The sequence below is a fragment of the Bacteroides sp. Phil13 genome (assembly GCF_001940965.1).
In the GTDB taxonomy this organism is placed as follows: domain Bacteria; phylum Bacteroidota; class Bacteroidia; order Bacteroidales; family Bacteroidaceae; genus Bacteroides; species Bacteroides intestinalis.
The window spans coordinates 57,672-115,342 of sequence record NZ_MSHA01000050.1; the positions used below are offsets into that span (position 1 = coordinate 57,672).

A 57,671-nucleotide genomic window follows, 5' to 3' on the forward strand; every position below is an offset into this window, starting at 1 on the left:
AAAAGCATTCGCATTATCTCCGCCACCAACCCAGCAAGCCCAGATACGTCCGCCCGGCGTACGTTCTATTCCTATAGTCATACCATAATCCAAATTCTTGGCATTATATTTTTTACCAGGATTGGTATTAACCAGCGGCGGTATCATAGCCAAACTGTCTGAAATGCGTATAAGCTCTTGGTTTTGCGCGACTACAGTATGAGTGGCACAAAATATGAAAAACATTGTGTACAAAATATTAAGTTTTTTCATGGCAATATAAATTTAAATATAAGTTACTTTCTTATCAGACTTTAATTCTTTTGTATCCTGAGCGTAATACAGCCAAATCAGCTCCTATAGCAAAAGCACTAAACCCCATCACACACAAATCAGAAATATCTTCTTCCGGAGAGACCAATATCCCTGCTTGTTTACCGGAGGATATAGCTGCTTTAACAGTTAAAGAAATGGCCTCCTGAAAAGGTATTCTTTCATCAGCACTCTTTCTGACTGATAAATCAAGACGCAAATCACGCGGACCAACAAAAAGCATATCCACTCCTTCTGTTGCCGCTATAGAATTAGCATTTTGTACGCCTTCGTAGTTTTCAATCTGAGCAATAAACAAAGGTGGTTCCCACTCTGTGATATTCCTGGGAGCATTTTCCCCGTATCCAAACGACCGGGAAGAACTCGAGAATCCTCTTTTCCCGAAAGGCGGATAACGCATTGCACCCACCACCCGGGCAGCTTCTTCAGATGAAGAAACATGCGGCATCATAATACCTGCAACTCCCCAGTCCAGCAGACGCGCAATAAGTCCACTACGGAATTCACTTACACGTACAATCACTTTTGTACCACTTGATTTTACAGCCATCAGATTAGGCAGAATGTCATGCTCCTGCATGAAGCCGTGTTCAAGGTCGAACAGCAACCAGTCAAACTGCATCATCGATATTACTTCGGTAACAATGGGGGAACCTAATGAAATCCACGTACCTGTACCAAGTATACGAGCCTTATTTTCTATATTCTGTTTCATACGTAAATTATTAATTTAATTCGCTATTACCTTATTTCTTCACAAGTCATCCATACTTTTCAGCTCTGTAAGCCCTTCATATGCGAGTTCTAATCTACTCAATGTAAAATTATGCAATCCCAGACCTCCTTCAGATCCCGAATTTATCAGAAAATAGTTACTATCTTTTTTAAAATATCCCGCCCCAACCCTTATCACAGCCTTAAACAGCATATTACGCATCAGATGTAGCCAAAAACGTGGTATGAAATTCTCCGGCAGAGGTTTTATTTCCTGATATCCTTCTATTAATGCATTCATCTCTTCCTTTGAGTGGAAACAAGCCATAAGTGAAATATCATCAGTAGGATCTCCTGAAATAGTATCGTCCCAATCAATCACAGCCTTTATGCAATCTTCCGTACCAAGCACATTCCATAAAGCCAGATCTTTGTGTACAAGACATCCACGTGAAATATCCAAGAATTTCAAATTAGCCACAACTGCTCCTAAAAAGCTATCAGCTTTCTCCTTTGTCAGAAAACTGTGCTGCACCAAGAAATCAAAATGCTTCTCTATATTCAGCATATAATAGTCACGATAAGTGGAATGCAGTCCTTCTAAACGTCCGTCGACACGCAAAATATCAGAATTGTATGGTCCAAAACCGTCCGTTGAAATACTTTGCCATCGGGCTATATAAGTACCTAGTTCACGCATCACAGTTCTCGTTTGCAGTTTATGAGATTTATAAATCCTATTCAAATCTGAGAATTCGACGTTTTCCATAATCTGCCAGGCAAAATCATATTTAATGCGAGATGAATCTACAGCGTATATGTTAGGGGTTGGAATTCCAATATCATGCACTCTATTTATAATGGTGGTTTCAACCTCCATATAGTCATCTTTCTCCGGTCCGTTCTCAACTCTCACGAAGTAGCTTTCATTATTCCTTGAAGCTAAAAACGTTAGATGGTTTCCTTGTCCTCCAGCTGAGGATAAAGAAAAATGTTCGCTTCCGAAATAATTGGTTAGTAACACCCCCAGTTCTTCCTGAACCTCTTTTGCATTCCCCTCATTACCTTCTTTGATTGCAAAAAAGGCCGAAGGACGATCACACTTCCAATAATAAATATTTTTTCTTGTTCCCATATCAATGTTTGGATGCTTCAAGTTCTTCAGGGTTCGATGTAAAACGCCAGATAGTAGCTAATATTCCTCCGATAGCAGTTTGCATGATCGAACAAAATACAGCAGGCACAGCTACAAGCGGCATAAAAGCAGGAAAACTATTACGAGCAAGTACCGCAGCCAAGCCTCCATTCTGCATGCCAGTTTCACATGCGATAGCCTTTGACATAGGTTTATCATACTTAAAGATTCGCCCAAAAGCATAGCCAAGGCCAAAGCCCAGCGAATGGAGTAATGATGCGGCAAGGGCTAATTGACCAGCATATTGAAACAAGAGTTCTTTTCCGTCAACCATAGCGGGAGCAATAATAGCACCGGATATGAAAACAATAGCCCATGTTGAAACAACAGGACCGGTTTGCCCCAACTTTTCTACAAACTTTGGAAATTTATACTTTATAAAGACCCCCAATGATACAGGAATCAATACTACCTGAACCACATTGAGAAACATCCCCCATGCATTTACATCAACATATTGTCCTGCCAGCAACTTGCAGAGCAGAGGAGTCATAAAAATGCCTAAGACAGTAGATACGGCTGTACTAATTATCGACAATGCAATGTTCGCACGGCCAATATAAGCAATCATGTTGGAAGCTGTACCTCCCGGACAACATGCTACCAATATAAGACCTACAGCAAATTCCGCAGGCAATCCCATCGCCATTGCAACAAGCCAGCCAGAAAGTGGCATGATAGTATACTGTGAAATAGCAGCTATTAGTACCACACGTGGTGTAGCAAATAAAGCTTTGAAATCCTCAACCCGAAGTGTAAGTCCCATACTGAGCATAACGACCGCCAATGCCAAGGTCATCCAACTCCCTTTAGTAAACCACATAAATGCACCTGGATATAAATATCCGACTATAAAAGCCAGAATAATCCAGATAGCATAAAGGTTAATAAACCATTCAATAATCTTTTTCATGTTTCTATTAGTTTTAAAATTAATATACGGTTAGCAATTTATGCAATCGATTGCATTGTGGCCTAGATTAAATTGCTAATGGTAATTCACGGTTAATCAAATACTTATGAGGTTTGAATTTTGATTACAGGTACTTACTTTTTAAAGATGACTCTCTTACTATAAGCTGTGGCTTATATACAATATCTTGATAAGGCATACCAGAGATAGCCTCCAACATTAATCTTGCGGAAGTTTTTCCAATACGATAACTAAATTGTTCAATAGAACTCAAAGGTGGATTCAATAAGACATCCCATGGCTCATTCACAAATCCTACAATGGCAATCTCCTGTGGGATTTTAATTCCCTTCTCAACAAAAACCTCCATTGCCGCTTTAGCTGCAAAGTCTCCCGAAAAGAGTATACCATCAGGCAACTGCTGGTTCTTTTGAGCCGACAATTTAATTGCATATTTCCGTCCTTCTTCTTCAGTGGTTAAAGCTGTATGAATATGTTTATTCGTAACTTCTAATCCATAATCACTCATAGCTTGCCTATATCCTCTATCCCGCTCACTCCATATCGAAACATTTTGTGGACCACGATAAAAGAAAATCCGTTTACAGCCTTGCTCTATAAGATGCTTCGTAGCCTCATAGGCCCCATTATAATCATCTTGCACAACACTACTTGTATTTGGAATAGCCATCTTACGATCGAACATAACCAAAGGAATTCCACTTTCGACCAGCGATACATAATGAGAATAATCAGTCGTTTCAGCAGCAACGGCAGCAATTATGCCTACAACTTTACCTTGACTCAAAGAAGCGATAATTTTCTTTTCACGCTCGAACAAATTACCGGAAGTAGCTATAATTAGGTTATAACCAGCTTTATATATCTCTGTTTCAACGCCAGCAATAGCCTGAACAAAATAATTACGATCAATGAGAGGCACAATCATTCCTATCGTCTTAATTTTACCGGTTTTCAAGGCCACTGCCATTTGGTTCGGTTTATAATTGAGCTCCTTTGCCAATTTATGAACAGCCTCACTTACTTCGCTGCTAATTCCCTTATGGTTATTCAGCGCACGCGAAACTGTTGAAGCCGAGATCTTCAATTCTTTAGCAATATCATAAATAGAGACTTTTTTCTTATCCATCATTATATTGTATCACTATATGAAAATACTATTGTGCACTGAAAGCTATTACTTCATTGCAATCGATTGCAATTATAGTGAAATTATAAATAAAACAAACACATTACCTTTATATTTAACATTTTTTTAACGAAAAGGCAATGTTGGCTAAATGAAACATAGGAAGAGAAGATAAATACCTTAAAGATCCTTCCTCCCCCAATTGTGTTAAAAACCCAAGATTTAAAAGCCCTCGAAATCTTTTTTTCATTTGCATTGTTCTGATGCAATATATCATTCACATAAAAATTTAATGCAATGAAGAGAAACCTGAACCCTCCTATGAAGAGAGCCCTAAGGCTTAAAAATCTATTCTTGACGGTATGTTTCCTGCTGATAGGTACTGCCGCATTTTCTCAGGAACGGACCATAACCGGTGTCGTTACCGACTCATTTAAAGAACCGTTGATTGGCGTATCCATTGTGGTACAAGGCACCAATACCGGTGTAGTGACCGGACTGGATGGTGATTATTCAATCCAAGTTCCGCCCAATGCTACCCTCGACTTCTCATACGTAGGTATGGAGAAGCAAAGCATTAAAGTAGGCAACCAGAGCGTCATCAATGTACAGATGAAAGAAGACTCGCAGATGCTTGCCGAAACAGTGGTCATCGGTTACGGTAGCGCCAAGAAGCGTGACCTGACAGGATCTATCACCAACATTAAAGGTGACGAAATTGCCAACAAACCTGTTGCCAACCCACTGTCTGCCCTGCAAGGTAAAGTGGCCGGTGTACAAATCATCAACTCCGGTAAGGCAGGTGCCGACCCGGAAATCCGCGTACGCGGTACAAACTCTATCAATGGTTACAAGCCCTTGTATGTAGTGGACGGACTGTTCAATGACAACATCAACTTCCTGAACCCACAGGATATCGAGTCTATGGAAATCCTGAAAGACCCTTCCTCACTTGCCATCTTCGGTGTGCGTGGTGCCAATGGTGTAATCATCATCACCACCAAGAAAGCGAAAGAAGGACAGACACGGGTAAACATCAACGGTTCGTTCGGCTTCAAAGCTATCACCAACAAGATTGCAATGGTAGATGCCGATGGCTTCAAACTGTTGTATAACGAACAGTTGAGAAATGAAGGCAATCCGGAATATAATTTCTCCGACTGGACAGGCAACACCAACTGGCAGGACGAAATCTTCCAGACCGGATTCATTACGAACAATAATATCAGCATTACGGGTGCTTCCGACAGGCATAGCTTCTACCTCAGCGCAGGTTATGCCTACGAGCAAGGAAACATCAAGCATGAGAAGTACAGCAAAATCACACTGAACATCAGCAATGATTATAAAGTAACAGACAACTTTAAAGTAGGTTTCCAATTCAACGGTGCACGTATGTTACCGGCCGATTCAAAGAGTGTTGCCACTGCCTTGCGTGCAGCTCCGGTGGCAGAGGTATATAATAAGGAATATGGTTTATATACCTCCCTTCCCGGATTCCAGAAAGCGCAAATGAATAACCCGATGGTGGACGTTGACTTGAAAGCGAACACTACAAAAGCGGAGAACTACCGTGGTTCGGGCAATATATACGGGCAATGGGACTTCCTGAAACATTTCCAGTTCAAAGCCATGTTCTCACTGGATTATGCATCGAACAGCACACGGACTTATACGCCGATTATTAAAGTGTATGATGCCAGTGCCGAAGGTGATATAGCTACACTGGGCACCGGCAAGACCGGAGTCACCCAGGCCAAAGAAACGGAAATGAAAGTGCAGAGCGACTATCTGTTGACCTACACCAATTCATGGGGTGATCACAGCCTGACAGCCACCGCCGGTTTCACAACCTATTACAATAAACTTGAAAACCTGAATGCCGGACGCACGCAAGGCGTAGGTCTGATCATTCCGGACAATCCCGACAAATGGTATGTAAGTATCGGCGATGCCGCCACTGCTACCAATGGTAGTACACAATGGGAACGTTCTACAGTATCTGTACTGGCACGTATTCTCTATAATTATAAAGGCAAGTACCTGTTCAACGGTTCCTACCGCCGCGACGGTTCTTCCGCTTTCTCTTATACAGGAAACCAATGGCAGAATTTCTATTCCGTAGGTCTGGGTTGGCTGATGAGCGAAGAGGAATGGATGAAAGGTATCGAATGGCTGGATATGTTGAAACTGAAAGGATCATGGGGTACGCTGGGTAACCAGAACCTGGATAGAGCCTATCCGGCGGAGCCTTTGCTGACCAATGCCTACTCCGCAGTATTCGGTACTCCGTCCGCCATTTATCCGGGCTATCAGCTTGCCTATCTGCCTAACCCGAACCTGCGTTGGGAAAAAGTAGAAGCATGGGAAGTAGGTGCCGAAGCCAACTTCTTCCGCAACCGCCTGCACTTTGAAGGTGTATATTACAAGAAGAAAACAAAAGACCTGCTGGCAGAAGTTCCCGGTATTTCAGGAACCGTGCCGGGCATCGGTAACCTGGGGTCTATCGAAAACCTGGGTGTGGAACTTGCACTGAGTTGGCGCGACCAGATCGGCGACTGGAATTATAACGTCGGAGCCAACCTGACTACCATTAAGAATAAGGTATTGAGCCTTGTACAAGATGGATACTCCATCATTGCCGGAGATAAGAGCCAAAGTTATACAATGGCAGGTTATCCTATCGGTTACTTCTATGGTTACAAAGTAGAAGGTGTTTACCAGACTCAGGAAGAGATTGATAATTCACCGAAGAATAAGCTTGCAACGGTCACTCCGGGTGACTTGAAGTTCAAGGATGTGAACGGTGACGGTGAAATCACCACAGCCGACCGTACCATGATCGGTAATCCGACACCGGATATTACTTATGGTATTACTCTCGGAGTAGGTTACAAAAACTGGGAGTTGGCAGTAGACATGATGGGACAAGGCGGCAATCAGATTTACCGTACCTGGGATAACTATAACTGGAGCCAGTTCAACTTCATGGCACAACGCATGGACCGTTGGCATGGAGAGGGTACCAGCAATACCCAGCCGTTGCTGAATACGAAACACAGCATCAACAATATGAATTCTGAATACTATATAGAAGACGGCTCGTTCTTCCGCATCCGCAACGTATCATTGGCTTACAACTTTGACAAGGCGTTGATTTCCAAGATCGGTATGCAGGCACTGAAACTCTATGTGAATATTCAGAATCTGAAAACGTGGAAACATAACACCGGATATACACCTGAACTGGGTGGCTCGGCCATTGCCTTCGGGGTGGATGACGGAAGTTATCCGATGCCGGCGATTTATACGTTCGGGTTTAATCTGACGTTCTAAAGGGGCGTAGCGCCCCGGCAAGATTTCCTTGCGGCGTACAAGAGTAACTCCATATTATAATAACCATAACAACTAAAGATTATGAAGATAAAGAAATATATCCTATCCCTGCTGATTGGCGCGACCGCCCTCTCATTCAGTTCCTGCAATGACTTTCTGGACCGCGACCCGTTAGGCCAGTTCACGGAAGACGACGCCCCCAACGCCCTTGTAGGCGGAAAAATATTCAACGTTTACTACCTGATGCGTTCGTATGACATCACCGCAGGTATCCCCGCTTTCATGGTACACATGGTTCGCAGCGAGGATTCAGAAAAGGGCAGTGATGCCGGCGACGGCGGTAACGAAGCTGCCATGTGGGATGATTTTGAGTACACAGCCTCCAACGGCCCGTTAGCCGCTTACTGGGGGCAGAACTACAAAATCATCTACCAATGTAATGAGATTCTGGACGACATCGCCAACAGCGACCATAAGGACGACACCGAATCCATCCGCAACCGTGGTGAAGCCCTCTTCTTCCGTGCTTACTGCTACTTCAACCTGGTACGTGCCTTTGGTGAAGTGCCTCTGGTGACCATCAAAGTAGTGGAAGCCTCCGATGCCAACGTCCCCAAAACCACTGCCGAGAAGATATACGAACAGATTGACAAAGACCTGACCGAAGCCGAAAAGTGCCTGCCCTTGAGATGGGACAGCGACTACACGGGACGGCTCACCTGGGGTGCCGCACGTTCCCTGCACGCACGCACCTACATGATGCGTAACGACTGGGAAAATATGTACACTGCTTCTACGGATGTCGTTAATTCCGGAATCTATAACCTGAATACTCCGGTAGATAAAGTCTTCACCGTAGAAGGTGAGAATTGCGGCGAAAGTATCTTCGAACTGCAATGCGAATCTACCGACGCTATGAAGGAAGACGGCAGCATCGGCAGCCAGTTCTGCCAGGTACAGGGTGTGCGCGGAGCAGGCAACTGGGACTTAGGATGGGGTTGGCACATGGCCACCACCCTGATGGGCAAAGCTTACGAACCGGGCGATCCGCGTAAGAATGCTACACTGCTTTACTTCCGCCACAGTGATGACGAGCCTATCACAGAGGAAAATACAAACACACCCTATGGTGAATCACCCGTATCCACGGCCATGGGCGCTTACTTCAACAAGAAAGCCTATACCGACCCGGCATTACGCCGCAAGTATACCCGTATGGGCTTTTGGGTAAATATCCGTCTGATCCGCTATCCGGACGTACTGCTGATGGCTGCTGAATCTGCCAACGAAAAAGGTTTAATGGGTGAAGCAAGCGGTTATCTGGAACAGGTACGTGCACATGCTCGCGGCACGCTGACCAATGTACTGCCCAAAGTGGAATCTCTGGATCAGAGTGTATTGCGTGAAGCTATCCGCCATGAACGCCGTGTAGAACTGGGATTAGAGCCCGACCGCTTCTATGACCTCGTACGTTGGGGCATCGCACAAGAAGTGCTTCAGGCTGCCGGAAAGAACTACCAACCTAAAAACGCACTGTTACCATTGCCGCAGACGGAGATAGATAAATCAAACGGTGTATTGGTACAAAATCCCGATTATTAATCAAATCGAACTCCGCAAGTATCGGCAAGCCATGCAACCGCAGAGTTTATCAGAAAAGCCTGCGGAGGCTAAGGCGTCAAGAGGCAAGATTCTATTCTTTCCACCATGGGGTTTCTTTCTTTCCACCATGGTGGAAAGAAAAAATCTCCACGGTGGAAAGAAAGAAACCCCATGGTGGAAAGAATAAGCAAATACTATCGCGCGGCTTAGCAATAGGGAAGAAAATCCTTAAATATCGCAGTCAGATTGCTTATGACAACCCATGCTCATTTTATTATCTTAAAATATAGAAATATATGAAAGCAATATTCAAAAGAACAAGCCTGTTGTTGATGGGCACCCTGATAGGCATATCAACCGTACAGGCACAAAAGTCCCCCCAAGACATGGACCGCTTCATCGATGCGCTGATGAAGAAAATGACTGTGGAAGAGAAAATCGGACAGTTGAACCTACCCGTCACAGGAGATATTACCACAGGACAGGCCAAGAGCAGTGATGTGGCGCAAAAGATTGAAAAAGGATTGGTAGGCGGACTCTTCAACCTGAAAGGGGTAGACCGCATTCTTGAAGTGCAAAAGCTGGCAGTAGAGAAATCACGTCTCGGTATTCCCCTTCTATTCGGTATGGACGTGATACACGGATACGAAACCATCTTCCCCATTCCATTAGGATTATCCTGTACCTGGGATATGGCCGCCATTGAGAAGTCTGCCCGTATTGCAGCCATCGAAGCAAGTGCCGACGGCATCTCCTGGACATTCAGTCCGATGGTAGACATCAGCCGTGATCCACGTTGGGGACGTGTCAGCGAAGGTTCGGGAGAAGACCCTTTCCTGGGTGGAGCTATCGCACAGGCAATGGTATACGGATACCAGGGTGCCAATCTGCAAGACCAGTTGCGCCGTAATGATGAAATCATGGCCTGCGTTAAACATTTCGCCCTGTATGGAGCCGGAGAGGCCGGACGCGATTATAACACAGTGGACATGAGCCGCAACCGGATGTTCAATGAATTTATGTATCCGTACGAAGCTGCCGTAGAGGCAGGTGTAGGTAGCGTAATGGCTTCATTCAATGAAATAGACGGGATACCGGCTACCGGGAACAAATGGCTATTGAGCGACTTGCTGCGTGGCCAATGGGGGTTTGAAGGGTTTGTGGTAACAGACTTTACAGGTATTGCGGAGATGATAGAACATGGTGTCGGCGACTTACAAACCGTCAGTGCACTTGCCCTGAATGCAGGTGTGGATATGGATATGGTAAGTGAAGGTTTTGTCGGCACGCTGATGAAATCCATTAAAGAAGGAAAAGTGAGAATGGGTACGCTAAATACGGCTTGCCGCCGGATATTGGAAGCTAAATACAAATTGGGACTGTTCGACAATCCTTATAAATATTGTGATGTGAACCGTCCGAAGCGGGACATCTTTACAAAAGAACATCGGGATGCCGCCCGTAAGATTGCCAGTGAAAGTTTTGTACTTTTAAAGAACGCTCCCTTAGCAGCACAGAAAAATGCCGCCCCCGTGCTTCCATTAAAGAAGCAAGGCACCGTTGCAGTAATCGGTCCTCTCGGCAATACGCGTAGCAATATGCCGGGCACTTGGAGTGTAGCTGCACGCCTCAACGATTATCCTTCTTTGTACGAAGGGCTGAAAGAGATGATGAAAGGCAAAGTTAACATCACCTACGCCAAGGGCAGCAACCTTATCGGTGATGCTGCTTACGAAGAACGTGCCACCATGTTCGGTCGCTCACTGAACCGCGACAACCGTACGGATCAGGAATTATTGGACGAAGCGCTGAAAGTGGCAGCCGGAGCCGATGTCATCGTAGCCGCACTGGGGGAATCTTCTGAAATGAGTGGTGAAAGTTCAAGCCGCACAGAACTCGGCTTACCCGATGTGCAGCATACTTTACTGGAAGCCTTACTAAAAACAGGCAAGCCTGTAGTACTTACTCTGTTTACCGGTCGCCCGTTGACACTGAACTGGGAACAGGAACATGTACCTGCTATCCTCAATGTATGGTTCGGAGGTAGCGAGGCAGCTTATGCCATTGGCGATGTATTGTTCGGTGATGTAAATCCAAGTGGAAAGCTGACGATGACGTTCCCGAAGAATGTAGGCCAGATACCTTTGTTCTACAATCATAAGAATACCGGTCGCCCGTTGGCAGAAGGTAAATGGTTCGAAAAGTTCCGCTCAAATTACCTGGATGTGGATAATGAACCATTGTATCCCTTCGGTTATGGATTATCATATACCAACTTCCAGTATAGTGACATTGCACTGAGCACGCCTACACTGGGAAAAGACGGTTCTGTTACCGCCGTAGTTACTGTAACCAATACGGGTAAATACGATGGTGCGGAAGTAGTACAACTCTATATCCGTGATCTTGTAGGAAGCATCACCCGTCCGGTGCGCGAGCTGAAGGGGTTCAATAAGATCTTCCTTCGTGCCGGAGAAAGTAAAACAGTATCATTCACCATCACGCGCGACCTGCTCCGGTTCTATGATTATGATATGAATTACGTAGCCGAACCCGGTGATTTCAATATTATGATCGGTGGAAACAGCCAGACGGTGAAGACGGCAAAATTAACACTTAAATAAAGTGATTAGGGTTTAGTGATAAGTGATTAATGCCATGCGGAATAATAGCGCAGCCCACTAATCACTTATCACTAAACCCTAATCACTAAACTTCCCCTCTATATTAATTATGAAACAACTAACAACCTACTTTCCCCTTCTCTTCCTGCTCCTTCTCGGAGCTTGTAAGAATTCGAACCCCGGCAACACTGCCCGACTTACGGACGATGCTTTGATGGACACTGTTCAACGGCGAACCTTCAATTACTTCTGGGAAGGCGCAGAGCCTAACAGTGGTCTTGCCCCCGAACGTATCCACATGGACGGCATCTATCCCGAGAAAGACCAGAACGTTGTCACTTCCGGTGGCAGTGGCTTCGGTATTATGACCATACTTTCAGGTATCGACCGCGGCTACGTCACCCGTGAAGAAGGTCTGGCACGTATGGAAAAGATTGTCTCTTTCCTCGAGAAAGCTGACCGTTTTCATGGAGCCTACCCACATTGGTGGTATGGAGATACCGGTAAAGTGAAACCTTTCGGACAAAAAGACAATGGTGGAGATCTTGTGGAAACAGCCTTCCTGATACAAGGATTACTGGCCGTACACCAATATTACATCAATGGTTCGCCGGAAGAGCAGGCACTTGCCAAACGCATCGATATCCTCTGGCGCGATGTCGATTGGAATTTCTATCGCCAGAGCGATCAGAATGTACTCTACTGGCATTGGAGCCCCGAATATGGCTGGGCAATGGATTTCCCTGTACATGGTTATAATGAATGTCTCATCATGTACCTGCTTGCTGCAGCCTCTCCTACGCATGGTGTTCCTGCCGCTGTCTATCATGACGGTTGGGCACAGAACGGTGCCATCGTCGATCCCCATAAAGTAGAAGGCATCGAACTTCATTTGCGCTATCAAGGTTGTGAAGCCGGACCTCTCTTTTGGGCACATTATTCTTTCCTCGGATTGGATCCGACAAACCTGAAAGATGAATATTGCGCCAGCTACTTCGACGAAATGCGCAACCTGACGCTTGTGAACCGTGCTTATTGCATCCGCAATCCGAAGCACTACAAAGGTTTCGGCCCGGACTGCTGGGGACTGACCGCTAGCTACTCCGTGGGCGGATATGCCGCCCACATGCCGAACGAACGGGACGACCAAGGAGTTATATCCCCTACTGCCGCCCTTTCATCCATTGTCTATACACCGGAGCAGTCGCTGGCTGTGATGCGGCACCTCTACGGAATGGGCGATAAGCTATTCGGGCCTTACGGTTTCTACGATGCCTTTAGCGAAACTGATAACTGGTATCCCAAGCGATATCTCGCCATTGACCAAGGCCCGATAGCCGTCATGATAGAGAACTATCGCACCGGATTGCTATGGAACCTCTTCATGAGCCATCCGGATATACAAAACGGATTGCAGAAACTGGGATTCTCAATAAATAGAAAAGCCGGAAGCAGTACACAATAGTAGTAAATGAGTAGTCCTTGAATTGTTAGAAATCAGGGATATGTATTGGTAGCGAATGTAACGTAATGATTTGTTTTTGCGGTAAAAGTAATGTTTTACCGCAGAAACTTTTTATCTTTGGGGGAACACTTACTAATACCCCCAAAAATCATGAAAAGATTTTTATTGGCTATCTGCGTGATAGCGTTGTCTGTCCTCTCCTACGGGCAAGGCATCAACCAACGAGCCTTCACTTTCGCCTGGCTCAGCGATGTACACCTCAATTCTTTCGCCTATGCCGAAGATGATCTGCGGCAATCCATTGAAGACATCAATGCTAATCCAGATGTTGACTTCACTATTCTCAGCGGCGATGTCACCGAATTCGGTGATACCAAAGAATTCTATCTACTGCAAGACATTCTGAAAGATTTCAGGAAGCCTTATTTCCTCATTCCCGGCAATCATGATGTAAACTGGAGTGAAAACGGATGCACGATGTTCGACAAGATTTTCCAGGCTTCCCATTTTTGTTATGACTGGCAGGGAGTTCGTTTCATCGGCTGTGGCGCCGGACCAAGCCTACGTATGGGACCGCCTCACATCCCCCGCGAAGAGATTCTGTGGCTCGACTCCATCGTCCGTGCTACTCCGGCAAAGCAACCCATTATCTTCATCAATCACTTTCCTCTCAATCAGGACCTGAGTAACTGGTACGAAGTTATCGACATTCTCAAAACACGCAATATCCAGGCAATACTCGGAGGACACCTACACGTGAACCATGCTTACGATGCCGAAGGAATTCCTGCCGTTATAGGTCGTTCTTCCTTAAGAAGGGAAGACCCCATAGGCGGATATAACCTGGTACACCTGCGTGGTGATACACTGGAGTTCAACGAACGGATCATCAAGACCGAAACCCGTCCGGCTTGGAACACTATCCAACTGCAATCTCCTGCCGAAAAGAAGGATACGGTTTACTATCGCCCGGACTTTTCTATCAATGCTACCTACCCTTCCATCCGTGAGGTTTGGAAACTCAAAGATGTGACGGACGTGGCCTCACAAGCCGACATCGATGGTAACCTATACGTTTATACTAATACTGCCGGTGTGGTTCATGCCCTTAATACCACCAACGGAGAAACCTTGTGGACCTACACTACGGGAAACAAAATCTTCTCCGCCCCTTTCATTACCCCGAAACTCGTCATCGTTTCTTCGTGCGACGGTTTCGTCTATGCGCTGGACAAGAAGCGGGGAACCGTACGTTGGAAATACAATACCAACTATCCTATTGTGGCTTGTCCGGTGGTTGCCAACGAAACCATTTACATCGGTAGCAGCAACGGCAAGTTCTACTCACTGAAACTGGCCGACGGCACATTGAACTGGGTTTGCGAAGGTTTGCAGGGATACATAGAATCGCGCCCTGCCGTAAACAAAGAACATGTATATATAGGAACCTGGGGAGCCATGTTCTATGCCATCGACCGAAAGACGGGAAAAAAGGTATGGGAGTTCGACACCAAGCGGGGCAGATATTTTTCACCGGGCGCCTGCTGGCCGATAGTGCTACCTTATACCGATCAAAGCAAGAAGGCCGAACAAGTCATTGTCCTCAGTTCAGATTATTTCATACGTGCCTTCCAGCCCGATAATGGAGAAATTCTTTGGGCTTCCGACAAAGCAAAAGGGCGGGAGTCCCTCGGATTCTCACCGGACGGAAAAACAATGTATGTGAAAGGAATTAAGGATAACATAACTGCCGTAGATATCTCTCACGGGAAGTACACCACACTTTGGAGTACTTCGATGCCATACAAGGGTAATTTCATTCCCACCCGAATGGAAACGACCAGACAATTAGTCTTTATTCCTACCGAATTTGGCGTGCTCCATGCTGTGAAGACAGATGGAAGCGGCATTGCGTGGTCTCATAAAATTTCTCATTCGGCAATCACTTCTCTGATTAATGCAGGGAAAGGAAGGGTAATTGTGATGACGATGGATGGAACAATTATGTGTCTGGAATATCCACTTATCAGATAACTGATAAAAAGAAGAGGTTGCCATAAAGAATGCCCCTCAAAAGTTAAACAAAAAACTTTTGGGGGGCACTTCAATTAAGCTCCCTTTTTTTAATCTGTTTAATATGTCAGTAATGGATTATTCTCCACCGCCACCGCCTTCGCCGCCGCCACTTTTCACATCATCATTACTGATGGTGCGTGCAGCTTTCTTCACGCTGGCCTTCAATTCACCGATACGATAGCTAACGCTTACACCAAAGCGCTGACGAGTATACCGATTCCAGCTATCCTGGGTAAATCCTACACCTTCTATACTTGAAGTAGGACTTGTGTATTTCTTAAAGAAGTTGCTGGCAAATGCTGACAATGTCAAACGCTTATTCAGGAATGACTTATTCACACTCAATCCATAGTCAAAGAAGCTGCTACCCTTTCCTTGCAGCATAATCCAAGGTGTCTGACCATAGATATTCAAACTGATACGCCAATCATGAGGCAAAGATTGCTGCGCACCACCATAGGCAAACAGATTCCAACCGTCATTCTTCAATCCATTGGCACCTTCCATATAAGTATAGTTTCCATAAAAGTTAGCATAGATACGAGTATTAGAAGTAGCATTCCAATTTACATACCCACTCAGACTGGCATTTCTGCTCTTACCGATGTTCTGGTAAGTAGAATAAAGTACCTCTTTACCAGTAGGATTCTGCAAACCTGGAATATCCGTATCCTTCACTTGTTCTGTTACTCGCTCAATGCTATTATTAGTAAAGCTGTAACGTGCTGAAAGATTGATGTTGAACTTCTGAGTAAAGTTACTGTAACTCAGATTGAATGAATGACTCTTTTCACTGTCGAGGTGAGAATTACCCTGACTGATATTAGTAGGATTGCTATCATTCAGATAAGGATTCAGATACCAGATACCCGGACGGTAAATACGCATATTATAGCCGAAACGCAGGTTAGACATATCCGTCAACTTATAGCCGATACTTGCAGAAGGTACCACATCGTCAAAGTTCTTATTGAAGTCATCACCTCTGCCCAACAAGTATTTCACTTCCTGCTTGGTATGTTCATAGCGCACACCCAGTCTTCCGGAGATCTTCTTCACCCTCAGCCCATAACCCATATATGCAGCCAGAATGTCGTTCTGATGTTTATAATGCGAGCTATGCTCTTCATCCAGTACATAGTCTCCCGTAGTTCCTATTTGACGTTCATAACGGTCGTCTTCCGAAGAATTGTCACGGAGAATATATTTAGCTCCGGCTTCCAGTGTATGTATCTTGCCGATAGGCGTTGTATAGTCAGCCTGAAAAGTATGCTCCGTAGTATTCTGAGAACCATCGTTATTCAGGTCATACAAACGCTTCAAGAAGTCTTCCCAATCAGTAGCGGCATGCATATCATTATAAGTGGAGTATGAATCCGAGGTCTGCGGGCTGGTATTGATCTTATAAGATAAGGTAAACATACGGTCTTTCACATGGAACATACGTTGATAGTCAACGCCACCGTCGATAGAATACCATGAGCTCTTACTTCTGCCGTCTGACACATAGCGATATAACTCATTACTTGTGCCGGGTGCAGTAGCCAAAGTATTGTTGATGCTGGTACTATTGTTTCCACCGCCCCAGAGTCCGAATGACATAGAAACCAGACGCAAGGTATCAATTTCATAACTGGCTTCCATGCTACCTGACTGGAAATTACCATGTCCCTTGCTGCTGCCGTCGTAGTCCAGGTCTGAAGAGCCTTCAGTAATATCACCTACCGTACGGCGATTTCCACCGGAATAACTACGTGGGCGGTCATTATAATTATAATTGTAGCGTGCACTCACCGTCAGTTTACCACTCTTCACAGTACCGAACAAACCGCCTCCGGCTCCCATGTTACTAACATTTCCGCTAAATGTAGCTGTATAACCTTCCAATCCGCTACCTACAGTAACGATATTCAGGATACCACCCACACCTTCAGCATCATACTTAGGGCCAGGGTTCGTAATTACCTCAATATGCTTAATAGAATTGGCAGGCATACTTTTCAGTACTTCTGTCGGATTGTTACTCATCATATTGTTAGGTTTACCATTCACATATACCTTAAAGCTACTGCTACCGTTCACCTTGATGTTGTCTTCACCGTCTACCGTGACCAAGGGTACTTTACGAAGCATTTCCAATACAGAATTGGATTTTGAGTCAGGGTCATCCTGCACATTATATTCTATTTTATCGATATCAGCTTTCACCAGCGGTTTTTGGGCTACCACTTCTACTTGTCCCAATTCATTGGAAGCATCCGTAATGTACAGTGTTCCGAAATCAACAAGTTTTTCTCCGGCTTTCACTGTGAAATCTTTCACAATCGTATTTCTACCAATGGAAGAAATCGTCATCACGAAATTACCCGTTCCGGGCACTTTTTCCTGGAACTTACCTTTCATATCCGTAACCAGCATTTTCAGGGCCTTGGCAGGTGCTTCCTTTTTTACGATTTTAATTGTGGCATAAGGTTCTCCTTCCTGTGTCAGCGAATCAAGCAAGACTCCCTTAATCTGGAACAGAGGTGCCGCATTCTGTGCCGCTACCAATGAGGATACCACCAGCATAATGAGCAGCAAAGAGCATTTAATTTTCATTTCTGTTTTTGTTTGTTTGATGAATATTTAGTTGACTGTTTTTGTATTAGACGTATAATGTAGTCATTTTGTCACATGGATGCAGCAAAAATAGGCTCTTTTTCTTTATCTACGAGAATTTCGGAGTTAAAAAAGCACAAAGAAAAGGGGATAATAGAGAATATTTGTAAGTATCCTAATAAAATCTATAGCAAATAGAAGAAAAGAAGCAAACAGACATTGATTGCAATCACACCACCAAACCCACGCAATACCCACCGGCGCAACGGGCTCTTCCCACCTGCAAAAAACAACGCATAGCACATATTTACGGCAATATTGCTCACAATAGCCTGCATACAGCAAGCCGTCACCACCATAACAGCAACTCCCGAACCTTGCAATAAATTCAAAATAAACGGAGTAATATCACTCAGCCCGGCAATAAACGACAGCACATTCAATCCACCAGTACCCGTATAAAGTAAAGTGTAATGCGTCACAATAGTGAATATCACAAACAGAACGGCAAAAATAAGTGCAACCTTAAATTCCAACGGGTTGCTGCTATCTTCTTCTTCAGCCTCTTCATCTGTTGCCGGAACTTGTTTACGCTTCCGATGCAGATACCAAGCTACTCCGGCTGTCACTAAAGACATAATAAGCAAATATGGATAGATAGCCGCAAGAATTTCCTTACTGAATATACCTATTAATATAAGGAAACGGAGAAACATCATACTTACAGCCAACAACATGGCTGCTGCATATTCCGGCGCTTCCTGCGCAGGCGCCTTACGGCTCTTGCGTGCCAGCACGGAAATGGTTGCCGTGCTACTATATAAACCACCGATGATACCGGATACCAAAATACCGGATTCATGGAAAACATACCGCCTCAGCAAGTAAGACAAATAAGAGATGCCGGATACCACCACCGTAGCCAGCCAGACGGTATAAGGAGTGAGATTTATATCCGGTATCAGATTTTCGTTGGGCAGCATGGGTAAGATAATACCACTGATGGCAAGGAACTTGGCTAAAGTGATCATTTCGTCATTCTTCATACGCTGCGCAAGTTCCGTAAAGGTATGCTTCAATTCTGTAAAAAGCAATACCGTCACCACCACCATCACATAAAACCAAGAAGGTTGCGTGTCCACAATGGGAGCAATACAATAAGTGATCAGTGCAATAATAATGGTAGTAACTCCGAATACATGGAATTGAGATTGCTTGACGTAATAATTCAGCCCGAGCAGCAGACCTAATATCGCTCCCCCACCCATAAACAAGCGATATTCCACCGGATCGAGAATATAAAGCAAATAACCCAGAATACCTATAAAAGTGAACGTACGGTCCGTACCGAACAAGGTCGTTTCACCTTCACGCTTCAAACTGATTTTCCGCTGTGAAAGACCTATCAATAAAGAGAATAAGGTTACCAGTACAAAAGTTACCAATTCTCTCGGCAGATATTCATAAAGTTTCTCCATTTCCTGCTCTAAATATATCTAATTAGCAGCCGGTTGCAAAGAGTTAACTTCCTGTTGACAAGAACTTAACTTCTTGCGGACAAGGTATTAACTTCCTGTCGACAGGCTGTTACACTTCACCAGGTCGTATAGGGACACTTCCTCAATTGTGAGTTATAGTAACGAATATCACCCGTCACCTCCTCACCTATGAAGTCCGGTTTCTCGAAAGCCTCGTCTTCCGAAGCCAATTCTACTTCAGCAACTACCAGTCCTTCGTTCTCACCGTAGAACTCATCCACCTCAAACGTATGCCGCCCGCTCCGTACCAGATAACGGGTCTTATCTATAACTCCCGGTTCACAGAGCTTCATCAGCTCCTCCGCTTCATTCAGTGGAATTTCTTTTTCCCACTCATAACGGCTGAGGCCTGAGGCATCGGAAGCACCTTTTATCGTAAGGTATCCCTTTCCGCTACGGATACGTACCCGTACGGTTCGGCCCCTTGCGCTACTGATATAACCTTGCACAATACGGCTTTGTTCATACGCCCTCGATTTATAATCCCCCGTCACGAGGAATTTCCGTTCTATTTCTTGTGACATCTATTTCTTATTTCCCCAAGAAAGAGTATCCTATCAGCATTACCAGCACCAATATCAATGCAGATACACCAATAATCAACAACACTTTCTTAGCTTGTTCTTCTTCTTTACGGCTATGCATAACCTTTTTCTTATTCTTTCCCATAATGTGCTTTTAGTATTAAAGTTCAACTGATAACAAAGTAACATGAAATTCGGGAAGTTTCCAAAATAAAAGAGAAAATTTATTCATATCAACTTAATATCTTCTCCCTACCTATCAAATATGATTCACTTAAAAAAAGAATGGGTATCACCTTTCCTTCATCAGGTGATACCCATTTACTGTATAGCAGAGTTTTGATTTATTCTCCTTGTCCTGCAAACTCCATCAGATACGCCTTGATGAAACCGTCTATCTTGCCATCCATCACTCCATTGACATCCGAAGTCTGGAAGTTAGTACGGTGGTCTTTTACACGACGGTCGTCGAATACGTAGCTTCGTATCTGAGAGCCCCATTCGATTTTCTTCTTACCGGCTTCCACCTTAGCCTGTTCAGCCATGCGGTGCTGAAGTTCTTTATCATACAGGATAGAACGCAGCTGACGCATTGCATTTTCACGGTTCTTGGGCTGGTCGCGGGTTTCCGTATTTTCAATCAGGATTTCTTCTTCCTCGCCCGTATACGGGTCTTTGAATTGATAGCGCAGACGAACACCAGACTCCACCTTGTTCACATTCTGACCGCCGGCACCACTGGAACGGAAAGTATCCCAAGAAATATTGGCAACATTAATGTTCACCTCGATAGTATCATCTACCAGCGGAGTGACAAAGACCGAAGCGAAAGAGGTCATACGCTTACCTTGCGCATTGTAAGGAGATACACGTACCAGACGATGCACACCGTTTTCTCCTTTCAGGTATCCATAAGCATAATCACCCGAAATTTCGATGGTACAAGTTTTGATACCTGCTTCATCACCTTCCTGCAAGTTGGAGATCACAGCTTTATAACCATTGGTTTCAGCATAGCGCAAATACATACGCATCAGCATGCTTGCCCAGTCCTGGCTTTCCGTACCACCTGCACCGGAGTTAATTTTCAACACACAGTCCATCTGGTCGGCCTCTTCTCGAAGCATATTTTTCAATTCAAGCTCATCGATAGCAGTGGAAGCCTTAGCATAAGCTTCGTCTACCTCTTCCTCCGTAACAAGTTCGTCTTTGTAGAAGTCAAAAGCCAGCTGCAACTCTTCCGACAATGTCTTTATTTCATTATAACCGGCTATCCATTGTTGCAAACCTTTCACCTTTTTCATCTGCGCTTCGGCAGCCTTCTGGTCATCCCAAAAACCGGGAGCCTGGGTACGCAACTGTTCTTCTTCTACTTGGATTTTCTTTCCTTCTATATCCAAATAGCGATAGAGGGCTTCGGTGCGCTCCTTTACGTCTTTCAGTTGTTCTATGGTAATCATAATCTATGAAAATAAACCTTCAAGTTAAAATATTTACTTTTTGCGTGCAAAGGTATGAAAAAAACGCATATTTTTGCAGTTATCAATCTAATAAGTCAGCTTATGAACAAACTATTCCGACAAATTGGTTTAATGCTTATCCTACTGGTAGCGATAAGTTTAGGAAGTTGTACTTCAAAGTACAGTTATGAAACAGTTCCCAACGATCCGCTGAAAGCGCGCATCTACACTCTGGACAATGGTCTGAAAGTTTACATGACCGTTAACAAGGAAACACCGCGCATACAGACGTACATTGCCGTACGTGTAGGTGGAAAGAACGACCCTGCAGAAACAACCGGGTTAGCTCACTACTTTGAGCACCTGATGTTCAAAGGTACCACAAACTTCGGCACCCAAAACTACGAGATTGAAAAGCCTTTGCTCGACCAGATCGAAGCACAGTTTGAAATCTATCGTAAGACTACCGATAGTCTTGAGCGTAAAGCTATTTATGCAAAAATAGACAGTATCTCTTACGAAGCTTCCAAGTATGCCATTCCTAACGAATACGACAAGCTGATGGCTGCCATCGGTGCCAACGGAACGAATGCCTATACCAGCTTCGACGTAACTTGCTATACAGAAGATATCCCCAGCAACCAGATTGACAACTGGGCCAAAATCCAGGCAGAACGTTTTGAAAATTGCGTAATCCGTGGTTTCCATACTGAGCTGGAAACGGTTTATGAGGAAAAGAACATGTCACTGACCCGCGACCCGCGTAAGGTATACGAGGCTGTACTTTCTTCTCTCTTCCCACACCATCCTTACGGCACACAGACCGTACTTGGTACACAAGAAGACCTGAAGAATCCTTCTATCACCAATATCAAGGAATATTATAAGAAATGGTATGTGCCCAACAACATGGCTATCTGTCTTTCAGGTGATTTCGATCCCGATCAGATGATTGCAACCATTGATAAGTATTTCGGTGGTTTGAAACCGAATCCTGATCTGCCGAAACTGGATTTACCGAAGGAAACTCCAATAACAGCACCTGTTGTACGTGAAATTCTGGGTCCGGATGCTGAAAGCGTTGCCTTGGCATGGCGTTTTCCCGGAGCAGCAGACAAAGACGTAGAGACTTTGCAAGTGGTTTCCCAAATACTTTATAACGGACAGGCCGGTTTGATAGACTTGGATCTGACACAACAGCAAAAGACTCTGAGCGCTTATTGTTATCCGATGACTATGAGCGACTACAGTGCATTCATGATGCAGGGACGCCCCAAACAAGGACAGACATTGGACGAAGTCAAAGACCTCTTATTGGGCGAATTGAAGAAACTCCGCGAGGGTGACTTTGACGAAAAAATGCTGGAAGCCAACATCAACAACTTCAAGCTGTATCAGATGCAACAGTTGGAAAACAATGACGCACGTGCAGATATGTTCGTTGAATCATTCGTAAACGGTAGCGACTGGGCAGATGAAGTGACTGCTCTCGACCGCATGTCTAAACTGACAAAAGATGACATCGTAGCTTTTGCCAACAAATACTTGAAAGATGATAACTATGCCGTTATCTACAAGAAGCAAGGCAAAGACCCGAATGAAAAGAAGATGTCGAAACCTGAAATCACTCCTATCGTAATGAACCGCGATACAGTCAGCACCTTCCTGAAAGAAATTCAGGCAAGTGTAGTGACTCCTATTGAACCGGTATTCCTGGATTATTCCAAAGACCTCACTCAGTTGAAGGCCAAATCGGATATTCCTGTACTCTACAAACAAAATACAACGAATGACATCTTCCAGTTGATTTATCTTTTTGATATGGGTAACAACAATGACAAGGCATTGGGTACTGCTGCTCAATATCTGGAATACCTCGGTACAGCCGACATGACTCCGGAAGAAGTAAAAAGCGAATTCTACCGCCTTGCTTGTTCATTCTTCGTATCTCCGGGTGCAAAACGTACTTATGTAGTGCTCTCCGGCCTCAGCGAGAACATGCCTGCTGCGATGGCTCTCTTCGAAAAACTGATGGCAAATGCCAAAGTTAATCCGGAAGCTTACACCAATATGGCTAATGATATCCTGAAATCACGCAAGGATGCCAAGCTGAATCAGATGCAAAACTTCTCACGCCTAGTGACTTATGCCACTTATGGTCCGAAGTCTCCGTCAACCAACATATTGACCGAAGCTGAACTGACTTCTATGGATCCACAAGAACTTGTAGACCGTATCAAGCAGTTGAACAGCTTCAAACATCGTATTCTTTATTATGGCCCCAATAATCAGGATGAATTACTTGCCATCATCAATAAAGAACATCAGGCTCCGGAAACATTGAACGAAATTCCGGAAGGAAATAACTTCGAACCGTTGCTCACACCGGAAACGAAGATTTTCATTGCTCCGTATGAAGCTAAGCAAATTTACATGTCACAAGTCTCCAATAAGGGAGAGAAATTTGATCCTGCTGCAGAATCAGGCCGCCAATTGTATAACGAATACTTTGGTGGCGGTATGAACTCTATCGTATTCCAGGAAATGCGCGAAAGCCGCGGTCTCGCTTACTCGGCATGGGCCGGTATGCTGAAACCGTCTTACCTGACTGATCCTTACACTCTCCGTACGCAGATTGCTACGCAGAACGATAAGATGATAGATGCAATCAATACATTCAATGATATCATCAACAACATGCCTGAATCAGAAGCTGCTTTCAAACTTGCTAAGGATGGTATGATTGCCCGCATGCGTACTGACCGTACTATCAAGATGGATGTCATCTGGGATTATATCAGTGCTCAATATTTGGGACAGAATGTAGATAGCCGCATCAAACTGTACAATGATGTACAGAATATGACGTTGCAGGATGTTATCGACTACCAGAACAAGTGGATCAAGGGACGTACATATACTTATTGTATTCTTGGTGACAAGAAAGAATTGGATATGGAAAGCCTGAAGAAGGTAGGTCCGGTGATTGAACTGAAACAGGAAGATATCTTCGGATACTAAAATTCTCGGTAAATAAAAGCGCAAAAGGGCTGTGCGGTAACGTACAGTCCTTTTTGTTTGCTTTTCTCCTTAATTCCGATCTATAAATACTCCTTATTACACAAAAATTCCCCCTTCACCGTTGTATGATTCCGTACTTTTGTCCACGTATTCATATTTTATCACATATCAAAGAACATAAGACAAACCATGAAACGTTTATCTATTTTTATTGTGGGAATAATGGTGGCTGTGGTAGCTATGTCCCGCACATTCGACATGAAACAGTTGGGAGCAGATGCCAAAGGTATCAAGTCCTGTACGGAACTAATCAACCGAACCATTGAAAAAGCAGCTTCAGAAGGCGGCGGAACTATTTATTTCCCTGCCGGAACTTACCTGACTGCTACCATTCACATGAAAAGTAACATAACGTTGTACTTGGAATCGGGTGCAGTTTTGCGTTTCTCCGACAAGTTTGAGGATTATCTGCCCTTCGTCACCTTACGTTGGGAAGGTACTGTGATGAAAAGTTTATCACCACTGATTTATGCACACTCAGCAGATAACGTAACCATTTCCGGGCGCGGTACACTGGATGGAAACGGATTAAAGTGGTGGCTGTGGGAATTTGATACCCGGAAAGTGATAAAAGAAAACGGCGGCAAACTCCCTGCCTTGGATAAACTGCAGCAGATGTGGGTGGACGCTAATAAAGATCTGGAAATATCCGACTATTACAAACCCTCATTAGAACGCCGTATGTTCCGCCCGCCTTTTATCCAGTTCTACGAATGTACCAACATCCTTATCGAAAATGTAAAGATCATAAACTCTCCTTTCTGGACTATCAATCCGGCATTTTGTGATAACGTGACAATACACGGGATTACTATCAATAATCCGTCAAGCGATCCCAAAGGCCCCAATACGGATGGCATCAATCCGAGTTCCTGCCGAAATGTACGCATCTCCGATTGTCTTATCAGCGTTGGAGACGATTGTATCACCATCAAATCCGGACGTGATGCTGATGGACGTAAATATGGAAAAGCCTGTGAGAACATTACAATCACCAACTGTATTATGCTTTCCGGGCATGGTGGAGTAGTCATCGGTAGTGAAATGTCAGGTGGAGTAAAAAGAGTGGCAATATCCAATTGTGTATTTGACGGAACTAATGCCGGTATCCGGTTAAAAGCATCCCGCGGGCGCGGCGGTGTAGTAGAAGATATCCGGGTAGATAATATTGTAATGAAGAATATTCAGGGAGATGCCTTTATCTTCGACTTGTTTTATGACCGTTTATCGAAAGTGGAGCCTGTAAGTGAACGTACACCTATCTTCCGCAATATTCATTTGAGTAATGTCACAGGAAATGATATAAAACGAATAGGATATATAAAAGGAATTGAAGAGATGCCTGTATCCGAACTCTCCTTTTCCAATATGAATATAGTAGCCGAACAAGGATTTAAAGCGGAAACAGCAACAGATATACGATTTAACAATGTCAGCTTTACAGTGGACGAGGGACCATCATTCTACTTCAGACAATGCAATGGCATATTCCTGAATGATGTACGTTCAAAGAAGCCGATTGCCAATCAGCCGGTAGTAAATATAGAGAAGGATGTGGAGAATGTGAATATCATTCATTGCGACTCCACACAGATCATGAGAAAATAACTTCCAACAGATGATATACAAATTACGCGGGTCTTTAAGTGCCCCGCGTAATCTGATATTCAAGAAGTACTCTTTATTACTATTTTATGGTAACTAAAGTTCGTTGCAAAGATTCATCCTCCGAACTGCCACCTACCATAATATCATAAGTTCCCGAACAGACTCTCACTGTATTGGTTTGTTCATCCCACCACTCCAATTCCTTATCTTTCAAATCGAACTCTATGTTAACAGTCTGTCCGGCTGGGATAAATACACGCTTGAAAGCACGTAGTGTTTTTACAGGACCTTCCGCATCACCTTGTCTTTTAAGATAAACCTGAACGACTTCTTCACCGTCGCGTTTTCCCGCATTTGTGACCGGAACAGTTAACTTCAAAGTTTGTCCGGCAGTAACCTCACTCTTATCAAGAACAACTTTACCATAACTGAAAGTAGTGTAACTCAACCCATATCCGAATGAGAACAGCGGGGTATCCTGCATGTATCTATAAGTTCTCCCGGTCATATTATAATCTTCGAAATCAGGAAGCTGAGATACATTTCGATAAAATGTTACCGGTAATCTACCCGCCGGATTATAATCGCCAAACAGCACTTCGGCAACTGCCGTTCCACCTTGTTGTCCCGGATACCAAGCCTGCAGAATGGCTTCACATTTCTTAGTTTCAGGTTCCAATCCGATAGGAGATCCGGAACAGTTAACCAAGATAATCTTTTTGCCGGCACGGTACAAAGCATCAATCAGCTCACGCTGAACTGCCGGAAGTTCAATATCCGTACGGTCACCTTTCTTAAAGCCAGGCAGGTTGACTCCCATTTCTTCTCCTTCAAGACTGGGAGAAATACCACTTGCGAAAATAACGATATCTGCCTCCTTCACTTGCTCGACGGATTTCTGAATATCGACCTCTCTCTTGAAGCCAAGATCGAAATTTAACTGAGCATCACTCCGAAGATATTCAAAATCGAGTTCTATGTCATAGGATTGACCAGCCTGTACTTTCATGGCATGAGTCGTTTTACGGGCACCATGCTTATTAGAGAAACTTTTCACCTCTTCTCCATTTACACGAAGACGCCCGTTTCCGTAACAGTATACTTCAAGTACGATTTCTCCGGATTGTACAGGAGTAAATACACTATTATAAGTAGCAGAGAAGTCCGTCAGATTTACTCCCGGAGCGAAAACCGTGGCACCCGAAGTGCAGAAACGGAAAGGAGTGGTGACCTGAGTAGTAGTCACAGGACTACCTTCACGCGTCAGATTATTCCAGTAACGGGCAGTGAAACCAGGGCCATCCACCGACTTACATTGGCTGAATGCACTATGAATCAAGGTTCTTTCTACCCACGGGCAACCTTGTTCATAAATCAGTTTATCATCAGCGCCGAGCAAATTCCGCACTCCATCCAGAATAGTTACAGTGTGCGGCGGCATTCCATTGTAATTTCCCCATTGCATGACAGAATCATTGGCATTGGGGCCCATAACAGCTACTGTCAGCCCTCCACGCCTCAACGGCAAAAAGTTATCCTTATTCATCAGTAACGTCATGGATTTACGGGCTATTTTCAATGCCAATGAATCATGGGCAGCAGAAGCGACTACAGAGAAAGGTATTTTTGCCCAAGATACTTTTTCCAAATCATCCATTTCTCCCAGCTCGAAACGGGCTTTCAACAAACGTTTCACGGAAGTATTTACTTTTTCTTCAGAGATCAATCCTTTTTTTACACTTTCCACCAAAGCTTTATAACTGGAACCACATTCCAAATCAGTACCACTCACTACAGCTGCGGCAGAAGCAGACTCAGCATCCGGATGCGTGTGGTGTCCACGGTCATTATAAAAATCGGCAATGGCACCACAATCGGACACAACTATACCATCAAACCCCCATTCATCGCGTAAGATTTGCATTAACAAGCGGTTGCTGCCACAACAAGGTTCACCTTCAAAACGGTTGTAAGCGCACATCACTTCTTTTACTTCTCCTTCTTTCACTAAGGCTTCGAAAGGTGGCAAATATGTTTCATACAAATCGCGAGGTTTGATATTCTCCGCATTAAAAGAATGGCGGTTCCATTCGGGACCGGAGTGTACGGCAAAGTGCTTGGCACAAGCATGCAACTTATCATAGTCTCCGTCTGCAGGGCCCTGCAACCCTTTTACTACCATTACTCCCATCCGGCTTGTAAGATAAGGGTCTTCGCCATAGGTTTCGATACCTCTCCCCCAACGCGGGTCACGATAAATATTGACCGTAGGCGTCCACATAGTTAATCCCTGATAACGCTCACGGCTGCCTTTAGATGAATAATAAGTATTCTTGGCACGCGCCTCATCAGACACGGCAGTGAATACATCATATACCGTTTCGGGGCTAAATGACGCAGCCATACCTATAGGCTGAGGAAAAACGGTAGCTAACCCTGCACGAGCAACCCCATGTAGTGCCTCATTCCACCAATTATACGGTTTTATACCCAATCGTTCCACGGGACGGGAACCATCCATCATGAGTTGTACCTTTTCTTCCAGTGTCAGTTCTTTCACCAACAGGTCTGCACGTTCTTCAGGAGACAATGAGGTGTTTTTGTAAGATACTTGTCCACAACCGGTCAAGACTAAAATAGGCAATAGATAAAAAAGTTTCTGTTTCATACTTTAAAGTTCAATTAATAGAACTTTGCAAAAGTACAAAACAGAAACTTCTTTTATGGGGAAATATTAGTTGTTGAAGTGTATTTTTTTACTCTTCGTACATCTTATCTATCAACTCCTTGTAGTTCTTTGCAACTACAGGGCGCTTCAACTTCAAGGTATTAGTCAGTTCACCACGTTCCATGCTGAAAGGTTCGGGTAAAAGAGTAAAGCGCTTCACTTGCTCATAGTGTGCAAACTGCTGTTGCAAGGTATCTATGCGAGCACGGAACAAACCGATCACCTTAGGATGCTGCAGCAGCTCTTCCATATCCTTATATTCAATCCCTTTTTCCTTGGCATAATCTTTCACGAAGCCATAGACCGGAACAATAAGGGCAGACACAAATTTACGCTGGTCGGCAATAATGGCAATCTGATCAATGTAACGATCAATAGCCAGTTTCGTCTCCAACGCTTGCGGACTAATGTATTTTCCGTTGGAAGTTTTAAACAAGTCCTTGATCCGCTCCGTCAGATATAGCTGCCCGTCTTTCATATAACCAGCATCACCGGTATGGAACCAGCCATCTTTATCAATAGCAGCAGCAGTAGCTTCCGCTTTCTTATAATAACCTTTCGTGATAGTCTTTCCACGCAGAAGTATTTCGTTCTCCTCACCGATTTTCACTTCCACATCGGGCATTATCGTACCTACCGAACCTATTTCATAACCTTTGTTGAGGAAACAGGAGACAGTAGCCGTCGATTCGGTCAGACCATAACCAACCAACATATTGATGCCTACCGAATGAACAAATTCACAGATTTCATCGGGCACGGCAGCTCCCGCAGTAGGGAAGAAATTACCGTTCTCAATACCAATCGTCTTTTTCAATAAAGCATAAACTGTCTTTTCGTAGAACTTATATTTCAGTTGGTTCATCAATGGCGGAGTTTTACCTTTACGCAGATAATCTATGTTATGTATCTTACCTACCTTAATGGCATCCAGCATCATAGCTTTCTTCAAGCCTGTTTCCTGAGCAATCTTCTCCTGCACACCGGCATACACTTTTTCCCAAAAACGGGGAACACTGCACATCAATGTCGGACGGATTTCTTTAATGGTAGTCTGGATATCCACAGGACGGAGGTTAATGCAAATCTGCACGCCTTTATGAATACAAAGATATGTCCATGCTTTCTCGAAGACATGTGTCAAGGGAAGGAAATTCATGGAAACATCCTGATCAGTCATATCTACCAGACGGATATCATGGATACGGAAAGCCTCCATATAGTTAGAGTGATGCAACATTACCCCCTTCGGTTCGCCAGTAGTACCGGATGTATAAAGAATGTTCGCAAGGTCATCATCCGATGCACGGGAAGTACGTTCTTCCACGATATCGTTGTTCGGCAAAGCTTTTCCTGTCTCCAAAAACTCGTCGAAATAGATGGAAGTCATGTCACGAGGGTCGCGTACAACAGCCCGGTCGAAGATGATCAATTGCTGCAATGATTGACAAAAGCCAAAAACACTGAAAGCCGCATCATACTGGAATTGCTCGCCTACGAAGATGTAACGTATCTGAGCATCATTGATAATGTACTGTGCCTGTGCCGGTGAACTGGTAGCATACAGAGGTATGGTCACTGCACGGTTAGCAAATGCCCCGAAATCCACATAAAGGCATTCGGGCTTGTTCTGAGAAAAGATTCCTATGTTTTCTTCCTCCTGCACTCCTAACTCTACGAGTGCATTCGCAACTTGTCGAACTGTTTGTGAGAATTGATTCCAAGTGATGGGTATCCACTGCGACGTTTCGTAATCCCTGTATTTCAGAGCCACCTTGTCGCCATACTTCTCTGCCCGTCGATGTACGAGGACAGATAAATGATGATAAGTCATATTATTCATATATTGGTAAATACGGCACAAAGGTAGTGGTTTCATTTGAAACTATTTCTATATTGAGAATTAAATATTTAGTATATACTTCTGTAATATTAGTACTATCCTACTATAAAAAGAAGCAACTACTCTACATTTTTATTCGTTTTTCCAAAGAAACACAAATATATGTATATATTTGTAGCCGATAGTTTTTTAAATATCAATACAATAACTTAACTGATATGAAAAAGATTCTAGCATTAGTCGCCATACTGGCGATAGGTTTAGGGAGTGTAAACGCACAGGAAAGCCTCAGATGGGGTATCACGGCAGGTATGAATGTAAGCAATATCAAAGTTAGCGGCTTTGATAGCCGGGTAGGTTTCCATGCTGGTGTTAAGGCAGAACTTGGATTGCCCCAAGTAACAGAAGGAGCTTATATGGATTTCAGCGCATTACTTTCTTTAAAAGGAGCTAAAGTAGATGGCGGCGCTTTAGGTAGTATCAAACTGAATCCTTGCTATTTAGAGATTCCTGTACATATCGGTTACAAATATGCTGTAAATGATAATTTCACTTTATTTGCTAATGCAGGTCCTTATATTGGAATCGGATTATTCGGGAAGTTAAAAACAACGGGCGAAATCAAGAATGAACTTGAATCCAGTATTGGTACTTCATCTGAAAATATTTTCGGTGATGACGGTTTCAAACGTTTTGATCTTGGTTTGGGGTTAAAAGCCGGTATGGAGTTCAGCAAAAAATACCAGATTTCCATTGGTTACGATTTCGGTTTAACAGAAACTTCAGATGCAGGAACCAAGAATCGGAATCTGATGATTTCTTTAGGATTTATGTTCTAAACAATATAGAATGATTAGAAAAAGGGCACCATAAGTGCCCTTTTCTGTATATTTTTCAATTGGCTTACCACAGCATTACTCTTGAATTTTCAACAGAAGTTGATGCAACGACACTTCTTTCTTCACCACCCGTTTCTCTCCATCAAGTAAATACATCATCGGCATATCAGGTAATAAATAGCGTTCTTCCTGGCATATACAACCCATATCGAAACCTGTAAGCCACTGGGTAGGCAGATCTTTCAAGGAACAGTTCCACAAGTCTCGATCTTCTCCTACGCAAATGGCAAGCACGGTAAGTTGCCCACTTTCTATCTGTTGTTGCAGACAGGAAGCGGTGCTCAAAGCGGTGATGATTTCCCGACAATGTAAACAATCGGGATCGTAGAACAATAGCAATAACCTATAGGTAGCAGGGACGGTGTATAAGGTTTGCAATTCACCATTAGGTGTGAGATAAGTAAAGTCGGTTGCCATTGTGCCGGGACGGTTCTTCAAGGCAGCGGAAAGCAGAAAACGAAAACGCGACTTTTCTGTTTCGTCCAGTAGGGAGGTACCTACAATTTCTTCCAAAAAGGGAATGAAGTATTCTTCATTCTGCATGGGTGAGCCGAAAGTGTAGAGATGCTTCTCTGCCAGTCGTGCCAAGAGTCGGTAAGCGGTTTCGTCAACTTCAGCACGCTGCATCAAACTCTTTACAGCCATGATACGGGCTTCGGCTTGAACATGCGGGAAGAGGGAAAAATAGCTAATGAGGTTCTGTTCCATAAAAATGGAGTTGCGGCTGTGCAGGGTATCCGCAAAGTTCAAACTGTCCCAAAAGTGCGTCAAAAGGTAGGCGGCACGCTCTTGGGGAGTGCGCAGGGGGACGAGGATAGCGGCAAACATAAGGCATAGCAACAGAAATATTTTACTACTCATTTTCACCGAACAAGAAATCAGGGATCCTCTACACACCGAATGAAGCAGGCATCACTGTGATTTGTCCTACTCTTGGCATCAGGTTCATCCGGTTCGCCTAGCTCCTTTTTAAATACATTATTGGCAGGCATATAATTAAAATCCAACGTAAAATAATTAAAATCCCAAGCTATAACATCTTTATAAACCGTTCCATTTCGTGTTAGATTTGCATTTTTATCAAGCCAATAGATTGCCCCAGGACGCCGATAAAGGTCAAAAAGCAAAGGCCTGTCTTTTGCCTCAGAGGCAGGCATAGCTTCAGTTCGTCCCGCAGCGTATCTTAATACGGCAGATTCCCAGCTATCTTTCCGATCTCTATGTTTACGATGTCCATGTCCAGCCACTCCTATAGGAAAAAACAGATTCCTGCCACCATAGGTATCATCTTCCGATGTGTTATATACAAAAGTTCCACGCATTCCATAACCAGCTCCTGTGTCACCTTTTTTTTGATGCTTGCTATATATATATCCATATACCTCCTCTGTTTTGGAAAGCGTCTCTGTCGCCTCATTTCCATAAAGCACTCCATAAGCTTGCTCAATATCATCATTATTCCACAAGACTTCATAGTCTTGTAAAGAAGCTACCACAACTGTTTTCCCATCCACAGTACCAGATTCAAAGTTCCCCTGATAAGTATCAGCTGCTATATCTATCCACTTCTTCTTATTATTAATATCTCCTGCAATTACATATTCTTTCCAGCCCTCGCTATTAAAATTATTAAAAGAATTATTTACCGCATCAAGCGGCTCCTTCCAATTGCCGAATCTAAACAATGAACCTTCATCCAACGGGCATTGCCCCTCTTTGTTTTGGGTTCTCATATTACAAGCATGCCATTTTCTTCCATTCGAAATTAAAGCCATAGGTGCTTTACCTTGACGAACAAATATCAAATGAACGCAACTGTAATTATGGTATTCCACCCGAACAATAGCACAACGCGACTCCGTTTCTTTTATTTCCCCATTGAATCCGATTGTAAAATCAATAGGAGTACCCGTACTTCCCTTTATTGTGTCACTCCCTCCATCAAGAGTAACAAAATTCTTTGGTCCTCTCACTACATAAGCTTTCCACGCCCCTTCTGAAGTAAAGGTTTCGAAGGAGTCACTGGATTCCTTAGGAAGACGTTTTAAGACAACATGAAAAGGCGTAGTTGAGTTATATTCGCGCCAAACACCCTTGGGATTTACTACACGACGTACTTGTATGACTGTAGATTTACCCTCTACTGTTTCCGTATCATTAGGATCACCCACTTTCTCCATTACAGCCGTGAATTTAATCACGGCCTTACGCTGGTAAGCTACATAAGGATTATTTCCAGTATATCCGGTAACGGGTATCATCTGTTTAGCACGAGTATATATGGGTAAATTGAAAATATATACATTTTTGTCTTGATCATATTTCATCGTATATGTACCATCAGTGGCAATATTATCTACGGTATTCAGTTCTCCGTCTTTATAATAAACCCTACTACCACGTTGATGTTCTTCATAATAGGTTTGATTAGTCCATTTTTTACCACTATTATCTGTCTCTTCAATCACAGTCATTTTAGTCTTTCGTAAAGAAAGAAATCCATTCCACACATTCTTCTGAGCAGTAGGAGTCGCATCCGGATCCATTTGCTTAAAATACTCCAATGCTGGGTCCGGTTTATAAGGTGCCCAAGCATTTGAATCAATCTTCGCCTCAAATGACTTCAACCGATACCCCTCCCGCACATTAACCTTTACAGGCATTGTTGCCGAATGATTATAAAGATATGAAATATAGTAAGGCACAGGTGCTTGAATACTAGGCACCTCTTCTTTGTACTCAATATGCCAGTCAGCATCATTGGCAAAACGATTGAACACTAATGTCAATTTATAGTGATGATTTCGTTCAGCATTGTAATCCGTTTCCACATCCTTACCAAGCATAAAACGAAATTTAATTTTTCCACTTCCAGGTCTCTCTGGATGAATAGAGTGATAATAACCTTCTACTTCGATATAGGTGCCATAAGGTTTGTCATCTTTCAAACTATACGTCTCGTCGTCTTCAAAACCGGGAGCATCAAGCACTCCGTCCCCCTCCTTGTCCTGCCGTTTATCTTTTCCGTTACCTTGCATGTTTTCGTAAAAGAAAAGCGACGTTAAATCTTCAGCATGAGCTGCTTTTTTACCACCTTTTTTCTCGTACTCGTCTTTGGTCAAAGCAACCTCACAACCGGAATAATAATACGGCTTACCTTTGGTGATACGGGCCTTCCAGAACTCATTATACTCTGTCGCACCTTTTGCATAATCAATAGACTCTCCTACCGTCACAAGATCTTCTACTTTTTGTATGATATTCGTATCTCCTAACAGACAGACAGATGGAATATCTCTAATCGTTACGGATTTAAGGTAAACGAATATCCCTTCCTCAAGTTTAGATCCATCATATGCAATCGTTATCTTTGATGCCGCCCGCCGTATCCAAGCATGCAATACCATCCCCCCTTTATTGATAGTCAGCAATGGCGCATCAGCCTCCGTAGAAGCTTCGCTAAAGAATCCGAACATTTGTTTATTGGCAGCAATGTTCGCCACGTTCCATTTAAGGGAAATACTTTTTAATCCCTCTTTTGTCTTTATAGCCTCCTCGTATTCGGAGAGGTCGTCCATGTTTGCCACCGCATAGATATAATAATACCCGAAAGGAACGGTCAGTTTGAAGTCCGCATGGGGAGTCTTGGATTCGGCGGGGGGAAGATCCTTGTTTTCACCACCGATTGATTCGGTTTTGTGGTCTGTGCGCTCTTCTTCCGAAAGCACGTATTCCCCTTCTTTGGGGATACTTCCGGCTTTTGCTTCAATTAACGGATATTTCTTCACTAACTTTCCTTCCACATCATACAGTAGCACACAAAGGCTGTTGATATCCTTTATCGCATCACCAGGCGTACGTGTACTCCCGTTCAGCGCAGGCATAAGGGGTTTGAACTTCACGGTTCCGCTGATGACGCTTTCCCCCTCACCTATGATTCCGCCACCATACAGCAACTCATCCTTACAGGAAGCCGTACAAAGAAGTAGTACACATAAAAATATGTATGTCAAAAAGTTGTGTTTCATATCTTCTGTCATTTTTTCAAGTATGTTTCTATACTATAAGGAGCAATTAGTTCTTCAGTATTTTCTTATTCCTCCGGATTAACCGGCTTTTCCGGGTCGCCCAGTCCGAATACAGGATCCAGCTCCACTTCCCAATAAGGTTCCACATCCACTTCCCAGTCGAGCGTATAATCATTGAAACTGACATTTACCTTTACGTGCGTGTTGCGGAAAAGGGAGGCAAGATGCTCCAAACCAGCACTATATTTTCTTTCGACCTCTCTCCGCTGCGTAGTGCCATTTTCCGATTCTTCATCCAGAAATATTTCTTTTGTATAGACGGTCAGTTCATATTCCTGCAACTTCAAATCGGAAGCAACCGCACCGCTTCCTGTTGTGCCGCCCTCTTCGGTGCCGATAGTTTTCAGCGTACGACTTTCGGGCAGATAAGCGGATTCAGATGAAACAGGTATAGGTTCGTTGACACCGCTTGCCGATATGGCAGGAACCGTCACCGGACTTTTGAAATCGACCCTGACACGAGAGCTTTCTTCACCGGATTCTCCTCCCGAAGCGTCCACGGGCGGTATATCATAGTCGGTCAGCCATTGGTATTCTATATTGCCGTTCCCTTCGGTTTTCTTTGCTTCCGCAGCCATCCAGTTTATCCAGTCCCATTCCGTCACCTTGTGGTTCGCGTCCGGGGAATCGGTTTCAGGCAAAGATACAGCAGCATCACGTTCCGAATTCACTACCCAGTATTTTCCTTCGGCATTCCTGTTCACATGCGGCATCAGAAACATCCGGTCCCCGACGGCTTTAGTGAGGGAGAATCCGGTCACAGTGATGTTCCGCCTTGAAGAACGATTGATGAAATTGAAAGAAAACTTAGTGGCGGCACGTACCACATAAAGAGGAGTCGGAATAGAAAATTCATCCTTCTCTATGTCCTTTTTATCGGGTATCTCAATCTCATACATGGCCGTCATGGGAATGCCCAAGATGGGGTCGTATCGGTAACCGCCTTCGGCATCGCTCAGATTGAATACAAAATCATCTATCGGGGCCTTGCCGATTTCCTTATCGGGAGCAGCAAGGGAAGTTTCCGGAATAAAAGAGCCGTTGCTTAAGTCGATTTTTTCCTCCCGGCCATCTATCAGCCCGACGCAGTTCGCCAACAGGTAGATTCTTTTCCTGCAACCGGCTTTCACCTTGAAAGTATATTCGTCGGTCAGTGGCACGCCGATGCCGGAAACGCCTTTCACCAAACGGCTGTGCTCTACCCCCCATCTCTTGCCAGCTTCATTTGCATTGCCAGTTTCTCCTTCCAAGGCATTTCCCTCTTCCGGGGCCCTATTTTCCGAGACAATCACCACAAGCAACTGGTTGATGCGGGCATCATCGGGCGTTTCGTTTGCGCGGGTGAAGACTCCCGCCACGGCTGTATGGAAAGTAAGGTATATGCTGTTCTCTTCCGCCTCTCCGCAGGGCAGGTCGAAAGATTCGTTGGCGCACGATGCGAACCCCAGCAAAAAAACGCACAAGAGGCCAAGTCCGATGATATGTCGATACTGCAATTTCATTTAAGACGTTTTTTCCTGATTGATAAACTTGTTTTTTGAGTTTCCGTTCTCTTACTCTTTATTCTTGTTCTCTTCTTTACATTTCGATGTCGTTGATTCTCACCACCCAGTCGTTCACCACAATACGCGTCTGCAACCAAATGCCCGCTTGTAGGAAGAAGTAGAGCGTCCAGCGGCTTTCGCGGTCCAGATACTCTTGGTCGCCCATCTTGCTGTAACGGTCGCTGCGCATCAGCAACAGATAGTTGTTGAGCGGGAAGTCTATCACGGTTCCTCCATCTTCGTGCCGCTTCACAAGCAGACGCGGAGAATTCTTGGTCATCAGCCGCGAGGTGCAGAGTTCGGCATAGGCCACTTCGACGGGCTGGGGCACCACTTGGTCGGGACCTACGATAGAGACACCTGTCTGCGCTTGTCCTTTAGCCCAGGGAATGTAGGTGACATCGCCGTTGGGCAACAGGTCATTGTCATAGTTGAAGAACGTGTTGTCATCAATGATTTCGAAGTCGAAGTCATCGGCTTTAACCGGTGTTCCGTCTACATGCTGCAACACGATGCGTATGCTGTTGGTATTCTTCATCATCTTCACTGTTCCTTCACTATAGAGGTCGGCAGTGGCGAGGGTGAGTTGTCCCCAAAACATATCATGCAGGTTGCGGCGCTCGGGCACGGTGAGGCAATCAGCATCCATGGCAGTGCGCAAGTCTGTCCATTTGCCGCCTGCCGCGGGCGCTTGCAACAGGGAGAAAGAACTTTTGTCGCACGCCAACCCTCCGTATGCCACGAAATGATAATTTCCCTTTTCAAGATCCAGTGTCATCCGGTAATCTTCGTCCTGCAATTCCGTCCCTGTCACTATCCTTGTATCTACGTAATTGTCCTTGTCATCGTATATGTAGAGCGTCAGGCAGTCTACTTGCCTGGGGAACGCATTGGCAAACTCCATGTTGTAGTCATAGACGAAATGTAGCGATACACCGTGCGGACATGGGTCAAGGTCTTCGAATATCCGCTCACACGAGGACAAGGCAACAGTTGCCAACACAGCGCTGAGCACCATGCCGGCAAACTGTGAAATTATATTCCGCTTTCTGCTTTGCATATCCGGTCGGTTTTCTTAGAATTCGATATTGTTTACGCGTACGGTCCAGGGGAGTACTTCAACGGCAAGAGTGATATAAACATCGCCCTCTTCATCCGGCTTGTTCGGATCTACGGGATCCGGGTCGTTTTCTGTTACACGTGGATGGCCAAGCTGCTTAATTCCCGTCACCGCAAGTTTATAGACATTATTACGTACCACGGCAAATTCCATCGGCCCCATTACGCCATCGTTGCCATTATTATTGTGACGGTTCCAATAGTAATAGTAGCAGAAATATCCTTTATTATTTTCCGAATCTATACTAGACTGATAAAGAGTGAACTCAGCACCTGTTGCAGCTTTCTTGAACTTTTTAAGTGCATCCGCATCAGCATGTTTCCCCTCATTATACCATTTATCCCACCAATAATCAGGACTTGTATCATCATTACTATAAACAGCATTACTACCCGCTACTACTTCCGCTGTATTTTTCTTACCAAATACAGTTTCATAGAAAATGTGGTCAGTCTTATTTTCAATAGCATATGCACGCACTTCGCTCCAGCGAACAAACATGTGACTACCGTACACATATAAAATAGGATCTTCGTCGGGATCACCAGTAGCTTCATTTATTACTTTCTGCAAATCAGCACTGGCATCCGTAGTCGCTACCATTTTACCTTTGAATACAAAACCTGTAGTAATACCATTCCTTTGGCTATCGGCTCTAGGAATCGTGTTTTCGGTTACATAACGCCAGATGTGATAGTCTTTATCACGCCATTCATCATTATCTCCCTTAATCACATCAGATATTGATACGTTATACCACTGTTCACGCGCTACTTTATCAATAGCCCAAGCTCCGCTTGCAGAAGATCCCAAACAGAAATTAAAACTTCCTCCAAAATCAAATGAAGCGAGATTATCTGCCGACTTTGCTTGCGCATCAGTATCTACTACATAATTATTTGCCATTTCTACACCGCAAAGTGTAGAATTGTCATTCAAGCCATCCGCAGATACACGACGCAAGAAATAAAAATGTTTGCTCATGTTCACCAGTCCCATTTTCTGCAATTCAATCTGAATGGTCGTGACTGTACTTTCACCTTTATTCTCTGTTACCACATCATATTTTTGATCACGGTTTTTGCTTCCATCCTTAAAGTCAAAACGAGCAACCGCACGCTCCACTCTAATACTTCCCCCATTATTTATCTCAGTATCAGTGCTGGAAGCATTATTCTTACCCGACAAATTGAACGCTTTAGCAGAAGAGGTATGCGCATCCCATGTCTTCAAATCCTTAGGAATTCTTTTTGAGACATCCGCATCACTAGCTGTAGACATCAGAAAACCACCTTTATAGTCCTTTCCTCCCCAAGCCAAAGCATCCTGACCACTCAGATCACCATTCGGAGTTTCGTTTATCTCAGCTATTTTATTCATCCAGTCGCTTTTATCATTTCTTCCATCCACAAAAAAATCTGTCAGGCCTTTAGTCGGATTACAGAAAACATATACATTGATTTGATTATCTTCCAGTACTCCGTTTTTTCCTTTTTTTTCGTAATAACTGGCTAATGTAGTTTTACTAATCTTATGAGTAGATTTGACAGTCGTATTACTTATAGTCAAATCCTCCGTATCCAAGCCAAAGGCAATGAGCTTATTGGTTGCCTTATCGGCCAGCACCAATAAAACCCGTTTTACTTCATTTTCATAATCCTTTCCAACTTCAGTCCCGTCTGTACTTGTCCCGTAATCACCATCCCCAGGTGTGTTGGTTTCACTGCGTGTTCCTGCCCCTGCCACCGGCAACTGCACTTGCACATTCATATACACAGCATCCTCCGAATCTGGATTCGGAGTGTTTCCGCCCTCTTCCCATTCGTCGTTGCTACATCCGGCAATAAGTCCTATTGCCAAGATTCCCATGAAAAAATTGCTCCAAAATCTCTTTTTCATAGCGTAATCAAATTAAATGTTCTATAATTAAGTTTATTCTATCCGATTGATTCTTCTGTTTTCTTATTTTATTCCAAACTCTTTCTTACCTCTTCCAAGCGTTTCAGCATCTCTTTGGCCTTTTCCTGTCCTTTCCGGTCAGCCTCTTTCAGCAATGTTTCGGCCACCTCATAATTGCCGGAAAGGGCAGCGTGGATGCCTCGAGCATAAGCTGCCTCGGACGTATCACCGGATTTTTCCAAATATTTTTCTGCTAAAGGCAAGTTGCCTAAGCGCATAGCGGTATTGGCAGCGTTCAAGTTCGCAGTGGCATCTTCGGGGAACATGCGTACAGCTATCTCGAAAGTTTCATTATACTCTTCGCTGCCCGGTTCCATGTCTTGCGCCACGAGGTACATCTCTTCCAAGCTCAATTTCTGCGGTTGCGTCCGTAACAGATGCTTTATTTCTTCCGGATCAGTATAGGCACGCACTTCATAACGCACCACGTAGTCGGAGTGACGCAGCCCGGGATAGACTTCGCGCAACAGATAGGCATAATCATCTCGATAATTCACCTTAATCTTACGGTCTTTGGCATCCGGTTCCATGTCACTGTCTATCAATCGCAGAATCTCATCGCGATGAGTCAGATGCGAGCCTTCCACAAAGCGTCTCAGACCTTCCCAGTCTTCCGGTTCATAGCTGGTGGTGAACAGAGAGTCGGGGAAATGGTATTGCTTGCGCACGTATTCTTTCAACGTTGCCGTACGCCCTTTAGCCAAGCGTATATTGTTTGTGTACGAACCTTCGGGCGAAGCGTATCCCTTGATACTGATCGCAAGAATACGGGTATCAGCATCTTCTCTCACGGCATCTATCGTAGCAAGAATCTTCTTCAATTCTTGCGGATTACGGCGGTATTCAGGATACACTTCCGTACGGTTTACAGGAAAATCGATGTAGGCTGAGCCCTCTATCTGGTTGATTTTTTGTTCAGCCTTCGGACGTATGTAGACGTATTCGGGGAAGAAAGTCATCACGCTCTTTTCCGGAAGTACGTTCTCCAACAGAGATATGTCATTCAGAATGGGGGCACCGCAACATCCGTTGGTAGTATTGGAAACATTCAAAGCGGCGTTGGTCATCCATTTCTCGTAAGGCACTACCAAGCGGTATTCTATGACATCCCGTTCGCCGCTACGGTAGAGTTTATCGAGGCTCACGGTAGATTTGTTGCGCAGATGATGATAGTAGCGATTCCGTCCCGCTACCATCACTGCCGGTAATTCTACCAGATGTTCGCCTTTGCTAAGTATAGGGGCAAACACCACTTCGCGGTTCGTGCCGACCTTGAGTGCCGAGACATCAAGGTCCAGGGAGACAAACAGTTTATCTTCTTGTCTGGACACTGCCAGGTTTCGCACTTCCATCTGCCCGTCCATCAGTGACTGGGCTTTCAGCACCGGTGCTGCACATAGGGGCAACAAGGCGTAAATCAGTATCTTCGCTATTCCATATCTTACATCCATAACCGTAAAATTTAAAATGTATAAACCAGGTTGATTGCCGCTTTCGTGGGACCTATATAATTGTGTGATTTATCTTCGGCCACTTTTGTCCCACAATGCGCACATGGGTAGACATCGTAGCGAGTATAAACCCACCCGAAACCAAACAAAGCCTCCAAATTCCAATGTTTATTAAGTATCCACGAATGGCCATACACTAACCCGAGACCTGCAAACCAACCTTGATAACGTTTGTCGGAGAGCCCGGAGAAGTCGGTTCCGAGAAAAGAAAGGTTATTATCCAGATTTCCCACATTGTATTGTCCGACAAGGGCATGCGCACCCACAAAATGACCCGCCCACCGATCGCAGAACCAGTAGCGTGCCTCGGGTTGCAGAAGCCAGTGTTTCCACTTCCGGTCGTGAGAGAGGGTCCAGCCATTATAATTGGCCGACACGTCCAACGTCCATCTGTCCGCAAGACCTACCTCCACCCCCGCATTCAGCGTGGCGAAAACGTCGTATAGCAAATTACTTTTTAGAGCCACCTCCTGACATTTGGCTCCCATGCTAAAAAGACCTAAAAACAAAAACACATAAAGTTTTAAAGTCATCTTTCCCATATATAAGATTTATTAATATCAAATATATATTTCTCCATATATTGTGGAGAAAGATTTATCAATCTATCAATAAAGTCTCCTAAAATAGAGATCAAACAAAATACTATATGCCCGGCCTATATACCGCCGGTAGTGAACAATGATAAGTACTCAGAATAAACATAGATATTACTGAAATCACTACTCATTGTTTTTAATACAATCGCAATTCTCAATAGTGTCCAAGCGTTCTATATTTTTGACAGATATATTTTTCAAACTGTCGTTTCAGGATTCATCTCTTCCCAAGAGATGGATAGTAGTATAATCTGCCAAAAGAAAGGGGGGAAATAGGCATATACAAAGTGATATTCCAATATACAAATCAATATACAACTGGTATTACTTGATAAAAAAAATCAGGTAGGTGCTTGGATAATTTTACTGTTTATCATAATTTTGCAATCCCAATCCATCTCTTGGGAAGAGATGGCACCTCGAAAATTTGCCTATATAGAATTTATGATCAACCGATTAGCGCTATCCACGATCGCAGTATCAAGTGAGGCAAGATAAATCAATGTCGTATTCTCAGAATCATGCCCCATTCCCTCGCTTATGACAGAAAGGGGAATATTTTTATTTTTAGCCACACTTGCCCATGAGTGGCGGGCAACATACATAGTCAAGGGAATGGATACATCCAACATTTTCCCAATAAATTTCAACTTCCTATTCACAAGATGAAGTGCATTATTGTATTGTGTCCTCTCCTTTATCCCCACTTCGCGAATGATAGGAAGTAAATAAGGAGAACCTTGTGTCACTGGATATTTATCGAGTATTTCCTGCATATTTTTTTCCCACCTTACCAAAAGGCGTTGTCCTGTTTTCTTACGCCGATAAGAAAGAATCCCGTTCTTCAGATCGCTTTTCTTCAAATAAGCCATATCTATAAATGACATACCACGAGTGTAGAAACTGAAGAGAAACATATCACGGGCATAATCCAGCAAGGGAAGTGCTGACAACTCCATATGCTTGATGTTGCGGATTACCTTTAAGGAAAGCCCGCGCCTGACAGTCTTTCCGATCCCTGTATACACATATTTAAAAGGATACCTTTGCACGGTAAGTCCTTTTTCTACCGCCCGGTTGTATACGGCACGCAAAATCCGGTTATAGAAGGAAACAGTATTCATATCTACGCCAGTGGATTTAAGGTAGGCTTCATAAGAGACCAATAAATCCGCATCAAACTCTTCCCAAAGTATGTCTCTACCCTGAAGAAAACGCATGAAACTATTAAGCGTACTGGTATAAGTCTCTCCAGTACGTACTTTGCCCAATGCATGCATACGATGGATTATTTCTTGCATAAATGGTTGTAAGAAAGCATTCGGTGAGGTACTGTTTTTTACTTGTTTACTCTCCGTAGAAGAAGATTTGAATTTAGTTTTAATAGATTCCATAAATAATAAATTTAAGTAAATAATTTAACAACTGCTCTGATTTTCAGAACATAACTTCATCAAGATACGAATTGAGGAGGTTTTTATGACTATGCAGTAAGTGAAAACAGAAAAACAGACTGGAAAGAGAATCAAGAAGAGACCAATAAGAGACTTATAAAAAGAAAAATCAGAAACCATTTCTAAGCATATATCAAGATTTATCCATAAATTTGCATTTTGATAATTTATTTGAGAAAGATATGGCTTACGATATACTTACAATGGTTTCTGAGGCAACCGGAGTTCTTAAGTCTCTGATTGCTATTCCTTCCATAAGCCGCGATGAAGAAAAAGCGGCAGATTATCTACAGGATTATATTGAGCTACAGGGCATGACAACCGGGCGAAAAGGCAATAACATCTGGTGTCTCAGCCCGATGTTCGATTTAAATAAACCCACATTGTTACTAAACTCACATATTGACACCGTGAAAGCCGTGAACGGTTGGCGAAAAGACCCATTTACCCCAACCTTGGAAAGTAACGGAAAACTATACGGGCTGGGAAGTAATGATGCCGGCGCAAGCGTTGTCAGCCTATTGCAAGTCTTTCTACAGCTTTGCCGCACCACGCAGAAATACAATCTCATTTATCTTGCTTCCTGTGAAGAAGAAGTGTCCGGAAAGGGTGGTATCGAGTGTGTATTACCGGAACTTCCTCCGATCCACTTTGCCATTGTAGGCGAACCTACCGAGATGCAGCCCGCTATTGCAGAAAAGGGACTAATGGTACTGGATGTAACTGCTTATGGTAAAGCCGGACATGCTGCACGAAACGAAGGAGACAATGCTATATATAAGGTATTGGAAGATATCGCATGGTTCCGCGATCATTGCTTTGAAAAAGTATCCCCGCTGTTAGGTCCTGTAAAAATGAGTGTAACACAAATAAATGCAGGTACACAGCACAATGTAATCCCAGACCGTTGCACATTTGTGGTAGATATCCGCAGTAATGAATGTTATAGCAACCAGGAGCTATTTGCCGAAATACAAAAACATATTTCTTGCGAAGCCAAAGCACGTTCGTTCCGCTTAAGTTCTTCCCACGTAGAAGAACAACACCCGATAGTACAACGTGCTGTGGCAATGGGACGTGTGCCTTTTGGTTCTCCTACCCTCTCCGACCAGGCACTCATGTCATTTCCTTCTCTCAAAATGGGTCCGGGAAAGAGTAGTCGTTCCCACACTGCAGATGAGTTTATCTTTATAAAAGAGATAGAAGAAGCCGTCGGCTTGTATCTTGATCTTCTGGATGGAGCAACCATCGATTTCTAACCCCTCCTCCCCAAGACAGCTGCTTTCATATAAGGGGATAAAGACATCTGACATAAGGGAGAAAGACATCAAAGCCAAGAGATTATCGCATCAAGATACTGGCAGTTTCAGGTGTTAACCAAGGTTGACAGGCCTGTTAACCTTGGTCAACGGGTCTGTTAACTGCCGTTGACAAGCCTGTCAACCTTGGTTAACACCCGATTATCCTTTAGGAAAAATAAAAGAATCAATAAGGTAAAACAAAACTATACCTGATACGCTACCTATTCAGCCACGGCTCCGGATTCAGTTTCTCCTTCTCCTTACGCAACTGGAAGTGCAGCACTGTACGTCCATTGTCTGCACCATCCGAGAATACTTGTCCGAGGACTTGCCGGGTAGTTACAGTATCGCCCGTCTTCACTGAGGCTGAAGATAAATTACAGTAGACAGATATGTAGTTTCCATGACGGATTAAGATATTGAAAAGGCCGTTCAGTTGGAAAACAGCAGCCACCTTTCCATTAAAGATAGCACGTGCCTGTGCACCGGGCTTGCCTTGAATATCTATCCCTTTATTATCCAGTTTCACATTACGAAGCCCCTCTACAGAATACTGCCCATAGCGGCTGGTTATAATATAAGGTCCGGTAATAGGCATTGGCAACTTGCCACGGTTACTGACAAAGCTACCGGAAAGTTCCCGGTCTGCCTTATCCATCGTATAGGTTTCAAGAGGCGCCGCTTTCTTCGTTGTAGCCTTTTCGGAAGAAGAATTTGCAGCCGATTTCGTTTCTTTAGCAGCAGCTTTTTTACGGGCAGCAGCTTCCTTGCGGGCTTCTTCAGCTGCACGTTTACGGGCTTTCTCTATTTCCTCGGCTATCAAACGATCGATACGTGCATTCAGCTGGTTGGCTTCCTTACGCTTTTTATTGAGTTCATTTTGCAAACCGCGTTGTTTCTTCTGCAGGTTGGCCACCAAAGTCCTCTTTTCTTTTTCCTGAACTTCCAACTTTTCTTTCTCGACTTCACGCTCTTTCAGTAAACTGGCTTTCGCTTTCTTTACCTGTTGCAGTTCTGTTTTCTTTTGATTGACCTGTTCTTGTTTTTTCAGAATCTCTTCGCCTTGCAGACGCTGATAGTCGGCATATTCACGTACATAGCGCAAACGGCGATAAGTCTGCGACAGTGTTTTGGCCGAAAGAATAAAAAGAAGTTTATCTTGAACGGAACGATTCTTATACAGATATTGGACAGAAGACTCATACTTCTTTTTCTTATCCTTCAAGTCATTTTCGAAGCGAACTAGCTGACGTTCCAGTTTGGAGAGTTCACGATCTATAGTCTCCATATCATTATTGATGGCAAGGATGTACCGTTTCCGTTCTTCTATCTGTCCGGTAAGGGCGGCAAGCCCGTTCAACTGGCTACCTACGTCTTTCTTTGTAGTGTTCAAGAGTGTTTCCGACTCAGCTATCTGCTTTTGCAAAGCGCCCCGTTTACTTTCCAACTCTTTTATCATCTTGTTGGATTGGGCGCAAAGCGGCAGAGCCAGACAGAAACAACCTATGAAGATACAAAGAAAATGTCTCATAACTTCGCCAGCATCTCTAAAAGTTCAGTCCATTCAACTTTAGTATATCTGGAAGACACCTGAGTAGGTGTCAACGATATCTCTTTGTTCGAGAAGTCAGTAAGAACAATTTTACCTTTCTCTAAAGAAGGGATACCCAGTTCTTTGCCCGTCAAAGTGGCCTTACCACCGGGTTTGGCAGCATCAAAAAGAATCTTTTCCAGATAGGCAAAGTCTGCCTTCCTAGGCAGGATGTCTTTCAATTCTTTGCGGGTAGCCTGAACATAACGTTTTCCCATACGATCTACGACCAGTACATCGTTGGGAGTGATTTCCAATCGAGCTATTTCACTGCGAAGAATAGGCATCAAAAAAGAAAGTTGCATACGTTCTCCGCTCACAAGCTTCATTGTACCATTCACTGTAACTGTACCTCCTTTATTAGGAATGGTCAGTTGTACCTTAGAAGACAAATAGCGGGGTTCTCCTGTTGATGAAGTCATTTTCCGGGAAGTCTTACAGCCGGAAAGACCTAGCACTAGACTTAGGAGAAGCAAAAAGGGCAGGATACGAATACATCCTGCTGTGCTGTATTTGCTGTGTAATACTCTCATTCTGGTATATATTTCTTTTTCTCAATCTTCTTTTTCAATGTTTTGGACTCACTGCCCATTTCCTGGGCCTGCTTCCAATACTTCAAGGCACCGTCCACATCACCGGTCATATAATAGATATCACCGCAATGCTCTACAATGGTGTCACTCTTATCACCCTCATTCTTCATAGCATCGTCTATATAAAGGCGTGCTTCAGCATAATTACCTTTCTCAAATAAAATCCAGGCATAAGTATCCAGGTAAGTAGAATTATTCGGCTCAGCCTTCACGGTTTTATAACTCATTTCCTCCGCTTTATCCAGATCACGACGTTCCAGAGAAAGATAATAAGCATAGTTATTCATGGCTCCGATATTCGCCGAATTGTAAACCAATGCAGAATCATAAGCGGCATAGGCCTCTGCATTCATCTTTTTCGTATGATAAATATCACCCATGATGGCATAGAAATCCGAAACGACTTCTTTCTTGCTCTTTTCCGTAATGTTTCCCAATGCCTTCTGGCAAACGGCAAGTGCATCGTCTGCCCGTTCTGCCTGATTATAAGCTATAGCAAGATAGAAATAGAATTCCAACATATCCGGATTGGATTCAACACCTGCCTCACAAAGCCGGATCACTTCTTTATAATCTTCTTTACGAACCGCTTCACCCAGAAGCGTCATACGGGCGGCTGTGTTGGTAGGATCTATGTCCAACACCTGTTCCAGCACAGGCATTGTTTCTTTATTCATCCCTTTAGAAAGGAGATATTGGGCATAGAGCATAGGCATTTGTGCATCGTCCTGATCCTGTTCCAGGATACGGTCGAAAAGAGTAATCACACGAGTACTATCCTTGCCTGCCCGTTCATTCTCAACCACAAACTGGCGCATCACATTCAGTTTAGTATCGGATGGTACTTTCTTGTTCAACAAAAGGGTATCCAATTGCTGTTCATAGAGTTCTTTCTGTCCGGTCTGCTCATAGTAGGATGCTAATGAGTACATGGCCATGGCATTATCCGGTTCGGTAGCAAGTACTTTCTTGTACATGTTGTAAGCTTCATCCTTCTTGCCATTCTGCATATAGACATCCCCCAGCACTACCTGATAACGCATATCCATCGGATATTCTTCCACCAGACTTTCAATCTCACGGAAAGCACTCTGATTATCTTTCATCTGCAAGTAGATGCGGAATTTCTCCATACTGAGCTGCTCGTTCTTACCCATTTTTTCTTCCAGACGATTCAGAGTAGTAATCACATTATCATACTCTTCCAAACGATTATATATTTCCAGTAAGCCGTACAGAGCATCCATCTTATCCGGGAAGCGGGTGACCATGCTTTCCAGCAAGTCAGTAGCCTTTTGCATCTCGTTTTGTTGCTGGTACAGACTTGCCAGTCCCTGACTATACCAGTAATTATCCGGATCATTCTCCACAGCTTTTTCTAAAGCTGCCTGTCCCTGAGGAACTTGTTTGAGGAACATGTAATATTGCGATATTTCATATAGAGCCGATGACGCATTCGGATTGATGCTCAGACAGTGCTGCAACAAATCGAAAGCAGCTCCATAATCATTTTGCATCTTCAGGCGGGAGGCTTCCAGAAAGAAGTAATCGTATTTACGCTGTTGTTCGGGCGTAAGCACAACCTGCGTCTTCATCCCTTTCCGTTGCTTCTTACCTCCCTGACGGGAAGTGCCACACGATACAAGTAACGCGCACAATAGGAAAAGCGATAGTATGTTAAATCTAATCTTCATCATCAGTTGCATTTATCAATTGTTACACTCCCGTATGGCCGAAACCACCGGCACCGCGCACCGTTTCATCCAACACTTCCACTTCCTGCCAGGTGGCTTGTTCGTGGCGTGCTATCACCATCTGGGCTACACGTTCCCCATCTTCTATCACAAAAGTCTCCGATGACAGGTTTACAAGGATGATGCAAACTTCCCCACGGTAATCGGCATCAATCGTTCCCGGAGAGTTCAACACAGTAATACCTTTCTTTATAGCCAAACCACTACGAGGACGTACTTGTGCTTCGAATCCCGGCGGCAGGGCAATATATAATCCCGTAGGTACCAAGCAACGCTGCATCGGAGCTAACGAAATAGGTTCTGAAAGATTAGCACGGATGTCCATTCCTGCGGACAGTTCAGTGGCATAAGCCGGAAGCGGATGTTTCGATTTATTAATGATTTGTACGTTCATATTCAAGTCGTTTACTATATTAACGGGCGAAAATACGGAATTTGAAGCAAAATAATGATACATTTGCAGTTAAATAATAACAAAGTAACCATGATGAATTGGAATACCCTCATATCTGCCAAGCGTTTCGGACTGGAAGAGTTTCATCAGGAGCGTCACGAAAACCGTTCAGAGTTCCAGCGTGACTATGACCGTCTCGTTTTTTCAGCTCCTTTCCGCCGCTTGCAGAACAAAACACAAGTCTTTCCCCTTCCGGGTAGTATTTTCGTACACAACCGCCTGACACATAGCCTTGAGGTATCCTGTGTAGGCCGCTCATTAGGGACTGATGTAGCCAAGGCAATCCTTGCCCGTCAGCCCGAACTGCAAAATTCTTATCTTCCAGAAATAGGTTCCATTGTATCAGCTGCCTGCCTGGCACACGATTTAGGTAATCCCCCTTTCGGACACTCCGGAGAGCGGGCCATCTCCACTTTTTTCTCCGAAGGAAAAGGTATGGCACTGAAAGAGCAACTTCCTGCCGCACAATGGGAAGACTTGACACATTTTGAAGGAAACGCCAATGCTTTCCGCTTACTCACCCATCAGTTCGAAGGACGGCGCAAAGGTGGCTTCGTTCTTACCTACTCCACTCTGGCAAGCATCGTAAAATACCCCTTTTCATCGAGTTTAGCCGGTAAAAAGTCCAAATTCGGCTTCTTCACTACAGAAGAAGAAAGTTTCCGACGGATAGCCGAAGAACTGGGAATGAAGAGGCTAAATGATGATCCACTGAAATATGCCCGCCACCCGCTCGTCTACCTGGTAGAAGCAGCAGACGACATCTGTTACCAGATGATGGACATTGAAGATGCCCATAAACTAAAGATACTCACTACCGGAGAAACACAAGATTTACTCCTTTCTTACTTTCCTGAAGAGCGTAAGGCTCACATGCTCAAAACACTGGATTTTGTCAGCGATGTCAATGAGCAAATAGCTTATCTACGTTCTTGTGTCATTGGATTGCTAATCCAGGAATGTACTCAGGCCTTCCTGAACAATGAAGAAAGAATATTGGAAGGAGAATTCGAGGGAAGTCTCATCAAACATATATCCGAACTGCCTGCCAGTGCTTACAATCATTGTGCCGACATTTCTCTAAAGAAGATTTATCGCTCACGCGACGTATTGGATATTGAACTTGCCGGTTTCCGCATCATCAGCACTCTGCTAGACTTAATGATAGATGCCGTTCGTTCACCTGAAAAGGCTTACTCACAGCTACTCATCAACCGGGTATCCGGCCAGTATAATATAAAAGCGCCCATACTCTATGAAAGAATACAGGCGGTATTGGATTATATCTCCGGTATGACAGATGTCTTCGCTCTCGACCTTTACAGGAAAATAAATGGGAATAGTCTTCCGGCAGTATGAGATAACTGAATTCCAAATTTAGCTATTCTATGTTCAAAAACATCCAATAACGGCATTTGAGACTCCTAAACGATTAATGATGCATCAATAACCTTAAATTTTTTTTTATATTTGCCCAGCCTTCTACCTCATTCAGGTGTCAGCATTTAAAGAAAAGAATTCGAAGGATGATTGATTTATGATGATTGATTTATATAGAATAGAACCAAATTAAATATCTACTTATTATGAAGAACTTTTGTGTATTTCTTGTTAGTGCCTTATTCCTACTACCCACAGTACAAGCTGTAGAAACGGATTACAGGCAGGGGCTTTCTATCTGGTTCGACACTCCCAACAGTTTGGCCGGACAAGCTGTATGGTTACGAAGCAATGGTAACCGGGGAGCTAATCTCGACCGGGAATGGGAAAGCCGGTCACTGCCAATCGGAAACGGTAGTTTGGGAGCTAATATTCTGGGTTCGGTTGCCGCCGAAAGAATTACCCTCAATGAAAAAACGCTCTGGAAAGGCGGACCTAATACGTCCGGTGGTGCCGACTATTATTGGAACGTTAACAAACAATCCGCTCCTATCTTGAAAGAAATCAGGCAGGCATTCACCGAAGGAAATGGAGAGAAAGCGGCACAACTGACCCGCAAAAACTTCAACGGATTAGCAGCTTATGAAGAAAAAGATGAACATCCGTTCCGGTTCGGTTCATTCACCACGATGGGAGAACTTTATATAGAAACCGGTTTAAGTGAAGTACGAATGAAGAACTACCGCCGCATATTATCTTTGGATTCAGCCATGGCTGTGGTACAATTCGACAAAGAAGGTGTGCAATACCGTCGCAAGTATTTCATATCTTATCCCGACAGTGTGATGGTAATGGAATTCTCTGCCGATAAAGCAGGAAAGCAGGATCTTGTATTGAGCTATGCCCCGAACCCGGAAGCCCAAAGCAATATGCGTGCCGACGGAACGGACGGTTTAATATATACCGGAATCCTTACCAACAATGGTATGAAGTTCGCTTTCCGCATCAAAGCTATCGCAGAAGGCGGAACCGTTACAGCACAGAATGACCGATTGATTGTGAAGGGTGCCGACCGGGTAGTATTCCTGCTCACCGCAGACACCGATTACAAAATGAACTTCAATCCGGATTTCAAGAACCCGAAGACTTACGTAGGCGATGATCCGGAACTCACAACGCAATCCATGATGAACCAAGCGTTGTCGAAAGGATATGAGACATTGGTTAACAACCATAAAGCAGACTATACGGCACTGTTCAACAGAGTTAAACTGACCTTAAACCCCGATGTTACCGGTTCCGGCTTGCCAACCTACCAGCGTCTGGCAAACTACCGGAAAGGGCAACCGGACTTCCGCTTGGAAGAATTGTACTATCAATTCGGACGCTATCTATTGATAGCCAGTTCACGACCGGGAAATCTACCGGCCAACTTGCAAGGAATTTGGCACAATAACCTGGACGGCCCCTGGCGTGTGGATTACCATAATAACATCAATATTCAGATGAACTACTGGCCAGCCGGTCCTACGAATCTTAGCGAATGTACCTGGCCGTTGATCGACTTTATCCGGGGATTAGTGAAACCGGGTGAGAAAACTGCACAAGCCTACTTTGCCGCACGCGGCTGGACAGCTTCCATTTCTGCCAATATATTTGGATTTACCTCACCGCTTTCCAGTGAGATAATGGCATGGAATTTTAACCCGATGGCCGGTCCGTGGCTGGCAACGCATATCTGGGAGTATTATGACTACACGAGAGACCGGAACTTCTTGAAAGAGGTTGGTTATGATCTGATTAAGAGCAGTGCACAATTCACTGTAGATTATCTGTGGCGCAAGTCAGACGGTACCTATACAGCCGCTCCCTCTACATCCCCCGAACACGGTCCGGTTGACGAAGGCGCCACCTTTGTACATGCCGTAGTGCGTGAGATTCTTCTGGATGCCATTGAAGCAAGTAAAGTACTGGGCGTAGACAGCAAAGAACGCAAGCATTGGCAAGAAGTGCTGGCCCACCTTGTTCCTTACAAAATAGGACGCTACGGACAATTACTGGAATGGTCGAAAGACATCGATGATCCCAACGACAAACATCGTCATGTAAACCATTTATTCGGTTTGCATCCAGGACGTACACTTTCACCAGTAACTACTCCGGAACTGGCAAAAGCAGCAAGAATCGTGTTAGAACACCGTGGTGACGGAGCAACCGGCTGGAGTATGGGATGGAAGTTAAACCAATGGGCAAGACTTCAGGATGGTAATCACGCATATACCCTGTTCGGCAATCTGCTGAAAAACGGCACTCTGGATAACCTGTGGGATACACATGCACCATTCCAAATAGACGGAAACTTTGGAGGAACAGCTGGTGTAACAGAAATGCTCCTGCAAAGCCACATGGGCTTCATTCAGTTGTTACCAGCACTACCGGATGCCTGGAAAGACGGGCTGGTAAGTGGGCTTTGCGCCAAAGGAAACTTTGAGGTTTCCATCTCTTGGAAAAACAATCGGCTGGATGAGGCAATACTTGTATCAAAAGCAGGGACTCCATGTACTGTCAGATATGGAGACAAGACACTTTCATTCAAAACTATAAAAGGAAAGGTGTATAAAATCAAAGCCGACGGAGATAAACTGATGCAAATCCAATAGAAGTTTTAGCTACACCAGAGAAAATAAGAAAGCGGAGAGTGAGTTCATTCTCCGCTTTCTTATTTTTATTCAGCACTTTTCATCTACTTGGAAAGAAAACTTTATTAGCTCCGGAGGTCAGTTTACATGACTCCGGTTCGTTTTCTATGAACGACTGGATATGACGGATGCGCTTTTCTGCCAAGATTTCGTCTACAGCAATCAGAATGCCGGTTTCTTCTACATCACCGAAACCATAGTTAATGGCAGTACCGAACATACGCATAGTCGGACTCAAACTCATGTAAGCATTCACCAACGGCGGAATGTTATACCCCAACTTACGTATCTCACAATTCAATATTTTATAGTCTTCCTTAAAGGTATTCTTACAGAACAAAGCAGCCAAATCCTCCTCCTTAGCTTCCATTTCAAGCGGTTTCATCGGAGTTATCAAATTTTCCTTATCCCCAAAATGTTTCTTCAGGAAATAAAGAATCATGTCTCTTCCCTGACGATGATAACTTGGATACATAGTTACTTTACCAAAGAAATACTTCACATTGGGCATTACCACCGTCAGTGCTCCTAAGCCGTCCCACAGATTATCCAATGCAAATAAGCCTTTACTACCGGCACGGGTAGATTGATACTCAACTGTAACAAACGAACGTCCCAACTCAATGGTAGTAGGGAGATACTCCTTCAAAAACTTTTCAGAGAAATTGAACATGTGGGCTGTAGCCAAAATGGGAGCCCCCTTTTCGTCATACCGAACGTCTGTACCAAGAAGGTAACGATAACCACCTAATATCTCTTCCGCCTCCGGATTCCAGACAATCAACTGTTTGTAGGGATTTTCCATGATATCGTATTCATCGATATCCAGCGGTTTTCCTGTACCTCCGCCTGCTGCACGAAAAGCGATCTCACGTAAACGTCCGATTTCTCTCATTATATTCGGAGAATCCTGAGCTGTAATGATATAAATCTGATTATGGCTCTTATTCGTCATACGCAGACGCTTCTCTTCGGTCAGTTCCGCTTTCAGAAGCTCCTTACTTATAGGTTCAATAATCTCTTCCATATATTCTTGTTAGTAGTTCTTTAATTCACTTTATACCTTATCACTTTACAACTTATATACGATATCCTTCACATAGGCCGCCCACTCGGTAGGAGTCTTTGATTTATCAAATGTCTGCCAGGAGATAGGTTTCCCAATGGTTACGGTAAACGTTTTATGACGGTTCTTCAGCATCTCATCCGCAAGATAGAGCATAGCTATATTAACCTTAATACCCAGGAATTTGCAGATGTTAGCCAAATTATAAAAAAAGTTCGAATTCCGGCCCTCGAAATGAATAGGGACAACATCACGATGTGCCTGCACACTCTTCACGACAAAGGTCTTTTTCCAATCCAAGTCACGGATCACCCCATTCTGACGGCGGGAACACAACCCGGCCGGAAACATAATCAATTGATCATCGGATGCAAAACCTGCTTCCACCATTCTCGGAAAATCTTTTGCCTGTTTTCCGGTCTTATTAATAGGTATACAGAGAGGGGCTAATCCTTGCAGGTTCATCAGCAAGTCATTTACCATATACTTCACCTTACCATTATAAAAAGAACCCAGTATATATCCCAAGGCCACACCATCCTGACCTCCCAATGGATGATTGGAGACAAAGGTGTAAAGTCCTTCTTTCGGTAGATTTTCTTCTCCCTTCACCACGATATTGGCATCCAGAAATTCCAGGCAGGCTTTTAAAAAGTCTACGCCCACTTTATCCTTAGAATCGCGCAGGAAAACATTCAGTTCTTCCTGATGAACAATTCTTTTCAGATAAGAAACTACGAATCTGGGGATATACTTATAGTACTTCGGAGCCTTTTCCCGGAGTACTTTATCAATATCAATCAAAAATAAAGAGTCGTCAGCCATTCTTTTAAGATGAAATGATTGCGCAAAATTAACTCATCTTTTTAATTATACGCAATAAAATTGTCTAAAACTGCACCCAAAAACAAACAAAAGACGCCCAAAAACTATCAAATGATAGTTTTTGCCCTAAAGATTGCTTGAAATGCGTCTATTGGAGTTAGATAACTTTCGTAAAATTGCAACATCGAAAGTCAAATAAACGAATAACTTTATAAAAAAGGAGAACGATATGAACAGTATTACATTCCAAAAAGATTTGCTCGGAGTACAAAACGATTTATTACGTTTCGCATACAAATTAACCTCCGACCGTGAAGAAGCAAATGATTTGCTTCAGGAAACCTCATTAAAGGCATTGGACAATGAAGATAAATACGTACCCGACACTAATTTCAAAGGCTGGATGTACACCATCATGCGCAATATCTTTATTAATAACTATCGCAAGGTGGTTCGCGACCAGACCTTCGTAGACCAGACAGATAATCTTTATCATCTTAATCTGCCACAGGAATCCGGATTTCAAAGCACCGAAAGCGCTTATGACCTGAAAGAGATGCACCGCATAGTAAATGCCTTGCCACGCGAATATAAGATTCCATTCTCTATGCATGTATCTGGTTTCAAATACCGCGAAATTGCAGAAAAGCTGGGATTACCCTTAGGCACAGTAAAGAGCCGCATATTCTTTACACGCCAAAAATTGCAGCAAGAACTGAAAGACTTCAGATAACCTGACTGGCAAGATAAAACCAGGTATTACCTTATTCAACCTAAACCGATAACGTTTTGATATAGCACCTGAAAACTATCAATTGACCACCAAAAAACTATCAATTGATAGTTTTCCCCCCATTTAATGCGAGAATTCCGTCCGTTAAAGTGACGTATCTTTCGTAAAATTGCAAAGTCAAAAGGCAAAACAAAAGAATAACTATTGAAAAGGAGAATTGATTATGAATAACAGTATTACATTCCAAAAAGAATTGCTCGGGGTACAAGACGATTTATTACGCTTTGCATACAAATTAACCTCGGACCACGAAGAAGCAAACGACCTACTCCAGGAAACCTCTTTAAAGGCGTTAGATAACGAAGATAAATATGCACCTGATACGAATTTCAAAGGATGGATGTATACCATCATGCGTAACATCTTTATCAACAACTACCGTAAGGTAGTTCGCGATCAGACTTTCGTAGACCAAACAGATAATCTCTATCATCTCAACTTACCGCAGGAATCGGGATTCGATTGCACGGAAAGCGCTTATGACCTGAAAGAGATGCACCGTATAGTAAATGCTCTGCCCCGTGAATACAAGATTCCGTTCTCAATGCACGTATCCGGTTTCAAATACCGCGAAATTGCAGAGAAGCTGGGATTACCATTAGGTACAGTAAAAAGCCGTATCTTCTTCACCCGACAGAAGTTACAACAAGAATTGAAAGATTTTGTTTAAGAATAAAGAATAATAATAAGCAGAATCAATACATCACATAGAATTTTAGTTGTGTTAGAGAGATAATGGGCAGGCTGGAGTAATCCGGTCTGCCCTATCTTTTTTAGGGGTCTGTTCCATACCCGAACCATACCAAAGCCGTACTTGCTCCGTACATTCTCCTTGTAGAGGTACCTCTACAAGGAGAATGTACGGAGCAAGTACGAAACAAGTGCAGCCCGGGTAGGTATTTGATTAGTAAAATTTGGGGGCAGGAGGATTTTCTCCTTTATAGTCTTTATTCGTATAAACACGTATCCAGTCGATATACATGGCAGGCATCGCGTCTTTCTTCCATTCGGAAGGTATGATGGCGCCGGGCCAGGCATTAGGATTGGTAGAGATGCCTGTACTGAAAATGAGGAAGAAGCCCAGCGGATCGCTCCAAGGCCAGTCCGTATTACCATCGGCACCTTTGCGATGTTCAAAGTAAGCTTGTCCGTTGACACCGCCCACGATACGGTCGGGATACCACTCCAACCAATAGATATTCCACTGGGACATATCAGCAAGTTCAATAGTGGAAGTGACACTGCCCGAACCACCTACCACACCGGCATAATGA

General features: G+C 43.8%; 40 protein-coding genes (2 of these 40 cut by a window edge). 13 read left to right on the top strand and 27 right to left on the bottom strand.

The window, feature by feature from the left end; genetic code table 11:
• The 5 genes from BWI44_RS09720 to BWI44_RS09740 form a co-directional block, all read right to left on the bottom strand.
• Positions 1–252, bottom strand: partial view of a sialidase family protein gene (locus BWI44_RS09720; RefSeq protein WP_118216831.1) — the 5' portion only. The gene continues 1,026 nt to the left of window position 1, outside the view; 252 of the gene's 1,278 nt are visible here — the first part of the coding sequence; it begins with the start codon at positions 250–252; its stop codon lies beyond the left edge, outside the window.
• A 34-nt stretch (positions 253–286) separates the two neighbouring features.
• On the bottom strand, positions 287–1,027 hold the full coding sequence (locus tag BWI44_RS09725; RefSeq protein ID WP_195208730.1) for an HpcH/HpaI aldolase family protein: 741 nt from the start codon (positions 1,025–1,027) through the stop codon (positions 287–289).
• Positions 1,028–1,066: 39 nt separating this feature from the next.
• Complete coding sequence (locus tag BWI44_RS09730; RefSeq protein WP_118216829.1) at positions 1,067–2,161, bottom strand: phosphotransferase family protein; 1,095 nt, start codon at positions 2,159–2,161, stop codon at positions 1,067–1,069.
• 1 nt (position 2,162) lies between these two features.
• Positions 2,163–3,134, bottom strand: coding sequence for a bile acid:sodium symporter family protein (locus BWI44_RS09735; protein WP_118216828.1), 972 nt, complete (start codon positions 3,132–3,134; stop codon positions 2,163–2,165).
• A gap of 124 nt (positions 3,135–3,258) precedes the next feature.
• Positions 3,259–4,287 (bottom strand): LacI family DNA-binding transcriptional regulator, encoded by a 1,029-nt coding sequence (locus tag BWI44_RS09740; protein ID WP_118216827.1) that lies wholly within the window; start codon positions 4,285–4,287, stop codon positions 3,259–3,261.
• 294 nt (positions 4,288–4,581) lie between these two features.
• On the opposite strand from BWI44_RS09740, the gene BWI44_RS09745 reads away from it, so the two are divergent.
• The 5 genes from BWI44_RS09745 (at position 4,582) to BWI44_RS09765 (ending at position 15,345) form a co-directional block, all read left to right on the top strand.
• A complete protein-coding gene (locus BWI44_RS09745) occupies positions 4,582–7,620 on the top strand; it encodes a SusC/RagA family TonB-linked outer membrane protein (RefSeq protein ID WP_195208729.1) in 3,039 nt (1,012 codons plus the stop codon).
• Positions 7,621–7,701: 81 nt separating this feature from the next.
• The gene (locus tag BWI44_RS09750; RefSeq protein ID WP_021968224.1) at positions 7,702–9,222 is read left to right on the top strand and encodes a RagB/SusD family nutrient uptake outer membrane protein; all 1,521 of its coding nucleotides are present in this window, start codon (positions 7,702–7,704) and stop codon (positions 9,220–9,222) included.
• Between the two features lie 296 nt (positions 9,223–9,518).
• Positions 9,519–11,846, top strand: coding sequence for a beta-glucosidase BglX (bglX, locus tag BWI44_RS09755; protein WP_117707968.1), 2,328 nt, complete (start codon positions 9,519–9,521; stop codon positions 11,844–11,846).
• Positions 11,847–11,955: 109 nt separating this feature from the next.
• Entirely contained in the window at positions 11,956–13,311 is a 1,356-nt protein-coding gene (locus BWI44_RS09760) for a glucoamylase family protein (RefSeq protein ID WP_286813129.1), read from the top strand.
• Positions 13,312–13,461: 150 nt separating this feature from the next.
• Complete coding sequence (locus BWI44_RS09765; RefSeq protein ID WP_195208727.1) at positions 13,462–15,345, top strand: outer membrane protein assembly factor BamB family protein; 1,884 nt, start codon at positions 13,462–13,464, stop codon at positions 15,343–15,345.
• Between the two features lie 117 nt (positions 15,346–15,462).
• On the opposite strand, the gene BWI44_RS09770 is transcribed toward BWI44_RS09765, so the two are convergent.
• The 5 genes from BWI44_RS09770 to prfB all read right to left on the bottom strand — a co-directional run bounded on the left by BWI44_RS09770 (position 15,463) and on the right by prfB (position 21,507).
• Complete coding sequence (locus BWI44_RS09770) at positions 15,463–17,985, bottom strand: TonB-dependent receptor domain-containing protein (protein ID WP_195208726.1); 2,523 nt, start codon at positions 17,983–17,985, stop codon at positions 15,463–15,465.
• 185 nt (positions 17,986–18,170) lie between these two features.
• Positions 18,171–19,463: an MgtC/SapB family protein gene (locus BWI44_RS09775; protein WP_118295316.1), complete on the bottom strand. Its 1,293-nt coding sequence runs from the start codon at positions 19,461–19,463 to the stop codon at positions 18,171–18,173.
• Between the two features lie 116 nt (positions 19,464–19,579).
• The gene (locus tag BWI44_RS09780) at positions 19,580–20,047 is read right to left on the bottom strand and encodes a CYTH domain-containing protein (RefSeq protein WP_007660675.1); all 468 of its coding nucleotides are present in this window, start codon (positions 20,045–20,047) and stop codon (positions 19,580–19,582) included.
• A gap of 7 nt (positions 20,048–20,054) precedes the next feature.
• The gene (locus tag BWI44_RS09785; RefSeq protein ID WP_007660676.1) at positions 20,055–20,192 is read right to left on the bottom strand and encodes a hypothetical protein; all 138 of its coding nucleotides are present in this window, start codon (positions 20,190–20,192) and stop codon (positions 20,055–20,057) included.
• Between the two features lie 199 nt (positions 20,193–20,391).
• Positions 20,392–21,507: a peptide chain release factor 2 gene (prfB, locus tag BWI44_RS09790; protein ID WP_195208725.1), complete on the bottom strand. Its 1,116-nt coding sequence runs from the start codon at positions 21,505–21,507 to the stop codon at positions 20,392–20,394.
• 102 nt (positions 21,508–21,609) lie between these two features.
• Between prfB and BWI44_RS09795 the strand changes: the two genes are divergently transcribed.
• Positions 21,610–24,528 (top strand): M16 family metallopeptidase, encoded by a 2,919-nt coding sequence (locus BWI44_RS09795; protein WP_195208724.1) that lies wholly within the window; start codon positions 21,610–21,612, stop codon positions 24,526–24,528.
• A 189-nt stretch (positions 24,529–24,717) separates the two neighbouring features.
• A complete protein-coding gene (locus BWI44_RS09800) occupies positions 24,718–26,196 on the top strand; it encodes a glycoside hydrolase family 28 protein (RefSeq protein ID WP_195208723.1) in 1,479 nt (492 codons plus the stop codon).
• A 79-nt stretch (positions 26,197–26,275) separates the two neighbouring features.
• Here BWI44_RS09800 and xyl3A read toward each other — a convergent pair whose 3' ends face one another.
• Positions 26,276–28,864, bottom strand: a complete 2,589-nt coding sequence (gene xyl3A / locus BWI44_RS09805) for a xylan 1,4-beta-xylosidase (protein WP_195208722.1) — start codon at positions 28,862–28,864, stop codon at positions 26,276–26,278.
• 88 nt (positions 28,865–28,952) lie between these two features.
• Positions 28,953–30,758, bottom strand: a complete 1,806-nt coding sequence (locus BWI44_RS09810) for an AMP-dependent synthetase/ligase (protein WP_117692763.1) — start codon at positions 30,756–30,758, stop codon at positions 28,953–28,955.
• 227 nt (positions 30,759–30,985) lie between these two features.
• Here BWI44_RS09810 and BWI44_RS09815 point away from each other — a divergent pair, with 227 nt between their 5' ends.
• Positions 30,986–31,606: a porin family protein gene (locus BWI44_RS09815; protein ID WP_118216821.1), complete on the top strand. Its 621-nt coding sequence runs from the start codon at positions 30,986–30,988 to the stop codon at positions 31,604–31,606.
• 75 nt (positions 31,607–31,681) lie between these two features.
• Here the strand turns inward: BWI44_RS09815 and BWI44_RS09820 are convergent, their stop codons facing one another.
• The 8 genes from BWI44_RS09820 to BWI44_RS09855 all read right to left on the bottom strand — a co-directional run bounded on the left by BWI44_RS09820 (position 31,682) and on the right by BWI44_RS09855 (position 43,881).
• Positions 31,682–32,527 carry a DUF5106 domain-containing protein gene (locus BWI44_RS09820; RefSeq protein WP_118216820.1) on the bottom strand — a complete coding sequence of 282 codons (846 nt, stop codon included), beginning with the start codon at positions 32,525–32,527 and terminating at the stop codon, positions 31,682–31,684.
• 17 nt (positions 32,528–32,544) lie between these two features.
• On the bottom strand, positions 32,545–35,694 hold the full coding sequence (locus BWI44_RS09825; protein ID WP_130069913.1) for a DUF4906 domain-containing protein: 3,150 nt from the start codon (positions 35,692–35,694) through the stop codon (positions 32,545–32,547).
• Between the two features lie 65 nt (positions 35,695–35,759).
• A complete protein-coding gene (locus tag BWI44_RS09830) occupies positions 35,760–37,256 on the bottom strand; it encodes a hypothetical protein (protein WP_195208721.1) in 1,497 nt (498 codons plus the stop codon).
• A 76-nt stretch (positions 37,257–37,332) separates the two neighbouring features.
• Entirely contained in the window at positions 37,333–38,358 is a 1,026-nt protein-coding gene (locus BWI44_RS09835) for a FimB/Mfa2 family fimbrial subunit (RefSeq protein ID WP_195208720.1), read from the bottom strand.
• A gap of 15 nt (positions 38,359–38,373) precedes the next feature.
• Complete coding sequence (locus tag BWI44_RS09840) at positions 38,374–40,317, bottom strand: Mfa1 family fimbria major subunit (protein WP_195208719.1); 1,944 nt, start codon at positions 40,315–40,317, stop codon at positions 38,374–38,376.
• Positions 40,318–40,385: 68 nt separating this feature from the next.
• The gene (locus tag BWI44_RS09845) at positions 40,386–41,828 is read right to left on the bottom strand and encodes a DUF3868 domain-containing protein (protein WP_195208718.1); all 1,443 of its coding nucleotides are present in this window, start codon (positions 41,826–41,828) and stop codon (positions 40,386–40,388) included.
• A gap of 11 nt (positions 41,829–41,839) precedes the next feature.
• Positions 41,840–42,421: a DUF3575 domain-containing protein gene (locus BWI44_RS09850; protein ID WP_171032072.1), complete on the bottom strand. Its 582-nt coding sequence runs from the start codon at positions 42,419–42,421 to the stop codon at positions 41,840–41,842.
• A gap of 497 nt (positions 42,422–42,918) precedes the next feature.
• The gene (locus BWI44_RS09855; RefSeq protein WP_186972276.1) at positions 42,919–43,881 is read right to left on the bottom strand and encodes a tyrosine-type recombinase/integrase; all 963 of its coding nucleotides are present in this window, start codon (positions 43,879–43,881) and stop codon (positions 42,919–42,921) included.
• Positions 43,882–44,123: 242 nt separating this feature from the next.
• On the opposite strand from BWI44_RS09855, the gene BWI44_RS09860 reads away from it, so the two are divergent.
• Positions 44,124–45,200 carry a M20 family metallo-hydrolase gene (locus BWI44_RS09860; protein WP_195208717.1) on the top strand — a complete coding sequence of 359 codons (1,077 nt, stop codon included), beginning with the start codon at positions 44,124–44,126 and terminating at the stop codon, positions 45,198–45,200.
• Between the two features lie 259 nt (positions 45,201–45,459).
• Here the strand turns inward: BWI44_RS09860 and BWI44_RS09865 are convergent, their stop codons facing one another.
• From BWI44_RS09865 to dut, 4 genes are read right to left on the bottom strand one after another with little or no spacing between them, the layout of a single operon-like run.
• Positions 45,460–46,773, bottom strand: a complete 1,314-nt coding sequence (locus tag BWI44_RS09865; protein ID WP_195208716.1) for a murein hydrolase activator EnvC family protein — start codon at positions 46,771–46,773, stop codon at positions 45,460–45,462.
• Complete coding sequence (gene lolB1 / locus BWI44_RS09870) at positions 46,770–47,366, bottom strand: lipoprotein insertase outer membrane protein LolB1 (RefSeq protein ID WP_007660698.1); 597 nt, start codon at positions 47,364–47,366, stop codon at positions 46,770–46,772. The genes BWI44_RS09865 and lolB1 overlap by 4 nt, the downstream gene beginning before the upstream one ends.
• Positions 47,363–49,123, bottom strand: a complete 1,761-nt coding sequence (locus BWI44_RS09875) for a tetratricopeptide repeat protein (protein ID WP_394368901.1) — start codon at positions 49,121–49,123, stop codon at positions 47,363–47,365. The genes lolB1 and BWI44_RS09875 overlap by 4 nt, the downstream gene beginning before the upstream one ends.
• 19 nt (positions 49,124–49,142) lie before the next feature.
• Positions 49,143–49,574: a dUTP diphosphatase gene (dut, locus tag BWI44_RS09880; protein ID WP_021968203.1), complete on the bottom strand. Its 432-nt coding sequence runs from the start codon at positions 49,572–49,574 to the stop codon at positions 49,143–49,145.
• A gap of 90 nt (positions 49,575–49,664) precedes the next feature.
• On the opposite strand from dut, the gene BWI44_RS09885 reads away from it, so the two are divergent.
• The gene (locus tag BWI44_RS09885) at positions 49,665–50,993 is read left to right on the top strand and encodes a deoxyguanosinetriphosphate triphosphohydrolase (protein ID WP_044154723.1); all 1,329 of its coding nucleotides are present in this window, start codon (positions 49,665–49,667) and stop codon (positions 50,991–50,993) included.
• Between the two features lie 227 nt (positions 50,994–51,220).
• Complete coding sequence (locus tag BWI44_RS09890; protein WP_195208715.1) at positions 51,221–53,674, top strand: glycoside hydrolase family 95 protein; 2,454 nt, start codon at positions 51,221–51,223, stop codon at positions 53,672–53,674.
• A 79-nt stretch (positions 53,675–53,753) separates the two neighbouring features.
• Here the strand turns inward: BWI44_RS09890 and glsB are convergent, their stop codons facing one another.
• Both glsB and glsA read right to left on the bottom strand, forming a co-directional pair.
• Positions 53,754–54,740: a glycine N(alpha)-acyltransferase GlsB gene (gene glsB / locus BWI44_RS09895; RefSeq protein ID WP_044532718.1), complete on the bottom strand. Its 987-nt coding sequence runs from the start codon at positions 54,738–54,740 to the stop codon at positions 53,754–53,756.
• Between the two features lie 45 nt (positions 54,741–54,785).
• Positions 54,786–55,604: a lyso-glycine lipid O-acyltransferase GlsA gene (gene glsA, locus BWI44_RS09900; protein ID WP_118423883.1), complete on the bottom strand. Its 819-nt coding sequence runs from the start codon at positions 55,602–55,604 to the stop codon at positions 54,786–54,788.
• A 229-nt stretch (positions 55,605–55,833) separates the two neighbouring features.
• On the opposite strand from glsA, the gene BWI44_RS09905 reads away from it, so the two are divergent.
• Entirely contained in the window at positions 55,834–56,337 is a 504-nt protein-coding gene (locus BWI44_RS09905; protein WP_007660711.1) for an RNA polymerase sigma factor, read from the top strand.
• Between the two features lie 223 nt (positions 56,338–56,560).
• The gene (locus BWI44_RS09910) at positions 56,561–57,067 is read left to right on the top strand and encodes an RNA polymerase sigma factor (protein WP_022393711.1); all 507 of its coding nucleotides are present in this window, start codon (positions 56,561–56,563) and stop codon (positions 57,065–57,067) included.
• Positions 57,068–57,301: 234 nt separating this feature from the next.
• On the opposite strand, the gene BWI44_RS09915 is transcribed toward BWI44_RS09910, so the two are convergent.
• Positions 57,302–57,671 carry the end of a sulfatase-like hydrolase/transferase gene (locus BWI44_RS09915; protein ID WP_394368900.1) on the bottom strand. 2,054 nt of this gene lie beyond the right edge of the window, so 370 of the gene's 2,424 nt are visible here — the last part of the coding sequence; the start codon falls outside the window, past its right edge — the gene reads right to left on this strand; the stop codon is at positions 57,302–57,304.

What these genes read in the sequence shown, in the direction of transcription:
- BWI44_RS09725 (WP_195208730.1), bottom strand. Translation starts at nt 1,027, where the DNA reads ATGAAACAGAATATAGAAAATAAGGCTCGTATACTTGGTACAGGTACG.
- BWI44_RS09730 (WP_118216829.1), bottom strand. Translation starts at nt 2,161, where the DNA reads ATGGGAACAAGAAAAAATATTTATTATTGGAAGTGTGATCGTCCTTCG.
- BWI44_RS09735 (WP_118216828.1), bottom strand. Translation starts at nt 3,134, where the DNA reads ATGAAAAAGATTATTGAATGGTTTATTAACCTTTATGCTATCTGGATT.
- BWI44_RS09740 (WP_118216827.1), bottom strand. Translation starts at nt 4,287, where the DNA reads ATGATGGATAAGAAAAAAGTCTCTATTTATGATATTGCTAAAGAATTG.
- BWI44_RS09745 (WP_195208729.1), top strand. Translation starts at nt 4,582, where the DNA reads ATGAAGAGAAACCTGAACCCTCCTATGAAGAGAGCCCTAAGGCTTAAA.
- BWI44_RS09750 (WP_021968224.1), top strand. Translation starts at nt 7,702, where the DNA reads ATGAAGATAAAGAAATATATCCTATCCCTGCTGATTGGCGCGACCGCC.
- bglX (WP_117707968.1), top strand. Translation starts at nt 9,519, where the DNA reads ATGAAAGCAATATTCAAAAGAACAAGCCTGTTGTTGATGGGCACCCTG.
- BWI44_RS09760 (WP_286813129.1), top strand. Translation starts at nt 11,956, where the DNA reads ATGAAACAACTAACAACCTACTTTCCCCTTCTCTTCCTGCTCCTTCTC.
- BWI44_RS09765 (WP_195208727.1), top strand. Translation starts at nt 13,462, where the DNA reads ATGAAAAGATTTTTATTGGCTATCTGCGTGATAGCGTTGTCTGTCCTC.
- BWI44_RS09770 (WP_195208726.1), bottom strand. Translation starts at nt 17,985, where the DNA reads ATGAAAATTAAATGCTCTTTGCTGCTCATTATGCTGGTGGTATCCTCA.
- BWI44_RS09775 (WP_118295316.1), bottom strand. Translation starts at nt 19,463, where the DNA reads ATGGAGAAACTTTATGAATATCTGCCGAGAGAATTGGTAACTTTTGTA.
- BWI44_RS09780 (WP_007660675.1), bottom strand. Translation starts at nt 20,047, where the DNA reads ATGTCACAAGAAATAGAACGGAAATTCCTCGTGACGGGGGATTATAAA.
- BWI44_RS09785 (WP_007660676.1), bottom strand. Translation starts at nt 20,192, where the DNA reads ATGGGAAAGAATAAGAAAAAGGTTATGCATAGCCGTAAAGAAGAAGAA.
- prfB (WP_195208725.1), bottom strand. Translation starts at nt 21,507, where the DNA reads ATGATTACCATAGAACAACTGAAAGACGTAAAGGAGCGCACCGAAGCC.
- BWI44_RS09795 (WP_195208724.1), top strand. Translation starts at nt 21,610, where the DNA reads ATGAACAAACTATTCCGACAAATTGGTTTAATGCTTATCCTACTGGTA.
- BWI44_RS09800 (WP_195208723.1), top strand. Translation starts at nt 24,718, where the DNA reads ATGAAACGTTTATCTATTTTTATTGTGGGAATAATGGTGGCTGTGGTA.
- xyl3A (WP_195208722.1), bottom strand. Translation starts at nt 28,864, where the DNA reads ATGAAACAGAAACTTTTTTATCTATTGCCTATTTTAGTCTTGACCGGT.
- BWI44_RS09810 (WP_117692763.1), bottom strand. Translation starts at nt 30,758, where the DNA reads ATGACTTATCATCATTTATCTGTCCTCGTACATCGACGGGCAGAGAAG.
- BWI44_RS09815 (WP_118216821.1), top strand. Translation starts at nt 30,986, where the DNA reads ATGAAAAAGATTCTAGCATTAGTCGCCATACTGGCGATAGGTTTAGGG.
- BWI44_RS09820 (WP_118216820.1), bottom strand. Translation starts at nt 32,527, where the DNA reads ATGAGTAGTAAAATATTTCTGTTGCTATGCCTTATGTTTGCCGCTATC.
- BWI44_RS09825 (WP_130069913.1), bottom strand. Translation starts at nt 35,694, where the DNA reads ATGAAACACAACTTTTTGACATACATATTTTTATGTGTACTACTTCTT.
- BWI44_RS09830 (WP_195208721.1), bottom strand. Translation starts at nt 37,256, where the DNA reads ATGAAATTGCAGTATCGACATATCATCGGACTTGGCCTCTTGTGCGTT.
- BWI44_RS09835 (WP_195208720.1), bottom strand. Translation starts at nt 38,358, where the DNA reads ATGCAAAGCAGAAAGCGGAATATAATTTCACAGTTTGCCGGCATGGTG.
- BWI44_RS09840 (WP_195208719.1), bottom strand. Translation starts at nt 40,317, where the DNA reads ATGAAAAAGAGATTTTGGAGCAATTTTTTCATGGGAATCTTGGCAATA.
- BWI44_RS09845 (WP_195208718.1), bottom strand. Translation starts at nt 41,828, where the DNA reads ATGGATGTAAGATATGGAATAGCGAAGATACTGATTTACGCCTTGTTG.
- BWI44_RS09850 (WP_171032072.1), bottom strand. Translation starts at nt 42,421, where the DNA reads ATGACTTTAAAACTTTATGTGTTTTTGTTTTTAGGTCTTTTTAGCATG.
- BWI44_RS09855 (WP_186972276.1), bottom strand. Translation starts at nt 43,881, where the DNA reads ATGGAATCTATTAAAACTAAATTCAAATCTTCTTCTACGGAGAGTAAA.
- BWI44_RS09860 (WP_195208717.1), top strand. Translation starts at nt 44,124, where the DNA reads ATGGCTTACGATATACTTACAATGGTTTCTGAGGCAACCGGAGTTCTT.
- BWI44_RS09865 (WP_195208716.1), bottom strand. Translation starts at nt 46,773, where the DNA reads ATGAGACATTTTCTTTGTATCTTCATAGGTTGTTTCTGTCTGGCTCTG.
- lolB1 (WP_007660698.1), bottom strand. Translation starts at nt 47,366, where the DNA reads ATGAGAGTATTACACAGCAAATACAGCACAGCAGGATGTATTCGTATC.
- BWI44_RS09875 (WP_394368901.1), bottom strand. Translation starts at nt 49,123, where the DNA reads ATGATGAAGATTAGATTTAACATACTATCGCTTTTCCTATTGTGCGCG.
- dut (WP_021968203.1), bottom strand. Translation starts at nt 49,574, where the DNA reads ATGAACGTACAAATCATTAATAAATCGAAACATCCGCTTCCGGCTTAT.
- BWI44_RS09885 (WP_044154723.1), top strand. Translation starts at nt 49,665, where the DNA reads ATGATGAATTGGAATACCCTCATATCTGCCAAGCGTTTCGGACTGGAA.
- BWI44_RS09890 (WP_195208715.1), top strand. Translation starts at nt 51,221, where the DNA reads ATGAAGAACTTTTGTGTATTTCTTGTTAGTGCCTTATTCCTACTACCC.
- glsB (WP_044532718.1), bottom strand. Translation starts at nt 54,740, where the DNA reads ATGGAAGAGATTATTGAACCTATAAGTAAGGAGCTTCTGAAAGCGGAA.
- glsA (WP_118423883.1), bottom strand. Translation starts at nt 55,604, where the DNA reads ATGGCTGACGACTCTTTATTTTTGATTGATATTGATAAAGTACTCCGG.
- BWI44_RS09905 (WP_007660711.1), top strand. Translation starts at nt 55,834, where the DNA reads ATGAACAGTATTACATTCCAAAAAGATTTGCTCGGAGTACAAAACGAT.
- BWI44_RS09910 (WP_022393711.1), top strand. Translation starts at nt 56,561, where the DNA reads ATGAATAACAGTATTACATTCCAAAAAGAATTGCTCGGGGTACAAGAC.